Origin of the sequence: Bradyrhizobium diazoefficiens (assembly GCF_016616885.1) — a bacterium.
In the GTDB taxonomy this organism is placed as follows: Bacteria; Pseudomonadota; Alphaproteobacteria; order Rhizobiales; family Xanthobacteraceae; genus Bradyrhizobium; species Bradyrhizobium diazoefficiens_F.
The window spans coordinates 3750183-3807305 of the sequence record NZ_CP067102.1 but is presented as its reverse complement, the minus strand read 5'-3'; the positions used below and the strand labels follow the sequence as shown (position 1 = coordinate 3807305).

The following is a 57123-nucleotide window of genomic DNA, read 5'->3' as shown; positions in this document are numbered from 1 at the left end:
ACCGAAATGGACCTCGATCATTGCGGGCCCGGCTCTCGCTGCCCTCACCGCGATCGGCTCAGTCGAGGCCGCCGACTGCCCACGCAGCGATACGCTCGGCACGTCGCGAGTGCTGAGCGTCGATGCCAAGACAACCCCGCGCGTCGGCTTGAAGAGCTTCCCGCAGACGCTGCCGCTCGCAGATCACGAGGTGGTGCTGACCTTCGACGACGGCCCGCGTCCGCCGATGACGTCCAAGGTCCTGGCGGCGCTGGCGCAGGAATGCGTGCGCGCAACCTTCTTCCTGGTCGGCCGGAGCGCCGCCGAATATCCTGATTTGGTCAAGCGCATCGCCCGCGAGGGTCACACGATCGGCCACCACACCTGGTCGCATCCGCACATGGCGCGGATCCCGGCCGATGCGGCGAAGTACGAGATCGACCGCGGCATCGCCACCGACGAGATGGCGCTGCACGGGGTCTCGACGACGACGCCGTCGACACCGTTCTTCCGCTTCCCCTATTTCGAGTCCACGCCAGCCCAGCTCGATCTGCTCCAGTCGCGCGGCATCGTCGTGTTCGGCGCCGATCTCTGGGCCAGCGACTGGAACGACATGACGCCGGAACAGGAATTGAAGCTCATCACCGAGCGCATCGCCGCCGCCGGCAAGGGCATCATCCTGTTCCACGATCCCCAGGCGCGTACTGCGGCCATGATGCCGGCCTTCCTGCGGTATTTGCGGGAAAACGGCTTTCACGTGGTCCACATCGTGCCGGCGGACACGTCACAGAAGAACGCCGACGCGCATTGATGCCGGAATGTCACGCCTGACCAAATTGGGGTGATTTGAGCCCTATTAACACTCTGTTCATGCTACCCCATGCAATGATTGAGCGGGTCCTGCGCCTGAACCGTTTCGGGATAGTTCCGACCTAAGGAATATGACGCCAATCGCGCATGAGGGCAGACCGGGTTCATGATCGGCAGTAGCGTTGCTTTTCGGACGCGATCGTGGGCCGTCCTGCTTCTGGGATTGTTGACCACGGCGTCGCAGGCCGCCTTCGCCGCCGAATGCCCGGGACATCCCGACGCGCTCGGCACCTCCCGCACCCTTGTCGTCGATCCGCATGAGCATCCGCGCATCGGCACCATGCAGTACCGTGAGACGCTACCGCTGAAGGACCACGAGGTGGTGCTGACCTTCGACGACGGTCCGCTGCCGAAATATTCCAACCAGGTGCTCAAGATCCTCGCCGACGAGTGCATCAAGGCGACCTTCTTCATCATCGGCGAACAGGCCAAGGCGAGCCCGGAAGGCGTGCGCAAGCTGGTCGCGGCGGGCCACACGGTCGGCACGCACAGCATGACCCATCCGCTGACATTCGACAAAATGCCGATCGAGAAGATCGAGGCCGAGGTCAACGGCGGTATTGCGTGGACATCGGCGGCGATGACCGATCCGTCATCCCAACTTGCGCCCTTTTTTCGCATTCCCGGTCTGATGCGCGCCGAAGGCGTCGAGAACTATCTGATCTCGCGCGGCATCCAGGTGTGGAGCGCCGACTTTCCGGCAGACGACTGGCGGCATGTGTCGCCTGATCGCGTCTACCAGCTCGCGATCCAGCGGCTGGAGGCCAAGGGCAAGGGTATCCTGTTGCTGCACGACATCCAGGCCCGCACCGTGGCGGCACTGCCAAAGATCATCCGCGACCTGAAGGCACGCGGCTATCGCATCGTTCATGTGGTGCCCGCGACAGTCAACCAGTCGGCGACGCCGACGACGGCCGTGGAGTGGCTGCTGCATCCGCCGACGGAAACGACGCCGATCGCGCGCTGGCCTTCCGTGCCGAACTTCGTATTCGCGCAGGCCGCGACGCTGCCTGCGCCTGGCCTCGCCGATCTCAACACGCAGACCGCGCACCAGCCGCTGGTGTTGCCGCGCAAGACCATGGCCCAGGCCGATGTCGCCGCCACCCTGCCCGCGCCCGGACGCGATCTGTTCGCGATCCCCGAGGGCTCGGTCGAGGTGCTGCTGTCGGCGACCTTGTCGCGACGCGCCGCAACCCGGCTCGCGATGGCAGCCGAACCGCCGCGCGCCGGCAAAGGCAAGGCGGCCAAGATGCAGGCACGGCGAACCGCCCATGCTGCGCACGCGGCGCCGAAGCACGCAGCTCAAGCCAAGAGCACGGCGCCCCGCGTCGCCACCAGCGTGAAGAAGCGCGCCTGAGTAAGACCTGTTACTGCCGCATGATGTTGGCGACGCAGAGCAGCACGATCAGCGCCAGGAAGAACAGGTCCATATAGGATTTGAGCTCGCCGTCACGGCGCAGCCGCGCGACATCCATCACGACCTGCTTGCGCGCGCTGGTCCCGCCCGAGCCGTCATTGATCGGCGCCTGCAGCCGCTTGGTCTCGGCTTCCAGCTTCTCGATCTTCTGGAAAAAGTAGAACGCGCGCAGCGTCGAGGCCGCGCGCATGCCGCTATAGACCAGCACCAGGATCGCGAGGATTGCCCGGTTCTGATACTTCTCCATGAAGTTCAGGCTGAAATAGACCAGCGCCATGAAAGCAAAGTTGGTCAGGAAGCGGTAGACGAAGCTTAGAAAGACCATGCTGGCTCCAGCCGAGAGGGGTCGCGCGAGGCCCGTCTACGCCAACTTTGTTTCAACAAAGATACCATCGCCCGCGTGCCGCCGCGTTTTAGCCACGCGCCGCCATAATGCAAGCGAGAGCGCGCCCCTCGCCTCGTCCCACGCCGCCGCGGCTCGATGGAGATTCGATGGAAGCTGCGGTAGACTGCTGCCATTACCATACGTGAGGTCTTGCGGATTGGGGTCTGCCGATGCCGAAGAAGGGAATCACGGGCCACGACGACTGGGTTTTGACCGAGGCGCTCGCAACCGCGCTGGTCGCGCTTGAGCAGCTCGAGGCCAAGCACCAGCCGAGCGCGCATATGGAAGATATCCGGAAAATGCTGTCGAACGGCAAGGAGCCGGCGGCCGTGACCCTGCATCTCGCCCAGGCCAAGTGCCGCCTGTTCCCCGACCTCGACCCGCTCGAGATCTACCGGGAATACGGGATCGGCGAGGAATACGGCTAGGGATGGGACCTGATCGCTGGCGCGTCTGCGCCGCCTCTTCGACTAGCCCTTCCCGGAACGCCGAAACCTCTTGCCGACCATCTCACCTCTCCGGCCAGCGGAAGCTGTGAAATAGCCCGGCATATCCCTGTGAACAGCCTGTGGAGCGGTCGCGCCGATGCGCGCCCTACGGGCCAAAAACTTCTGAAATTTCAAGGGAGTGTGGGTGCGCTCGGAAGGCGGTCGCACGTATTGAAATGTCAATGGCTTGCGGGACATCGCCGCGCAGCGTAGCTTTCAACTATACGTAGCTCATTCGAAAGCAATCTATCGGGTTCGGCCTAGCGGGAGAGAGCGATGGCAGATGTCCCATGGCACCTTTCCGGTGACTATTTCGAAAATTGCAGTTGCAGCATCGTGTGTCCCTGCCTCGTGTCTGCGGCCCCTCCGTTGACCGCGCGACCGACCGAGGGCTTCTGTAACGTACCGCTGATCTTCCACATCGAAAGCGGCCGCTATGGCGACATCGCGCTCGATGGACTCAATGTCCTGATTATCCTCCACGCACCTGGGGTCATGGCAGACGGAGATTGGTCGGTGGCCGCCTATATCGATCAGCGCGCCAACGATGAGCAGACCGAGGCTCTAGCTGCGATCTTCACCGGCGCCGCCGGTGGTCCGATGGCCGCGTTCACACCGCTGATCAGCAAGAACCTGGGGGTCCGCAAGGTCCCGATCACATTCCGAATCGACGGCAAGACGCGGTCCGCGGAGATCCCGGGTATTCTGCACATGTCCGTTGATCCATTGCCGACCATGCATCCGAGCGGCGAAATGTGGGCGAACATCGGGCATCCGGTTAGCCCGGACAACATGGTCATGGCGGTCGGCGCCCCCGGCAATACGTTCAGCGATCACGGCATGCGCTGGGATAATTCCGGCAAGAATGGCCTCTATGCGCCGATCCGCTGGTCGAACCAGGCTTAATGCACCTCCTGATACCGGCCGTGCGACGAGGCCGGCAACGTCAATCGCAAATGACCGACAGCGCCCTGGAAATCGTGCTGCGGCGCGATCGCTGGGTCATCGGCGGCGCGATCGGCGTCATTGTCGCGCTGGCTTGGAGCTATGTGCTCTGGCTCGCCAACGACATGAACATGGGCGGCATGGACATGACCGGGTTCCGGATGATCCCGGCCGGGATCGGCATCATGCTGCCGGCCAACCAGCCATGGCGAGCGATCGAGTTCGCGTATGTGTTGCTGATGTGGACGGTGATGATGATCGGAATGATGGCGCCCTCGGCAGCGCCCATGATCCTCATGTACGCCCGCGTGGGTCGACAGGGCAAAGCGCAGGGCAAGCCGTTCGCCGCGACCGGCTGGTTTGCGGCCGGTTATCTCCTCGCGTGGAGCAGCTTTTCGCTGGCCGCCACCTTTCTCCAATGGGTGATCGAGCGGGCCGCCTTGCTGGATTTCCAGATGGCGGTCGCCAGCAACCTTCTCGGCGCAATCGTACTGATCGCGGCCGGAGTCTATCAATGGACGCCGCTCAAGGACGTCTGCCTCGCCCAATGCCAGTCGCCGCTTCAGTTCCTGATGCGCCACGGCGGCTTTCAGAACCGCCCGCGCGGCTGCCTGCTGCTGGGGCTTCGACACGGAGGCTATTGTGTCGGCTGCTGCTGGGTTTTGATGGCGCTTTTGTTCGTAGGCGGCGTGATGAACGTGCTTTGGATTGCGCTTTTGGCGCTGCTTGTCCTTTTGGAGAAACTTGCGCCGGTCGGACGATGGGTCGCGCGCGCTGCCGGCATTGCATGTGTGGCCGCGGGCGCCTGGCTGCTGGTGTTCTTGCCGCAGTGATGAGCAACCTGCTTGATGTTCCGTTCGATTTCTGCCCGCGAGGGCATGGCGCCGTCGACCCAGGCGCCGAATAGCTGGAGCGCTCCGAGGCTAAGGTGCCTTATCGAGGCCGGCGGTGCTTTTCAATTTTGATGGTGCAACCGCGCGCAACGGCGAGGCGGCCAGCCACAGTATTGCATCGTCACGGCACATGCACCAAATGAGCTCTGGGAGGCAGGCACTCATTGCTCCAGGAGGGCGAGCGTGGCCAGCAAAAGAGCAAGCGAAGAGCTCCCCGTGATCGCGCGCTTCGAGGTGCGCCGCCGCAACTACCTCGCGCCAGACGGCTCGGCAAACCGGCCGCTTCCCACCTTCGCCACCGATGCCAAGCTGCTTGTCGCGCTGTACCGCGCCATGGTGCTGCTCCGGCATTTTGACCGAAAGGCTGTCGCATTGCAGCGCACCGGCCGGCTCGGGACTTATGCGGTCTCGCTCGGCCAGGAAGCAGTCTCGGTCGGGATGGCGAGTGCGATGCAAGAAGAAGACGTGCTGGTCCCCTCGTATCGCGACAACGGCGCCCTGATTTGGCGTGGCGTCAAGTTGGAGGAGATCCTGTTGTTTTGGGGTGGGGACGAGCGCGGCAATGACTTCTCGGGGCCGGTGCATGATTTCCCGTTTTGCGTCCCTGTCGGATCTCAGGCACCGCATGCCGCCGGCGTCGCCTATGCCTTCAAGCTGCGCAAGGAACCGCGTGTCGCCGTGTGCATGTTCGGCGACGGCGCCACCTCGAAAGGCGATGTTTACGAAGCGATGAATTTCGCCGGCGTGCACAAATTGCCGATCGTGTTCGTCGCCGTCAACAATCAATGGGCCATATCGGTGCCGTTGCGGCTGCAGACCAGGGCGGAAACGCTGGCGCAAAAGGCCATCGCCGCCGGCTTCACCGGCGAGCAGGTAGATGGGAATGACGTTGTGGCGCTACGCGCTGCGGCCGCAGAAGCCATTGCCGCGGCCCGCGACGGCAAAGGCCCTCGCTTCATTGAGGCGGTCACCTACCGGCTCGGCGATCATACAACCTCCGATGACGCATCCCGCTATCGTTCGGCGGAAGAAGTCCAGGCTCATTGGAAGCAAGAGCCGATTGCGCGGCTTAGGTCTTATCTTGTTCGCCAAAAAATGTGGAGCAAGGCAGACGAGGAGCAGCTGGCAGCCGAGTGCCATGAGCGTATCGAGGCGGCGGTCGAGCGCTATCTGACGACGCCGCCACGCCGTCCCGAGACCATGTTCGATCACCTCTATGCCGACCTGCCCGAGGCCTACGCCGCGCAACGTCGTGAACTCTCGGGAGAGCACGATGACTGAGATAACGTTGGTCGAAGCCATCAACCTGGCGCTCGGACGCGCGATGGAGGATGATCCAGCCGTGGTCGTTCTCGGAGAGGATATCGGCGTCGACGGCGGCGTCTTCCGCGCCACCGTGGGCCTGCAGAAGCGCTTTGGCTCGGAGCGCGTTCTGGATACGCCGCTTGCCGAGCTCCTCATTGGCGGTCTTTGCGTCGGCATGGCGGCGCAGGGGCTCAAACCCGTCGGCGAGATCCAGTTTATGGGATTTGTCTATCCCTGCATGGATCAACTGGTGAACCATGCATCGAGAATCCGCAATCGCACCCAGGGGCGCCTCACCTGCCCGATGGTTCTGCGCACGCCGCATGGGGCCGGCATTCGCGCGCCTGAGCATCATTCCGAAAGCACCGAGGCGATGCTCGCCCACATTCCCGGCTTGCGAGTTGTCATGCCTTCGTCGCCGGAACGCGCCTACGGTCTTCTCCTCGCCGCGATCCGCGATCCAGATCCGGTGGTGTTTCTGGAGCCAACGCGGCTGTACCGCGCGGCGAAAGGCGAGGTGGAGGACAATGGCGAAGCCTTGCCGCTGGATCGTGCCTTTGTCCTGCGGGAAGGTCGCGACGTCACATTGATCAGTTGGGGCGCGGTGTTGAAGGAGACCATGGCCGCGGCCGATGCGCTGTCCGCCGAGGGCATCGCTGCAGAGGTCATCGATCTTGCCACCCTGAAGCCTTATGATGAAAACACCGTGCTCAGTTCGGTCGCGAAGACCGGCCGTTGCGTCATTGTGCACGAAGCGGCACGCACCGGCGGATTTGGGGGCGAGATTGCCGCGACGATCGCAGAACGTGGCCTGTCCTCGTTGCTCGCGCCGGTGACGCGTGTGAGCGGCTATGACACCGTCATCCCGATGGCACGCCTCGAGCAACACTATATGCCTTCTGTTGAACGCATCACGACCGCAACACGCAAAGTGTGCCAATTCAGCTAAATCCCGACGGACATTGTCCCATGCGCCAATTCGTGCTGCCGGACCTGGGAGAAGGTCTTGAAGAGGCGGAGATCGTCACCTGGCATGTCACCGAGGGCGATCACGTCGTCACCGATCAGCCGCTCCTCTCCGTGGAAACCGACAAGGCGGTCGTTGAGATACCATCGCCGTCGAGCGGACGCATCGCGCACCTGTTCGGCAACAAGGGCGACATCGTGAAGGTCGGCGCGCCGCTTCTCGAGTTTGCCGAGGGCGCCGAGCAGGACACCGGCACGATTGTCGGCGAACTGGGCAGGGACGAACATCCGCCAGCTGCAGGAATTTCCCTCGAGCGACCGACCGGGCAACAGCCCCAGGTGTTTCCCGCTGTGCGCGCGCTCGCGCGCAAGCTCGATGTCGATCTTGAGAGCGTGGAGGCCACGGGGCCCGGCGGCACGATCACGCGGGCCGATGTCGAACGGGCTGCGAAGAGCACGCCCGAATCCGGGTTCGCCGAGCCCATCCGCGGCATGCGACGCGCAATGGCCCAACGCATGACGGCAGCTCACGCGCAAATCGTCCCCGCCACCGTGACGGATGAAGCCGACATCGACGACTGGCCGACGGGCGAGGACGTGACAATCCGGCTGGTGCGGGCCATCGCCGTCGCCTGCAAGGCCGAACCCGCGCTCAATGCCTCGTATAATTCCACCACGGGAGAGCGTCGCCTGATTCCGCGCGTCGATCTCGGGATTGCCGTCGATACCGAGGGGGGACTTATCGTTCCCGTGTTGCGCAATGTCGCAGAGCGCAGCGTATCGGATTTGCGGGCCGGTCTCGACCGCCTGCGGGCTGATGCAATCGCGCGCTCGATTCCCCCGGAGGAGCTGCGCGGCGCGACCATTTCGCTGTCGAATTTCGGGATGATCGGAGGCCGGTTTGCCAATCTGATCATTGTGCCGCCGCAAGCGGCCATCATAGGAGCGGGACGGATTTCCCCGCGGGCGGTGGCGCATCGAGGCCAGCCTGCAGTGAGGCGCATGTTGCCGCTGTCGCTCACCTTTGATCATCGCATCGTGACCGGGGGCGAAGCCGCTCGCTTCCTGGTTGCACTCAAGTCGGATCTCGAGCTGATGTCGTGAAAATCGACCATGGCATCGAGTTCCACCATGACCTGAGCGCTGGACGAGCGCTCCGCCAAGTGGTTTTGACGTCCCGGCGGTGGCGCGCCCAGTGAAAGGGCGTATAATTGCAATCTCCTTCGCGCAAAATGAACACCTGCCGTGGAGGCGGTCATGAAATATGTGCTGCTCGGAAATCTAAGCCCGGAGTGGGCAAGCAAGCAGTCGGAGCGAGTTAGCAAGGCCAAGGCGAAGCTCGACAAACTCGGCATCAAGATCGAGTCGATCCACTACACGCAGGGCTACTACGATTTCGTCGACGTCGTCGATGCCCCGAAGCCGGAGGCGGTTCTTGCGTTTTCCGTCTGGTATTCCAACCAGGGTCTGGGCCGAATCCAAAGCATGCCGGCCTTTGAAGCAAAGACCTTTGAAGCGGCGGTCAAGGACGCCGCGGGCTGAGACCGGTTGGAAGGTCGAACGTGCTCGGAGTTGAGCCACCCGTTGCGCGAGTGGCGCTGAATCGAATTTTGTTCGAGTGTCTCACCGCCGCACAATCACGCATGGTGGTGGGTGCCACCGTGCCCTGCCCGAGGTTTCAAGGCATTTCGCAGCAATAAGGTGCAACGTAATCCTGCTGCGACGCTGCGCGACAGACGCGGGACATGATCATCCGCCCACCACGGCGGCGATGGCTTCCCTTATTTTGGCCATCGCGTAGCCTCTGGCCTGTTCGAATTCGAGATGTCGCGAGCTTGCTGCTAGCATCGCAGATAGTTCGCGCAAGATTCCAATCCGGCATGGAGGTCGGGCGCACGGGGACGCACGATCCACGTCGAAGCGATGAAGAGCACCCGCGACGGGTGCTGTTCATGACTTGGTCGCGCAAGCTGTTCCTGTCACCTTCGTTCCTTACCACGCGTAGCGCACCACGCCCTTGCCGGCGTAGGAACGGGTGACGTTGGAGAACTCGCCCTCAAAGCTGGCCGCCGCCGACCAGCCGCCCAGCCAGCGCCAGTCCACCGCCGCCGTCGTCAACGCGGAATCGCCGGCCTGCCGGGCGCCGCTGACGACGAAGCTGGCGCCGGGCAGCGCCTGGAAGGTGGCGGCGATCGAACGGTCCGGATTGAAGTCGTGCGCCCAAGCCAAGCGCCCGCGCAGGGTCAGGATGCCATCCGGCATTGCCAACGACTTGTCGGTCCGCAGGCCGAGCTCGCTGCGGGTATCGGTGACACTGCGCGCACCGTAGGCGAGCGCAAAGGCGGCGCCTCCGGCTACGACGCTCTCGGCATAGCCCGGCAGATCGAAGGTGGTGAACTGCCCGGCCGCATAGGGCGTGATGCCAACGCCGTTCAGCCAAGGCGCAATGAACCGGTAGCCGCCCTCGATACGCCCTGAGTAGGCATTGGCCTTGAACTCGGCCCGCAAGCGGTCAAGGCCGGCGATCGTGACCGTGCGGTCAGTGGTGATGTCCTGCCAGCCATAGGCAAGCGCGGCGGAGATATAGGCCGGACCTTCGACGTGGCGCAGATAGGCTCCGGCCTGGAATAGATCGGAGCGGCCCGAGCCCAGCCCGTTGATGCTGAAATTCGTGCCGCCACCGGCGAGCGCGAAGCCTGCGATGGTGTGCGGCGAGAACAGGTAGTCCGCGCCCACAGCGGTGGCATAGAGGCTGCTGCTGGTGGTGTTGCTGCCGGCATTCGCATTGCCGTCGGTCCGCTGACTTCCGCCGAAGCCGGCCCCCCACACGCTCCAGCGCTGTTCGAACCTCTGCGCCAGGGGCGCCTTGGTGAACATCGCATAGGCCTCGCGTTCAGCCGGGCGCTTGTCGTTTGCGTAACCGAGCATCCGACTTTCCTCGGTGAACGCCGGCGCGCCCGTGCTCGCGTCCATCCTGCCGCGGTCCTGGAAAGGATCAGTCAGCAGCCCCGTGAACTGGCTCATGGCATTGAAGGTCGTCTGCTGCGCGCCGGTCCCGAGTTCACCCGATGCCTGCGTCAGACCGGCTGGCGTCAGTCCTGAGTAGACCCCTGGAATTCCTCCATTGGCGTTGAAATAGCCCGTGAGCGCGTTGGCGACGCTCTGCTGGTTGCCGTCGAGATTGCCGCCCGACGGCACGAACGACAGGCTGACGTTCAGGAAGACATTCTTGGCGTCGTAGGCGAGCGTCGTTTGTAGGTTCGAATTGTTGGAGACCACGGTGGGATTGAAGGTCCCATTGACGCCGGCGGCCGTCGTCAGGATGGTGTATTGGCGATTCACGTAGCTGCCGGGTGCAAACACCGCGCTGACCGTTGCGCCGCCGAGCGTCGCCGTTCCGGATGCGCCCGCGACGTTGGTCAGTCCGGCACTGGTCGGAGACACCTGGATCAGGTAGGTGGAAGCGGCGGTGAAGGTCAGGCTGCCCTGAATGGCCAGCGGCGCGAACGCATTGCCACTCGCACCCGGCGCCAGCGTGCCGCCATTGATCGACGTGTTGCCGACCGTGCCGCTGCCGGACAGCGTGCCGCCGGCGTTGACGGTCGTCAGCGAGGATGCCGCGATCGAGCCGTCGACCTCCAGCGTGCCGCCGTTGACGGTCGTCATTCCGGTATACGTGTTGTTGGCGCTCAAGATGGTCGTGCCCGCGGCAACGACGACGGATCCGGCGCCCGAAATCGCCGGCGCAAACGCGTAGTTCGACGAAGTATGGTTGAACACGATCTGCCCGGTGCCGGCGCCGAACGCAACGGTTGGCGCATTCAGCACGCCGGCAGCCGCCGCAGCCTGGCCGAGGGCCGAGCCGATGTTCAGCGTGCCGGTCGAGCCTGCGATCGTTGCGATGTTCACGCTGGTCGCAGTAAAGGTGCCGCCGCTCTGAAGCGTCAGCGTGCCTACCGAATTGGCGGCCAAGCCAATCGACGCGGTGCCGGTATTGACCGCGCCGCCGTTCTGGACCACGAGCGTGCCATGCCCGAAATTACCGATGCCCAGGTTGGCGGCATTCGTCCAGACCGACCCGGTTCCGTCGACAGTCGCGTGACCTACGCCGGTCGTGTTTCCAGCGATCAAAGCGGACGCGCTCGTGACGCCGCCCGCGTTCTGCACCATCAGCGTTCCAGTGCCGCCACTGCCGACGTAGAGAACTGCGCTATTGGTCCACAAAGACCCTGCGCCGCTCACGGTGACAATCCCCGTAGACCCCAGGTTGCTCCCAATGAAGCCGGAGGCATTGCTCACCCCGCCACCGGCCAGAACACTCAGCGTACCAGTGGCATTGAGGCCCATCGTCAGATCGCCAGTCGTGGTCCAGGACGAGCCGGCCCCGGTCACGTTGGCTGTACCTGTCGAACCCGCGCTGTTGCCGAGCGTCCCCGTCACACTGCTGACAACAGCTCCGTTCTGCACGTTGAGGGTGCCCGCACCGACCACACCGACGTAAATGCCTGCGGAACTGGTCCAGGACGAACCCGCGCCGTCCACCGTGACCGTACCCGTGGAGGGCGCGCTAGAGCCGAGATCGGAAATGGCGCTGCTAAGCGTGCCGCCGCCCTGGATCGTCAGACTACCACTCGCCAAGTTTCCGATCACGAGAAACTGACTCTGGGCGCCTGCGGCTCCGATCACCGTCGGATTTGGACTCGTCGTATCAACAAAAACCGTCGAGCCGCTTGTCGGAACGCCGGCCGACCAATTTGTCCCAGTGAACCAATCCGTTGAAGTGGTCCCGGTCCAGTCGGTTGCACGGGACGAAGGCGTCACGGCGAGCAGGCTCAGCGCTACGAGTGAGCTGGTGCCCAAGGCAGACAGCCGGAGCGGCAGAATGCGCTGACTGATCATCCTGTTCGCGCCCGCCGAAAAGCTGTTCGTCGACATTTCCATTCCAGGTTCAGGCGTCACTTTGCCACACGGCGGCTGCGACCAGTCGATCACTGGCCGAGGGCTGTTTTACGAGCAGCCCGGAATGCCGACCAGGACCGGACGCGACCTTCAGTCGGCCCGGCGCGACAATCCCGCGATCTCGGGTCCACTGTTGCATCAAGGTCACACTGCAACCCAGCAACGCTACCCGCGCGAACATAGCGAGGGGCTCAATGTCTGGATGTGGGCGCCGTGCCACGCCCGCGTTCGGCGCAAGGTTGTATTTGCAACATGACAGCCGACCGCTCCAGCCCGCATTGTAAATCGGCGCGGGCGCCGCTTTGCGGTAGACGGTCGCGTAGGCGTCGCGTTCGGCGCCCGAACGTTTGCGGGCCGTGCCAGCGTAGGCGTTGGCAGCTTCTTCTGTGAACGATAGGGCACCGGGTGCGCCGGCTTCGCCCCGCCCGCCAAGCGTGGAGAGGTGGCGGATAGGATCGCGGCTTGATTTCTATGCCAAGGCAGATTATGACTACTGTAGTCACATCTGAACAGGGTACCATTATGCGTGAAATTCAACTTCGGGATGCGAAGTCCGGCCTGTCGGCGCTAGTCGATGACGCCGTGGGCGGCGAGCCAGCCGTCATCACGCGGCACGGCAGGCGAGAGGCCGTAATCCTGAGCTATGAGGAATGGCAGCGGCTGTCGCAAGTGCCCTCCTTCGGCCGCCTGCTGATGGCGGCGCCGCTCACGCCGGACGATCTGCCGCTGCGCGACGCCACACCGTTGCGTCAGACCGAGTTCTAGTCGTCTTGTATTTGGTGGACACCAATGTGATTTCAGCGGCTGCGCCGTCGAGATCGGCATCGCCCGCATTGATCGCCTGGATGGATAACCATTCCGCCCAGCTCTACATATCGGCCGTGGCCGTCGCGGAGATCGAGGACGGCATAGCGAAGGTACGGCGCGAGGGCGCGACACGCAAAGCGGCCGATCTCGCCGCTTGGCTCGAGACGCTGCTGCATCTTTATGGTGAGCGCATTTTCGCCTTCGATACCGCGACCGCTCGATATGCAGGAGCCCTGTCGGACCGCGCGCGCGGGCAAGGGCAAGCACCGGGTTTCGCCGACATCATCATCGCCGCGACCGCCCTTCAGCACGGATTGACGATCCTGTCGCAGAATCTGAAGCATTTCGCGCCGCTTGGCGTGCGCGTGCTCGATCCTTTCGCGGCGCTGCCGCCGGCATCTTGTCCTTGATCAGACCATTTCAGTCGCCGAGTGTTGAAGGCCGTGACCATAGTGGGTGTGACATTCGGGCGTCCGTCAGCTCGCTGCCGACGCATAAATTTGAAGCCGGCAGTCTTGAAATCGAGGCAGAAACTTTAGACGCTCTTGGCGATGACGACGACGATCCAACGCCAACCACCACCCTTAAAACTAGGAAACGTCAAACGAAAGCCGCCGAGAACTGATCTACGGGCGGAATTCTCCCGATCAAGCAAACCGATCGATACCGATAAAGAACTCACCGAAGGGTTTCGTGACGCACTCTTCAATGGAACAACAACGGCGACCAAGCGCTCGCACGTGGCCCGCGCGTTCGAGTACGACAAGTTCAATCAAGTGTTGGCAGGGTGATCGGAGTGAGCCCGCAGATTTCTACGCTGGGCTACGCCACGTGAGGAGATGATGGTTTTCGCGGTGCGTCGGTTCAAAAATAAGGATGCGACGACCGGAACAGCAAGCACCGCACCAAGACGCGCGGGATCAAACAAGGAAGACTTCGCGAAACAAAACTAACATTCGCGGTGAGTAACAATGTGGAAATACCGGAACCGCGAAAATATTTTCGTATCAATGGCTTATTGGGTTTGGTGCGCTCGGAGGGCGGTTGCATTTATTGCGGTTTCAATGGCTTAGCGATATGGGTGAAACGATTGGGTGCATTTCAGGACCACGAGAGCCGTTCAAGGCGGAGGACCCAAACCGGCACGAGATCGGACCTGCTTCCCGCCAGATGCATCCGCACCTCATAAGGTGGTGGCGGCTCCGATAATTGTACTACGCAACCATCGGTGGGCGGGGACATCGTCAAAGCGCCGATGCCAGCTCATCACGCTGTGCAGAACTGGGGCTTCGAATGGCAGCTCCCTGATCTCGATCGGATAGGCGCGGCGGAACTCCAGCGCCAGCTTGCGTCCGAGGATCGCGACCAGGTTCGATTGCACCAGAACCGCCCCTGCGGAGAGATAGGGCACGTCAGAGGCGACAAAGCGGGCGTTCTTCCTTGCTTTGAAGAACGCATCCATAAACTCCAAATTCTCCCCGCTTGAGCTGATTCCCAGATGCCCCAGTTCGGCAAGCACCCCCGCCGTCAACCGCTTTCGAAGCGTCGGATGGCCGCTCCGGAGCACGGCCACGAAGCGATCTTCGATGAGCTGTTGCGAGGCGAACCGTTCACCATCGATGACCCGCCCCGACAATGTAAGATCGAGCTCGCCGCGGTCCAATCGATCCGCGAGATTCAGGGTCCCGCTGGGCACGAGTGACAGTCGCACGCTCGGTGCTTGCGCGCGCACCGCGGCCAAGATCGGCCCCACCGCGACCACGGCTGCATAGTTGTTCACCGCGATCGTGAACCGCCGGTCCGCCGTGGAGGGGTCGAAGGTGTCACCCTCGACCGCGAGCTGCAGCTCGTTGAGTGCCTTGCGAACGGGAAGCGCCAGCTGCTCGGCTCTGGGGGTCGGGCTCATTCCCGCGGGTGTGCGGATGAACAGCTTGTCCTTCAACGCATGGCGCAGCCGGTTGAGCGCGTGACTGACGGCCGGCTGGCTGATGGCGAGGCTGTCTGCGGCGCGAACCACGCTGCGCTCCCGCAGCACCGCGTCGAACACCAGGAGCAGATTGAGATCGAGGTTGCGGAGTCTCATGGGCTTCGATGCACAACGTGAATTTGGGAATTAAGTCAATTCATTTGAATAATAGACCCGCGATGCCCAATCTCAAGCCATGTCAATACGCTTGCCCTACGGGATCGCCGCGCGACCGGCACGCACCACCGTAAAGGTCACCGTCGCAGTCATTGCCGGGCCGGACCCCTCGCTGGTCGCGACGCCTGAGGAGCTACGCCGCTGGCGCCGTCTGACGCCACTCGCTTCGTGGTCCATCGTTTCCGTCCGCGGTGCCCTTCCCGGTAAAGACTTGCCCGATGAGATTTTGCACGGCGTTGCCGCTGAGCTGGCGCGGCAAGACCTGGAGGCACACCAGTTGATCCTGCTTGCAGAGGGCAAGACGGCGCGCGCCGCGCTCGAGCTGGTGCTGCGGGGAGCCATCGACTGTGCCGGCCTCCTCGCGATTGCCGTTCCTTGTACGGCGCTGTCGTTTCGCACCGTCCGCGCCGCAGCTGCTATCCGGCTCGTGGTGCGGTGTCAGGATCGCGAGGACTCACCGGCTGATCTCATCACCGCGCTCCACGCCGCAGATATCGACGCGCGGATCATCGGGTTCGATTCGGCCGCAGCGAACGGCGCACGAGCCGCGGCGAGCGCAGCCGAAACCTTCGTGCTGGAGCTGGTCGCCAATGCCAGCCGCCAAAGCCGTCATCATGGAGTGTGAAGCGATGCCGTCCAGAAAGACTCTTCTCCTCGCCGGCACGGTCCTCCTGATCGGGCTCGGAATCGGCGGGTATTTCCTGCACGCCCCCGCACCAAGCCATGCAGCTGAGCCCAAGGCGACATCCACGGCCGCGCCGCCCGTTCCGGTGACGGCTGCGCATGCGCACAAGGGCGACGTGCCCATCGTGCTCGAAGGGCTCGGCACCGTGACGCCCATCAACACAGCGACCATCCACACCCAGGTCCAGGGGACGCTCGACAGCGTCGATTTCGTCGAGGGGCAGGACGTGAAACGCGGCGATGTGCTGGCGAAAATCGATCCGCGCGTGTTCGAGGCGCAGGTCGACCAGGCGGAGGCCGCCCTCGCTCGCGATCAGGCGGGCTTGAAGAACTCGCAAGTCAACCTGGCGCGGACGCAACCACTTGCCGCGCGCGGATTTGCGACCCAGCAGTTGCTGGATACCCAGAACTCCCAGGTCGCGCAGAGCCAAGGCACGGTCGCACTCGACAAGGCGGCGCTGGAGGCTGCGCAAACCCAGTTGAGCTACACCACGATCACCGCGCCCTTCGACGGGATCACCGGCATCCGTCACATCGATCCCGGCAATATCGTGCATCCAACCGACACAACCGGGCTTGTGATCCTGACGCAACTCCAGCCGATCTCGATCATCTTCACCCTGCCCTCGACCGACATTCCCGACGTGCAGAAAGCGATCGCCTCCGGTGAGGCGTCAGTCGACGCCTATGACGCGGCCAACACGCACAGGCTCGACCATGGCAGCCTGATGCTGATCGACAATCAGGTGGACGCATCCACCGGCACGGTGCGGCTGAAGGCATCCTTTCCGAACGAAAAGAAGAACCTCTGGCCGGGATCGTTCGTCAATATCCATCTCACCGTCGCGCTCCGCCATGACGCCGTAACCGTGCCGTTGACGGCTGTTCAGCAGGGACCAAGCGGCACCTTCGTCTACGTCGTCGATGCGAACCATGTCGTGAGCGCGCGTGAGATCAAGGCCGGCCAGTCGCGCGAAGACAAAGCGCTGATCGACCAGGGCCTGTCCGGAGACGAAACCGTTGTCACGGCCGGTCAGTACCGGCTGACGCCCGGGACACCGGTCGACGTCGTACCCGACAATCGCAAGGACTCGGTTCAGAACGCCACCACTGCAAGCGCAGGCATGCTGCCATGAGCATCTCCCAAGGCTTCATTCGCAAACCCGTCGCGACCGCCTTCCTCGCGATCGGCATCACGCTGATCGGCCTGATTGCCTTCTTCCGGTTGCCCGTTTCGGCCCTGCCGACGGTGGACACACCAACGATCCAGGTCACTGCGCAGCTGCCCGGCGCCGATCCGCAAACCATGGGCTCGTCGGTCGCCACGCCATTGGAGCGCCAGTTCGGGCAGATCGCGGGCCTGACCGCCATGACCTCGTCGAGCGGCTTCGGCAACACCGAGATCACCCTGCAGTTTGCGCTGAGCCGCAGCACCGACGCGGCCGCGCAGGATGTGCAGGCCGCGATCAATGCGGCGGCCGGGCAATTGCCGAAAACCATGCCGTCGCCGCCGATCTTCCGGAAGGTCAATCCAGCCGACGTGCCGGTGCTCCTGATCGCATTGACGTCGGACACCGAGCCGCTGACCAAGGTCGACGATTATGCTGACAGCATCCTGGCGCAAAAACTGTCGCAGGTGCCGGGTGTGTCATTGGTCACGATCGGCGGCATGCAAAAGCCCTCGATCCGTGTCCAGGTCAATCCGGCAAAGCTTGCAGGGGCCGGCATCGATCTCGAGCAATTGCGCTCGACACTCGGCAACGTCACCGTCAACCAGCCCAAGGGCGTCCTCTACGGCAATGAACAGGCCTACACGCTCGCGACCAATGACCAGGTGCTGAACGCCAAAGGCTATGACGATCTGATCATTGCCTATCGGAACGGCGCGCCGGTGCGGCTGCGCGACATCGGTCATGCCGAAGTCGCGGCGGAGGATGTGACGCTGCACGGCTGGTACAACGACAAGCCGTCGGTGGTCCTCGCCATTCAGCGCCAGCCGGGCGCCAACGTGATCGGCACGGTAGACGGCATCAAGAAGCTGCTGCCGCAGCTGGTCGCGGGCCTGCCCTCGGATATCAAGGTCACGATCGCATCGGACCGTACGCAGACGATCCGCGCCAGCGTTGCCGACGTGCAGTTCACGCTGCTTCTCACCATCGCACTCGTGGTCGGCGTCATCTTCCTGTTCCTCCGCAATTTCTGGGCGACCGTCATTCCCGCGATTTCGGTGCCGATCTCGCTGATCGTCACGTTCGGCGTGATGTATCTCTTGAACTACAGCCTCGACAATCTGTCGCTGATGGGGCTTTCGATCGCGGTCGGCTTCGTCGTCGACGATGCCATCGTCATGATCGAGAACATATCCCGGCATATCGAAGAGGGACTGTCGCCGCTGCAGGCCGCGCTGAAGGGCGCGGGCGAGATCGGGTTCACCATCATATCGATTTCGGTGTCGCTGGTTGCGGTGTTCATTCCCCTGCTCCTGATGGGTGGCGTGATCGGACGGATGTTCCAGGAGTTCGCGGTCACCGTGTGCGTTGCGATCGCCGTCTCCGTCATCGTGTCGGTGACCTTGACGCCGATGATGTGCGCTTACCTGCTTTCCAGCCACGGCGCAGGTACAGGCGTGGTATCGCGGACGCTGGAGCGCGGGTTCGTGGCGATCCAGCGCGGCTACGAAGCTCTTCTGTCCGTTGCGTTGCGGTTCAAGCTCGCGACGCTGACGGTCATGCTTGCGAGCGTCGTGGCAACGGGCGTGCTGTTCGTAGGCATTCCGAAAGGGTTCTTTCCCCAGCAGGACACCGGCATGATCACCGGCATCACGGAAGCCTCGGCCGACGTCTCACCGGCGCAGATGGCGGAGCTGCAGCGGGGCGTGATCGACGTGATTGCGAAGGACCCTTCGGTCGCCAACGCCACGGGTTATATCGGCCCCGGGGGACCTACCGTGACCGAGAATAACGGCCGCCTGTTCGTGCTGTTGAAGCCGCGGAACGAGCGCCAGTTCAGCGCCGACGAGGTGATCCGGCAGCTCGATGCCAAACTCGCCAAACTCCAGGGGATCGCCGTGTTCATGCAGGCGACGCAGGACATCAATCTTGCCAGCCGCCTGTCCAAGACCCAGTACCAGTTCACGCTCACGGATGTGAACCAGGACGAGCTGAACAGCTGGGCCAGCAAGCTGTTCGAGAAACTGAAAAAGCGGCCGGAACTCGCCGACGTCGCCAGCGACCAGGCCAATGCCGCGCGTCAGCTCAAGCTCAAGATCGACCGCGATGCCGCCTCCCGCCTCGGCATCGATCCGGCGGCGGTGGACAATACGCTGTACGATGCGTTCGGCCAGCGTCACGTCGCCCAGCTCTTCACCACATTGAACACCTACTACGTGATCCTCGAAGTCGATCCATCGTTCCAGTCCGGCCCCTATGCGCTCAATCGCATTTACGTCCGCTCGTCGAACGGATCGGTGGCACCGCTCAGCCAGTTCACGACCATCGAATATGGCTCGGCGGCACTGGCGGTGAACCATCAGAACCAGTTTCCGTCGGTCACGCTGAGCTTCAATCTGTCGCCCGGCACGGCTGTCGGCACGGCGGTCGCCGCCGTGCAGCAGGAAACGGCCGCATTGCATATGCCGTCGACCATCGCGACGAGCTTCCAGGGCAACGCCCAGGCTTTCCAGTCCGCGCTCGCCTCCACGCCCGTCCTGATCCTGGCTGCGATTGTCGCGGTCTATCTGATCCTCGGCATGCTCTATGAAAGCACGATCCATCCTGTCACGATCCTGTCGACGCTACCGTCCGCCGGGCTCGGTGCGCTCATGACGCTCTGGACTTTCGGCTTCGGGCTCGACGTCATCGGGCTGATCGGGATCATTCTCCTGATCGGCCTCGTGCAAAAGAACGGCATCATGCTGATCGATTTCGCGCTCGAGGCCGAGCGCCACAGGGGACTTTCGGCCGAACAGTCCGCGTTGGAGGCCTGCAAGGTCAGATTCCGTCCGATCCTGATGACGACCATGTGCGCGATGCTCGGAGGCGTGCCGCTGATGATCGGCACCGGGACCGGATCGGAATTGAGGCAACCGCTCGGCTTCGCGATCGTCGGCGGCCTGATCGTCTCGCAGCTATTGACGCTGTTCACGACGCCGGTGGTCTACATCTACCTCCAGAACGTCAGCGACTGGTTCGCACGTAAACGCAACACGCATAGCGCTCCCCTTCCGGCCGTCAAACCGGAGCTTGCAGAATGAACAGCAAGACTAGGGATGGCGCGAGGGCTCGGGATGACGCGCCATCGACCCGCATGAGCATCGTTCCGGAGCTCTCGGCCACTTTCTGGATCAACTGGCTACTCGCGGCCATGGCGGGCGAGATCGCGGGCCATGCACTCAATCAGATCTACCTTCATCGCTCGGGAAGAGTGATCGTCGCCCTCATGCTGTGCTTCCTTGCGACGTCGATATTGCAGGGAGCGAGCCGTCGGCTTCCGCGGATGATGTTCTGGTCCGCCGCATTCTTGCTAAGTCTGTTGGGTGCGGTGCTGGCGGAGACAACCGATATCTCGATGGGAGTCGGTGACAGCGGCGCGATTCTGCTCATCGCCATCCTGCTCATCTTCTCCTTCGTGATCTGCTATCGCCTCACGGGAAAACTGCCGGGTCCTGCGGATGGCTCCGATGTCCGCGGCTTCTTCTGGGCCACGGCAATGCTGGCCCAAACAGGCGCCAGCGCATGCGCAGACTGGATCATCGACCCCGGCGGGCCGTCGGAGCGCTTGGCGATCGCCGTGATCGCGCTTGGCATCGCAGCGACCGTCGGGCTCCATTCATGTACGCGCATGCCGCGTTCGACGGTGTTTTGGCCGGCTTTCGTCCTGTCGGGGACCGTGGCCGCGCTCGCAGGACACCTCGTTCTCAAATCAATCGGATGATGCACGCAAAGGGGCTCAATGCGCTGCCACGATACGAGAGCAACGCTCGGACACGCGATCAGACATGCAGATCGGCGGACCAGCATCCGGCACGCCGCACGGGATCGCGAAAAATGTTTCGTACCAATGACTTATTGGGTTTGGTGCGCTCGGAGGGCGGTTGCATTTATTGCGGTTTCAATGGCTTAGCGATATGGGTGAAACGATTGGGTGCATTTCAGGACCACGAGAGCCGTTCAAGGCGGAGGACCCAAACCGGCACGAGATCGGACCTGCTTCCCGCCAGATGCATCCGCACCTCATAAGGTGGTGGCGGCTCCGATAATTGTACTACGCAACCATCGGTGGGCGGGGACATCGTCAAAGCGCCGATGCCAGCTCATCACGCTGTGCAGAACTGGGGCTTCGAATGGCAGCTCCCTGATCTCGATCGGATAGGCGCGGCGGAACTCCAGCGCCAGCTTGCGTCCGAGGATCGCGACCAGGTTCGATTGCACCAGAACCGCCCCTGCGGAGAGATAGGGCACGTCAGAGGCGACAAAGCGGGCGTTCTTCCTTGCTTTGAAGAACGCATCCATAAACTCCAAATTCTCCCCGCTTGAGCTGATTCCCAGATGCCCCAGTTCGGCAAGCACCCCCGCCGTCAACCGCTTTCGAAGCGTCGGATGGCCGCTCCGGAGCACGGCCACGAAGCGATCTTCGATGAGCTGTTGCGAGGCGAACCGTTCACCATCGATGACCCGCCCCGACAATGTAAGATCGAGCTCGCCGCGGTCCAATCGATCCGCGAGATTCAGGGTCCCGCTGGGCACGAGTGACAGTCGCACGCTCGGTGCTTGCGCGCGCACCGCGGCCAAGATCGGCCCCACCGCGACCACGGCTGCATAGTTGTTCACCGCGATCGTGAACCGCCGGTCCGCCGTGGAGGGGTCGAAGGTGTCACCCTCGACCGCGAGCTGCAGCTCGTTGAGTGCCTTGCGAACGGGAAGCGCCAGCTGCTCGGCTCTGGGGGTCGGGCTCATTCCCGCGGGTGTGCGGATGAACAGCTTGTCCTTCAACGCATGGCGCAGCCGGTTGAGCGCGTGACTGACGGCCGGCTGGCTGATGGCGAGGCTGTCTGCGGCGCGAACCACGCTGCGCTCCCGCAGCACCGCGTCGAACACCAGGAGCAGATTGAGATCGAGGTTGCGGAGTCTCATGGGCTTCGATGCACAACGTGAATTTGGGAATTAAGTCAATTCATTTGAATAATAGACCCGCGATGCCCAATCTCAAGCCATGTCAATACGCTTGCCCTACGGGATCGCCGCGCGACCGGCACGCACCACCGTAAAGGTCACCGTCGCAGTCATTGCCGGGCCGGACCCCTCGCTGGTCGCGACGCCTGAGGAGCTACGCCGCTGGCGCCGTCTGACGCCACTCGCTTCGTGGTCCATCGTTTCCGTCCGCGGTGCCCTTCCCGGTAAAGACTTGCCCGATGAGATTTTGCACGGCGTTGCCGCTGAGCTGGCGCGGCAAGACCTGGAGGCACACCAGTTGATCCTGCTTGCAGAGGGCAAGACGGCGCGCGCCGCGCTCGAGCTGGTGCTGCGGGGAGCCATCGACTGTGCCGGCCTCCTCGCGATTGCCGTTCCTTGTACGGCGCTGTCGTTTCGCACCGTCCGCGCCGCAGCTGCTATCCGGCTCGTGGTGCGGTGTCAGGATCGCGAGGACTCACCGGCTGATCTCATCACCGCGCTCCACGCCGCAGATATCGACGCGCGGATCATCGGGTTCGATTCGGCCGCAGCGAACGGCGCACGAGCCGCGGCGAGCGCAGCCGAAACCTTCGTGCTGGAGCTGGTCGCCAATGCCAGCCGCCAAAGCCGTCATCATGGAGTGTGAAGCGATGCCGTCCAGAAAGACTCTTCTCCTCGCCGGCACGGTCCTCCTGATCGGGCTCGGAATCGGCGGGTATTTCCTGCACGCCCCCGCACCAAGCCATGCAGCTGAGCCCAAGGCGACATCCACGGCCGCGCCGCCCGTTCCGGTGACGGCTGCGCATGCGCACAAGGGCGACGTGCCCATCGTGCTCGAAGGGCTCGGCACCGTGACGCCCATCAACACAGCGACCATCCACACCCAGGTCCAGGGGACGCTCGACAGCGTCGATTTCGTCGAGGGGCAGGACGTGAAACGCGGCGATGTGCTGGCGAAAATCGATCCGCGCGTGTTCGAGGCGCAGGTCGACCAGGCGGAGGCCGCCCTCGCTCGCGATCAGGCGGGCTTGAAGAACTCGCAAGTCAACCTGGCGCGGACGCAACCACTTGCCGCGCGCGGATTTGCGACCCAGCAGTTGCTGGATACCCAGAACTCCCAGGTCGCGCAGAGCCAAGGCACGGTCGCACTCGACAAGGCGGCGCTGGAGGCTGCGCAAACCCAGTTGAGCTACACCACGATCACCGCGCCCTTCGACGGGATCACCGGCATCCGTCACATCGATCCCGGCAATATCGTGCATCCAACCGACACAACCGGGCTTGTGATCCTGACGCAACTCCAGCCGATCTCGATCATCTTCACCCTGCCCTCGACCGACATTCCCGACGTGCAGAAAGCGATCGCCTCCGGTGAGGCGTCAGTCGACGCCTATGACGCGGCCAACACGCACAGGCTCGACCATGGCAGCCTGATGCTGATCGACAATCAGGTGGACGCATCCACCGGCACGGTGCGGCTGAAGGCATCCTTTCCGAACGAAAAGAAGAACCTCTGGCCGGGATCGTTCGTCAATATCCATCTCACCGTCGCGCTCCGCCATGACGCCGTAACCGTGCCGTTGACGGCTGTTCAGCAGGGACCAAGCGGCACCTTCGTCTACGTCGTCGATGCGAACCATGTCGTGAGCGCGCGTGAGATCAAGGCCGGCCAGTCGCGCGAAGACAAAGCGCTGATCGACCAGGGCCTGTCCGGAGACGAAACCGTTGTCACGGCCGGTCAGTACCGGCTGACGCCCGGGACACCGGTCGACGTCGTACCCGACAATCGCAAGGACTCGGTTCAGAACGCCACCACTGCAAGCGCAGGCATGCTGCCATGAGCATCTCCCAAGGCTTCATTCGCAAACCCGTCGCGACCGCCTTCCTCGCGATCGGCATCACGCTGATCGGCCTGATTGCCTTCTTCCGGTTGCCCGTTTCGGCCCTGCCGACGGTGGACACACCAACGATCCAGGTCACTGCGCAGCTGCCCGGCGCCGATCCGCAAACCATGGGCTCGTCGGTCGCCACGCCATTGGAGCGCCAGTTCGGGCAGATCGCGGGCCTGACCGCCATGACCTCGTCGAGCGGCTTCGGCAACACCGAGATCACCCTGCAGTTTGCGCTGAGCCGCAGCACCGACGCGGCCGCGCAGGATGTGCAGGCCGCGATCAATGCGGCGGCCGGGCAATTGCCGAAAACCATGCCGTCGCCGCCGATCTTCCGGAAGGTCAATCCAGCCGACGTGCCGGTGCTCCTGATCGCATTGACGTCGGACACCGAGCCGCTGACCAAGGTCGACGATTATGCTGACAGCATCCTGGCGCAAAAACTGTCGCAGGTGCCGGGTGTGTCATTGGTCACGATCGGCGGCATGCAAAAGCCCTCGATCCGTGTCCAGGTCAATCCGGCAAAGCTTGCAGGGGCCGGCATCGATCTCGAGCAATTGCGCTCGACACTCGGCAACGTCACCGTCAACCAGCCCAAGGGCGTCCTCTACGGCAATGAACAGGCCTACACGCTCGCGACCAATGACCAGGTGCTGAACGCCAAAGGCTATGACGATCTGATCATTGCCTATCGGAACGGCGCGCCGGTGCGGCTGCGCGACATCGGTCATGCCGAAGTCGCGGCGGAGGATGTGACGCTGCACGGCTGGTACAACGACAAGCCGTCGGTGGTCCTCGCCATTCAGCGCCAGCCGGGCGCCAACGTGATCGGCACGGTAGACGGCATCAAGAAGCTGCTGCCGCAGCTGGTCGCGGGCCTGCCCTCGGATATCAAGGTCACGATCGCATCGGACCGTACGCAGACGATCCGCGCCAGCGTTGCCGACGTGCAGTTCACGCTGCTTCTCACCATCGCACTCGTGGTCGGCGTCATCTTCCTGTTCCTCCGCAATTTCTGGGCGACCGTCATTCCCGCGATTTCGGTGCCGATCTCGCTGATCGTCACGTTCGGCGTGATGTATCTCTTGAACTACAGCCTCGACAATCTGTCGCTGATGGGGCTTTCGATCGCGGTCGGCTTCGTCGTCGACGATGCCATCGTCATGATCGAGAACATATCCCGGCATATCGAAGAGGGACTGTCGCCGCTGCAGGCCGCGCTGAAGGGCGCGGGCGAGATCGGGTTCACCATCATATCGATTTCGGTGTCGCTGGTTGCGGTGTTCATTCCCCTGCTCCTGATGGGTGGCGTGATCGGACGGATGTTCCAGGAGTTCGCGGTCACCGTGTGCGTTGCGATCGCCGTCTCCGTCATCGTGTCGGTGACCTTGACGCCGATGATGTGCGCTTACCTGCTTTCCAGCCACGGCGCAGGTACAGGCGTGGTATCGCGGACGCTGGAGCGCGGGTTCGTGGCGATCCAGCGCGGCTACGAAGCTCTTCTGTCCGTTGCGTTGCGGTTCAAGCTCGCGACGCTGACGGTCATGCTTGCGAGCGTCGTGGCAACGGGCGTGCTGTTCGTAGGCATTCCGAAAGGGTTCTTTCCCCAGCAGGACACCGGCATGATCACCGGCATCACGGAAGCCTCGGCCGACGTCTCACCGGCGCAGATGGCGGAGCTGCAGCGGGGCGTGATCGACGTGATTGCGAAGGACCCTTCGGTCGCCAACGCCACGGGTTATATCGGCCCCGGGGGACCTACCGTGACCGAGAATAACGGCCGCCTGTTCGTGCTGTTGAAGCCGCGGAACGAGCGCCAGTTCAGCGCCGACGAGGTGATCCGGCAGCTCGATGCCAAACTCGCCAAACTCCAGGGGATCGCCGTGTTCATGCAGGCGACGCAGGACATCAATCTTGCCAGCCGCCTGTCCAAGACCCAGTACCAGTTCACGCTCACGGATGTGAACCAGGACGAGCTGAACAGCTGGGCCAGCAAGCTGTTCGAGAAACTGAAAAAGCGGCCGGAACTCGCCGACGTCGCCAGCGACCAGGCCAATGCCGCGCGTCAGCTCAAGCTCAAGATCGACCGCGATGCCGCCTCCCGCCTCGGCATCGATCCGGCGGCGGTGGACAATACGCTGTACGATGCGTTCGGCCAGCGTCACGTCGCCCAGCTCTTCACCACATTGAACACCTACTACGTGATCCTCGAAGTCGATCCATCGTTCCAGTCCGGCCCCTATGCGCTCAATCGCATTTACGTCCGCTCGTCGAACGGATCGGTGGCACCGCTCAGCCAGTTCACGACCATCGAATATGGCTCGGCGGCACTGGCGGTGAACCATCAGAACCAGTTTCCGTCGGTCACGCTGAGCTTCAATCTGTCGCCCGGCACGGCTGTCGGCACGGCGGTCGCCGCCGTGCAGCAGGAAACGGCCGCATTGCATATGCCGTCGACCATCGCGACGAGCTTCCAGGGCAACGCCCAGGCTTTCCAGTCCGCGCTCGCCTCCACGCCCGTCCTGATCCTGGCTGCGATTGTCGCGGTCTATCTGATCCTCGGCATGCTCTATGAAAGCACGATCCATCCTGTCACGATCCTGTCGACGCTACCGTCCGCCGGGCTCGGTGCGCTCATGACGCTCTGGACTTTCGGCTTCGGGCTCGACGTCATCGGGCTGATCGGGATCATTCTCCTGATCGGCCTCGTGCAAAAGAACGGCATCATGCTGATCGATTTCGCGCTCGAGGCCGAGCGCCACAGGGGACTTTCGGCCGAACAGTCCGCGTTGGAGGCCTGCAAGGTCAGATTCCGTCCGATCCTGATGACGACCATGTGCGCGATGCTCGGAGGCGTGCCGCTGATGATCGGCACCGGGACCGGATCGGAATTGAGGCAACCGCTCGGCTTCGCGATCGTCGGCGGCCTGATCGTCTCGCAGCTATTGACGCTGTTCACGACGCCGGTGGTCTACATCTACCTCCAGAACGTCAGCGACTGGTTCGCACGTAAACGCAACACGCATAGCGCTCCCCTTCCGGCCGTCAAACCGGAGCTTGCAGAATGAACAGCAAGACTAGGGATGGCGCGAGGGCTCGGGATGACGCGCCATCGACCCGCATGAGCATCGTTCCGGAGCTCTCGGCCACTTTCTGGATCAACTGGCTACTCGCGGCCATGGCGGGCGAGATCGCGGGCCATGCACTCAATCAGATCTACCTTCATCGCTCGGGAAGAGTGATCGTCGCCCTCATGCTGTGCTTCCTTGCGACGTCGATATTGCAGGGAGCGAGCCGTCGGCTTCCGCGGATGATGTTCTGGTCCGCCGCATTCTTGCTAAGTCTGTTGGGTGCGGTGCTGGCGGAGACAACCGATATCTCGATGGGAGTCGGTGACAGCGGCGCGATTCTGCTCATCGCCATCCTGCTCATCTTCTCCTTCGTGATCTGCTATCGCCTCACGGGAAAACTGCCGGGTCCTGCGGATGGCTCCGATGTCCGCGGCTTCTTCTGGGCCACGGCAATGCTGGCCCAAACAGGCGCCAGCGCATGCGCAGACTGGATCATCGACCCCGGCGGGCCGTCGGAGCGCTTGGCGATCGCCGTGATCGCGCTTGGCATCGCAGCGACCGTCGGGCTCCATTCATGTACGCGCATGCCGCGTTCGACGGTGTTTTGGCCGGCTTTCGTCCTGTCGGGGACCGTGGCCGCGCTCGCAGGACACCTCGTTCTCAAATCAATCGGATGATGCACGCAAAGGGGCTCAATGCGCTGCCACGATACGAGAGCAACGCTCGGACACGCGATCAGACATGCAGATCGGCGGACCAGCATCCGGCACGCCGCACGGGATCGCGAAAAATGTTTCGTACCAATGACTTATTGGGTTTGGTGCGCTCGGAGGGCGATCGCATTTATCGCGATATCAATGGGTTGGCACGATCCCCTTAAGGCATAAGGTGCATTGCGAAGCCAAAAGTACCTTTGAGCGCGTGCAATCGGCGCCGGGGAAACGGTTCGTGACGTACGTCTCCTCTCACCCTCATCCTCAACCGCGGAGAAACAGCCCGTCCGCCATAGCCAGGACTGCTGCGATTGCGGCAGCGATCGCCGCCCATGCACTCCAGCGACTTTGTTCGTAAACCAGTCGCAGTACGGCTTTTGGATCATCCAGGCCACTCCCCAAACCACGCCTGGCGATCGGATTTCTCAGCCTTACGCGGGCGGATGTCAGCCACAACAATGCAGCGGCCGCTGCCGATATCTCAGACAATATTTCCAGTGCCTGCTTCATGGCCAGCCTGACATCGGAGCGTCGGTTCACCGCCGTCCGACACGGTCAGCGGGCCCGCCACGATTCATCGGCGTACCAGGCCGGACCACTGCACGCGCGATCGGTCGCGGTCTCAGCACGACGCCCGCCCGGGCAACGCAGCTTGGGGGATAATCAACGTACTGGCAGTACACGACGGCTTTTGCCGGCCCGCCGCCAATCAGCACGCTCGCCACGGCGAGCGACAGAGTGAATGCCAAACTCGCGCAGATCGACCGAATTTTGGAGCACTGAAGGAAATTCACGACGACCCTCCCCACTTTGATGGCTGTCAATCGGACAGTCGAGCTATGGGCATGGAGCCTTCGTGCGACATTGATTTGGATCAACGCCGGCCGTGCCTGGAAATAGGGAAGCAGTCGAGCCTCGCGTAGGGAGTGGAAAGAGCTCGACTTACCTGACCCCAAGCAGCGAGCGTCGGAAGCCGCTGGCGCGGGCTTCTTTCTGACAAACGAAACCGCCCGTGCTGCCCTGCCCGTAGTGCCGCTGTCGCTTGAGGTAATAAATCTCGTTGCGAAAGTCGATCCAAACAACGGTGTCGCCAGGACAATGACGCTGCGCCTGCGCCTCGTAGCGGAATGGCGTGAGCGGCAGCGCGGTGGCGGCGGGCGCGGCCACGACCATCCCCAGAAGCAAGGGCGCCCAGAATCGAGGGCGAGGACATTTTGCGGCCATCGATCATCTCGCTACTTCAGTGAAATCGTGATTGCGCTGATGTTGGCGGCGAATTCCAGGCCGGCCTTGGGTCCCTGCAGCACCATCGTGACGCCTTTCTCGTTGCGCAGATGGACGCCGTTCAGGCCGCCAACCAGCGCAGCACCACCACCGACGGAACTGTAGGAGCCGGCGAAGTCGGAGACGTCGCGGATGCCTGACGCCCGGCCCTCGAGGCGCCCGATGGTCGCGCCGGCCGTGATGCCGAGGCTGATGCCGGACAGGCGGAAGGGATAGGTGCGACCGCGATAGGTCAGGACGCCGCGGCCCACGCCACCGCCCACGAGCAGGCCCGCCTTCACGATCTTCAATCGGACGTCGCCAGAGGCTTGCGCCAGGGATGGCGTCACCGGAACAGTCAAGGCGAGCAGCGCAACCGCCGCAAGTCGATTGACGAACCAACGCAGCGCGGTTCGCCGGCGCTCACGGTTTCGCTGCATCGACTTTCTTCCAGGTCTGGTCCGGATCGAACAACGTGGTGCGCTGGGCAATGAACGCGGTCCGTTTTCCAAGATCCTTCTGGTAGACGGTGCCGGCATGATTGACCAGGAAGGTCATCACGCCGGAATTGCCGTATTCGGCCGGCCAGGCGATCAGCGCAAAGCCGCCGATCATCTTACCCTTCACGACATAGCTGAGCGCGCCACCGGGCGCGTCCGCCCCCTGTCCTTTCAGGATGCGGAAAAAGTAGCCGTGATACGGCGTCACGCCACCCTCACCGGTCTTGTAGCCTTCAGCCGAGGCCTCCGCCGCCAGCGCGCCGAGCGGACTTGGGTCGGCGTCGTCGCGCCAGAACAGCCCATCCTTCTTGCCGGGCGTCGAGACGATGCGCTGCGCGTAGACGCCCGCGCCTTCGCCGCGATCCTTGTCGGCATATTCGTTCTGGGCATCGACATAAGCGAGCGCAGTCTGGATCGCGTCGAGCTCATTGCGCCCAATGCGACGATAGAGAACCTCGATGCGCCCTTCGTCGGTGTCGAATTCCCAACCGCTCTTGGTGTTGACAAGTGGAATCGGGAACGGGAAGTCGTCCGGCCCCAGCATGAGCGTGGCCTTCTTGTTGCCCTCCGCCTTGATCGCATGCTTGGTATCGTACATGGAGCTGAAGCGCTGACGGATGTCGGCGTCGGCGACCTCGTCACCGGAAGAGACAATATCGTCGGCAGCCTTGCCAAGGATCTTCAGAATATCCTTCGGGCCGCTCGTGACCGCGGCGGCAAGCGCTGCGGCTGCATCCTCCGGCGTGGAAAAGGACTGCTGCGCCCGTGACGCCGAACTCAGAAGCGCCAGCGCCATAATTGCCGGCATTGCGGCACGTTGAAGCGACCTCAGACTGATCATGGCGTCACCTCTGCGGGGATTCTTGCGCCGCCCGCGAGCCAATCGCTGTAGGTGCGGAATTTGAGGCCGAGCTTCTCATAGTAGACTCGCAGGTAACCGTCGCTGCCGCAGGTCACAGCCTCCGGCTTCACGCTCTCGACTTCCTGCGCCATCACCCCGACATAAGCCTTGTTGCTGCCGAGGTAGCTGAAGCGGTAATAGCCGATCCCACTGGCGAGATGGCCGAGCAGCACAATGTCGTGCTTCAGCGCGATGTCCGAGCGTCGGCCACCGCCGCCGCCTCCGCGGCCTCCTCCGCCACCACCACGGAAGCCACCTCCGCCAGCAGACATGCCGCCACCACGCCCGCCGGAGAAGCCTGCGCCACCACCGCCGCCGCCGCGCGGCATGCTCGCCATGCTCGACCGCCCGCGCGCGGATGCTGCAGAAGCGGCCCGGCCCGACGACACGTTCATGGCGCCGCCTCGGTTGCCGCCGCCGCGATTGGCCGCAGCGGCACGATTGCCTGTGCCGGCGCCACCGCGGTTGGCGGTCTTCGCGCGATCGCCGCCACCTTTGGCACGATCTCCGCCGCCCTTGGCTCGATCGCCGCCACGGTTCGCACTGCCCTTGGCGCGGTCCGCAGCACCCGCGCGGTCGCCGGCAGGCGTGTCACGCGTGCCCGCGCGATCGCCTGCTCCACCGCGATCTCCCGCACGGTCGCCCGCGCCCTGATTCGGACGCAGCACTTGTTGTCCATCTCGACCACGGAAATCCATGCGATCCGCCGCGCCGGCCTTCAGGTTATTGTTGCCAAAGCGTTGCTGGACGTTGGTGTTGTTGTAGCGCACGCCCTGGCGATGCGCCGGATTGTGCTGCCAGCCATTTCCGATGTTGGTGGTGCGATGGTTGACATAGACGTTGCGGTTGCCCCAGTTGCAGCCGCCGCCCCAGTAATTGCCCCAGCGCCCGATGGCCCAGGCCGTGCCGAAGGTGAGGCCGGCTGCGACCACGCCGGCGCCGATATAGGACGGGTAGCCAAAATAGTACGGAGGATAGTCGGTATAGGGCCAGGCGCCGTAGACGGTCGCCGGCTCGTAATAGGGCACATACATCGTCCCGGGCTCGGCCGGCTCGATGACGACCACCTGCTTATTCTCCTGCGTCTGAACGCTCACCTTCTGCTGCTTCGTCGTTACCAGCTTCTTGTTGTCATAGGCCTTGGTGCGCAGGCGCTGGATTGCGTCCATCACGTCCGGCTGCTGGGCCAGGAAAGTATCGCCCAGTTTCTGGGTCCATTCGAGCTTGTCGCTCATCATGGTCAGAACCTCTGGCGTGCTCGCCAGCGCCTTGACGCTGTCGTCCCAGGATTGCTTGTCGACCTCCGTCCTCAGCGCGTCGCCTTTCAACTTCTTGCGCTCCTTCAGCCAGCGGTCGGCCTGCACGACCTCCAGCGGATAAGTCGAGGCCGCCAGCACGTTGGCGAGGAGCTCATCGGGATAAAGCGCGATTGGCGCCACCAGCGCCTCGATTTGCTCAGGCTTCAGCAGTTCCGCGGTTGGCGCGGGCTGACTTGCCGACAGCGCTTGCGGCACGGGTGTTGGCGCGCTGTCCGCTGTTTGAGCCAAGGAAGGCTCCCCAAATGCCAATAGCAGCACGAGCGGAACCAGGATCTTGCCGCCATGACGCATCATGTCCTCCATCGAACCTATCGCAGCAAGCATCAACGCCGGTTGACCGGTCTTCGTTGACAGAGATCAAGAAATCCGGAGCGTTTCACCCCGAGGCCTGACCGCCTTGCCGCGACGCAAGAGCGATGCGCCGGTCATGGATCAAATTCTCAAGGCAAAGGGCGGCGGCATTGACTGCGGTGACATCGCGCTCGCGTTTGATTTCGGAAATATCGATCCAGGTCGATCCCGGAGGAGCGACCAGCAACACGACCGATGGGCGACCGCAACCACCGGCCCGCGCGTCAGCAAGCTCGCCAACATCGCCGCGCACCACGGCGAGATCGACGCTGCCCGTCGAAAAGGCCTTCGCTGTTTCGACCGGCCCCGGCGTCGGGACCAGCTTGAGCCGCACGAGTGCGTTCGATTGCGCGAGTTTACCTCCGCCTCCATCAACAAGCGCTTTGCGCAAGGTAGAACGGCAGATGCTGCGGAGCCGCCGGGTGAAGCTGCTCGCTCAAAATGTTCCCCCAAGCCGGACTTCGTCGTTCAAACCCTCGAACAACAGTGCGTACCAGGTGGCGGAATTGCTTGATCTGGATCAACGGAATTGGGGCGGGCCTACCTACCCTTGCGGCAGCACGCTGAATCGAAACAGCAGGAGCGGACAGCCATGCCCGGCATCGATGATCTCATCCCCAATGCCATCCAGATCCGCAAGGAAGCAGCCCTCAAAGAGGCCGAGAAGGCGGACGAATATGTTCGCCTGGCCGCCGCCGCCGAGGCCGAAAAGCGTGCTTTGATCGAGCGGCTCAGCAAGCCGTCCGGCAAGAGCGAAGAGGAGAAGATCGAGCTGGCATCGACGATCATTCAGCGTGCGGTGCGAAACGGCTTGACCGAAGTGCAGGTCTATCGCTTCCCCAACACGCTCTGCATCGACAAGGGACGCGCCATCAACCAGATGGAAAAGGGCTGGGAGAACACGCTGACCGGCATTCCAAAGGAAATCTACCAGCTCTGGACCGACTATCTGCAGCCGCGCGGCTATCGCATCGCCTATCAGGTCATCGATTTTCCCGGCGGCGTCCCGGGCGACATCGGCGTGACCATTTCCTGGGGCGATTGAGCGCCGTCTGGCCACATTGGGCCTGACGCGGCGAAGGGATGAGCATGGCAAAGAACGAGCCCGCGGAACGGATGAAGCGCAAGGACTACGAGAAGGAGCTGGAAAAGCTCCAGATCGAGCTTTGCCATCTCCAGGACTATGTGAGAGCAAACAAGCTCCGGGTCATCGTGCTGTTCGAAGGCCGCGACGCCGCCGGCAAGGGCGGCACGATCAAGGCGATCACCGAAAAGGTCAGTCCGCGTGCGTTTCGCGTGGTGGCTTTGCCAGCGCCGTCGGATCGCGAGAAGACACAGCTCTTCTTCCAGCGCTACATGGAGCAGTTTCCGGCCGGCGGCGAGATCGTGATCTTCGACCGGAGCTGGTACAACCGCGCCGGCGTCGAATATGTGATGGGCTTCTGTTCACCTGCCGAGCACGAGCGCTTTCTCTCGCTCTGCCCCGAGATGGAGAAATACGTTATCGACGGCGGGATCATCCTGATCAAGATCTGGCTTGAGGTCGGGATGGACGAGCAGGAGCGCCGTTTCAGGGCGCGCATCGACGATCCGGTGCGGCAGTGGAAGCTTAGCCCGATGGATCTGGAATCGTACCGGCGGTGGTACGCCTATTCCCGGGCGCGCGACCTGATGTTGAAGGCAACCAGTTCGAAACACGCGCCATGGCATATCATCCGCTCCGACGACAAGCGGCGGGCGCGGCTGAACTGCATCGCTCATCTGCTGAAATCGATTCCGCACAAACGCATCAAGAAGAACAAGGTCAAGCTGCCGCCGCGTTCCGACAAGGGACGCTACAATGACCAGGCAGGCTTGCGCGGGATGAAGTTCGTCGAAGAACGGTACTGAAAAATCAGGACAGAGCATCGATCGGGGGCCGCACTCATAGCACGGCCCGATCACCTCAATTCTATTTTAAGCGGATCGTGACCCCGCCGACGGCAGCGGACACTTCTGCGCCGATTTTCGGACCGCTGAGTTGCAGGATCACGCCATTGCCGTTCTGTAGCTGAACGGCTCCGGCGCCCGCGGCAACGGCGCCCCCTGCTCCGCCCGCCGCATAGGATCCTTCGATGGACTGCGGGCCCCTCAGATTGAGGGCGCGGCCGACAAATTTGGTGGTCGACGCGCCGATCGTGAAGCCGACGCTCATGCCGGAGACGGTGAACGGATATTTGTGGCCTCGGTACAGCAGGACACCCTCGCCGCCACCAACACCGACGATAAACCCGCCCTTGGTGAAGACAATGGCAACCTGACCGGTCTCGGCGCGCGATGGCGCGCTGTAGCCGGCGACGCCGACGAGCAGGGTAGCGAATGCGAAGCGTGTAGCAATCCCCATGATTTCTTTCCTTTGCATTGATGAGGCCAGCCTATCAAGCAAGGAGCACCGCGCTCCACCCTTCTTTGATCCAAATCAACGGAGTTTTCATTGGCGATACCGGACGCCTACCGATCCGACCGGCTCGCCTCGCGATGCAAGAGGCCCAGACGTCTGACGGGGTGCCCGCTTGTCAGTTGGCCTAGGTTTGATCACGATTGAGCTCAACCTGCTCGATTCCGCCAAGCACACTGTCGAGCGACCGGAACCATTCACCGCTATCAGTCTTCTCCGCCAGTCCTTCCGCCCGCAACAGATCGCGCACTTGGGCGTGCGCCCCCACAATGCAGAACGCCACCTGATGGGACGCGAGTTCATCATGAAGATCGTGCAGCATGCGCGCGCCGGCGAGATCGATATAGGGCGATGCCGAGAGATCGCAGGCCACGAGCTTGATGTCCGATGATTTCCGGAGCGCGTCCAGGACCGTCTCCAGGATGGTTTCGGCATTGATGTAGAGCAGCGAGGCTTCGGGACGGAACGCAATCACGCCGACCAGCGGCTCGACGCCGTCATGCCTGGAGCTGTCCGAGTAGCGGCCGGTTCCAGGAAGCCGACCGAGGAACGCCACATTGGGCTGCGAGGCGCGCGCCAGCAGCAGGAAGATGGATGCGAGCGCCGCCAGCAACACGCCCTGCAGGATTCCCAGCAGCAGCACCGATACCAGCGCGATCGCTGCGGCATAGAAGTCGATTTGGCTGACCTTCCACATGCGAAGCAGCGCACGGACATCGACCAGCCTGTACACGGCGGCAAAGACTATGGCCGCCAACACCGCCTTGGGAAGGTTGGTCAATAGTCTGGTGAAGAAGAGCAGGCACAACGCAAGGGCGATCGCGCAAAACACCAACGCCAGCGGCGAGCGTGCTCCCGCCGAATCATTCACCGCGGATTGCGACAGACCGCCGGCGACGGGGTAGCCATGGCAAAAAGCCGCCGCGAGATTCGCAGCCCCCAGCCCCAAAAATTCCTGCCGCGCGTCGAGACTATATCCGTGCTTGGCGGCAAAGCTGCGGGCCGCAGAGACACCTTCTATATAGGCCAGCAGCAGACATCCGGCCGCGAGGGGAAACAGTTCTTCAGGCTCCACCAGCCCAAACGTCGGCACGGCGAATGCCGGCAACCCTTCCGGGATTTTCCCGGTGACCGGTATGCCCAGCGAGGGAAGACCGAGGAGGGTTGCGACGACGATCGATAGCACGACCACCGTGAGCCCGACCGGCCGGCCAGGCAGGAGCCGCTCGCCGAGCAGCAACAGCAGTATCGCTATGGCCCCGATCGCCAGCACAAACAGATTGACGTCGCCAAGCTGACTGGCAAGCAAGCTCGCGCGGCCGAAGAAATTGTGGCCGCCACCCGCAACGCCGAACAGGCTTGGCAGCTGACTCATGATGATCGTAAGCCCCGCGCCCGCCTTGAAGCCGACGAGAATGCTGTCGCTGACCAGGCGGACGAGCGTGCTGAGCTTGAACAGCCAAGCTATCAGGCAAAGCAGTGCCACAGCACATGCGGCAAGACTCGCAATCTGCGTATATCGCGCCGCATCTCCTCCGGCGAGCGAGCCTACGGTGCCGGCAATCATTAGCGAGATCGCCGACGTCGGGCCGACCGCAAGCTGGCGCGACGAGCCGAGCAGAGCATAGCCGATACCGCCGAGCATGTAGCCGTAGATGCCGACCTGGGGCGGCAAGCCGGCGAGTCCCGCGTAGGCCAGCGACACCGGTATCGCATAGGCCGCGAGAGTAATTCCAGCGATCGCGTCAGGGCGCAGCCACGAACTGCGATATTCGGCAAGCCAGCCAAATGGAGGAAAGGATCGAATCCAGCCGGTTCGCGGCAGGAAAGGTGACTTCATGTGCCAGCCTCCTCCTACTGGCGCTCGGTGTCGCGAGCAGCCCCATAAATGGCGCTCGGAGTCCAGGGGGGGTTGATCTGGATCAAGCCAGTCTCCGCCCTGCGGAAATCAACTCGATGCGAAGACTGATGGAGCCACAGTGCCGCTCGGGCAATTCGCCACTGTCCACAAGGCCGCACCGGCCCAGACGCTCGGGCAATACATCGACGAACAAATGGACCGATCGCGCTAGACGAATCCCATACGGGCCCGTTCAATCGATTCGATGAATGACTGCGCCGTGAAGGGCTTGGTCAGGTAGGCAATACATCCCGACTCGACCGCTGCCAGGCGGTTTGCGCGGCTGTCATTGCCGGTAATATAGATGACCGGCGCGGTGACGCCCTCCTCCGCCAGGCGCCGCCGCAGCTCGATGCCGGATTGTCCATTCAGATCGATATCGATGATGATGCAGATGGCCTCGTCGAAATCACCGTGATCGAGCAGCGCCTTCGTCGAGTCGAACAACGCCGCGCTGAAGCCGTGCTCGCGCAGCAACCGCCTGATGCTCGAGCGCATCGAGGAATCATCGTCAACGACGAAGACGGACGTGCGTGTCGGCAAGAAGCGACCTCGGACTGGCATGCGGGATGAATAGAGAATTACTGGCTCGCGGAACCGTTCCGGACGGCGGATCGATTCTCTCGGCCGAAAAGCTCACAAACAATTGCGCGCTCATAAAGCACACCGTCAACAAACTTTCATATTGTCCCTTTGGGCAGGGTCGCGCTTGCACGGCTCTGGCAGCCGAAGGGAACCGATCAGTTGCCCGGAACAGCGTTTGCATCGAGCAGTCCAAGCCGCTCCGCGATCGACACAAGTTCAGCAAGCGAATGAACTCGCATTTTCTCCATCACCTGGTGGCGGTGCGCCTTCACGGTGCGTTCGGTCGTTCCAAGCTCATAGGCAATCTGCTTGTTGATCCTGCCGCGCACGATCAAGTCGAACACCTGCCGTTCACGGGGCGTCAGGGATGAGACAAGGGCGCGGAGCAGATCGAGCTTGGCGTGCTGTCCACGTGCGGCCTCCTGACGCGCCAGGGCGCGCTTGATCGCGTCGATCAATTGCTCCGACGATACGGGCTTGGTCAGGAAGTCCTCGGCGCCGGCCTTGATGGCCCGCACGGTCGTTGCGGTATCGGCGTGGCCGGTGAGGAAGACGATCGGCACAGTCGAGCCAAGCTCGGTCAAGCGGCTCTGCAATTCCGGGCCGCTCAAGCCCGGGATCTGCACGTCGAGCAGGATGCATCCCGGCTGCGCGTCGCCCGGCAGGTGGTCCAGCAGCTCCAGTGCCGATGCATAGGTCGCGACGTCATAGCCGGCGAGCCTCAGACGACGCTCGATCGCCGTCCGGAACGAAGCGTCGTCGTCTACCACGTGGACAAGGCCCGGCAATCGCATCCCTCGAAAATCTCAATACAACCACAAAACGAAACAATGACAGCTAGAATGACTTAACAACACGCCGACGTGTCCAATTATTGCAAAATAATGCAGACCTGTCCTTTAGTACAATGGCCTTAGAGACAATGGTTGGGAATGCTGCGTTCATCGTAGATCAACTTCGGCGGGAGTGGGACGGCGCGGCGCATTCCCTGCGATGAGACAGTCAGCCTGAGACCAATTCAGCGATGAGTTGAGGAGACGGCCCATGTTTGTACGCATCACGGCCGATCCGCTGCCTTGCGCCAATTCGCTCCGTGATTTCGGAATGACCAGCATCTCGAATCCGATGGTCAGCTTGATCGAATTTGCCTACAAAAAGGGCAAAGAGGTTTACGGTGAAAAGGAGCCGGCTGAGTACGTCTATCAGATCAGATCTGGCGCAGTGCGAAGCCACAAGCTCCTGTCGGATGGCCGGCGTCAGATCGGCGCGTTTCACCTCGCCGGCGACATTTTTGGACTGGAGAACGGCAACGAGCACCGATTCACGGCTGAGGCCATCGTGGACACCACCGTTCGCCTCATCAAGCGTCAAAGTCTGGAGATGGCGGCCGAAAGCGACGCAATGGTCGCGCGCAACCTGCTCAGCATGACCACAATCAATCTGCAGCATGCGGAAGATCACATGCTTCTGCTCGGCCGCAAGACCTCGCTGGAGCGGGTCGCGGCGTTCTTGCTCGAGATGGACAAGCGTTTGACGGCAGCTGGCATCATGGCGCTGCCGATGTCACGGCGCGATATCGCCGACTATCTGGGCCTCACATTGGAAACCGTATCGCGCGCATTATCGCGGCTGCATGAGCTCAAGGTCCTCGGCTTCATCGGCAGCACCCAGCGCCAGATCGTGCTGCTCGACCGGCCCCAACTCGCTAGTCTCGATCTTCAGGCTTGAAACCGGGAGCGCCGATCGCGGACAGGTGCTCCAGCGTCTTGCGCAGGACTTCGAACAGGACCGCAGTCGACCAGCCGAACATCAGGATGCCGTTCATCGCGGTCATCGGCCCCGTCAGCCGCCAGGCTGGCACGGGCGTGATATCGCCGTAGCCGAGCGTGGTGTAGTTGACAAAGGCAAAATAGAGAAGATCGCTGCCCTCCGGTGCGGCGCCGACGACCGCGTAGGCGAGCGCCCAGACGAAGATCTCCAGCGTATGTGCGACCATCAGCGCGGCGGCGGTTCCGACCATCACGGTCATCAAATGCCATCTCGGCCATGATGTCTGCTGCAAGCCCGCTGAACGGGCGAGGCCGACGACGCCGACAGTCGCCAAAGCGTGGATAATGATGTTGATCACGCTGACAATGATTCCGGTCAGGAATTGAAGCGCCATCGTCCTCTTTTCCCCAGCCGGCTCGCCATTTCGGCTTCTCCATCGCCATCGGATTCGCAAGCCGTGGACCGAAACGCCCGTAGGATGGTTGGCCGTCGGACCGATGAGAAGCTTTGACACAGATCAAGGGCGCGCAGCAGTGCTTTGCCAACATTTCAAGATGCCTTCCATCGATCGCCTATTGACCGGAGTCCCAATCATGAAGGCCATTTCCGTCGAAGAAGCCGTTGCGATGATCCCGCCCGGCGCCAGCGTCATGGTCGGCGGGTTCATGGGGGTCGGGACACCGGAGCGCCTGCTCGATGAAGTGGTCCGGCAGCAAAAGAACGGCCTTTCGCTGATCTGCAACGACGCCGCGCTTCCGGGCAAAGGTGTCGGCAAATTGTTCGACGCGGCGTTGGTCTCGCGCCTGACCGCGACGCATATCGGCCTCAACCCGAAGGCGCAGCAGCAGATGCTGGCGAGCCAGATCGCCGTCGATCTCGTTCCGCAAGGAACTTTCGTCGAGCGAATTCGCGCAGGCGGATGCGGCCTCGGCGGCATTCTGACAGCAACGGGCGTCGGCACACTGGTCGCGGAAGGCAAGCGCCAGATCGAAGTCGACGGCAAATCATTCCTGCTCGAGACAGCGTTGCGGGCTCAGTTCGCGCTGGTACATGCCTTTCTCGCCGACTATCTGGGCAACCTTGCCTACGCACTGACGTCCCGCAATTTCAATCCGGTCATGGCCATGGCGGCCGACACCGTAATCGTGACGGCAGAGCACATCGTGCCCGTGGGCGTCATCGCGCCCGACCATGTCGTGACGCCGGCGCCGCTCGTCGACTACCTCATTACGAACGGGTGAGATCATGGATGCACAGACCATCATCGCCCGACGCGTCGCCAAGGAGTTGAGGAGCGGCAACCTCGTCAATCTCGGCATCGGCATTCCGACGCTGGTCGCGAATTACATCCCATCCGACCTGAAGGTGTTCTTCCAGTCGGAGAACGGCCTGATCGGCACCGGACCGATCCCTGAGCAGGGCATGGCGCATCCGACGTTGACTGACGCCGGAGGCAAGCCGATCAGCGCTCTGCCCGGGGCCTGCACATTTGACAGCGCGATGTCGTTCGGATTGATCCGCGGCGGCCATGTCGATGTCACTGTGCTCGGCGGTCTCCAGGTCGATGCGCACGGCCATCTCGCCAATTGGATGATTCCCGGCAAGATGGTGCCGGGCATGGGCGGGGCGATGGATCTGGTCACCGGCGCCAAGCGGGTCATCGTCGCTATGCAGCACGCCGCCAAGGGCAAGTCGAAGATCGTCGCAAGATGCACGCTGCCGCTGACGTCGGCGCGGCCGGTAAACCTGGTTGTGACGGACATGGCCGTGATCGCCTTCCCGGACGGGAAGGCGACGCTGCTGGAAACCGCGCCTGGCATCAGCGTTGGCGAAGTCCTGGCGGTGACCGAGGCCGAGCTTGTCGTCCCCGACAGCGTTCCAGAAATGAAGCTGTGAGGTCACGGCCATGCGGATATTCAGCGATTTCGACGAGATCAAATCCGCCATTGGCACGGAGATCGGCGTCAGCGATTGGGTCGAGGTGTCGCAGGATCGGATCAACCAGTTTGCCGAGGCAACCTGCGATGAGCAATGGATCCATGTCGATCAGGAGCGTGCTAAAAAAGAGCTGCCCGGCGGCACCACCATCGCCCACGGGCTCTTGTCGCTGGCGCTTGCGCCGCTGTTTATCCGCTCGGTGATCAGCTTGAAGGGCCTGCGCAACACCCTGAACTACGGCGCGGACCGGATACGGTATCTGGCGCCGGTGCCGTCGGGCTCCAAGCTCCGCGGCCGCGTCACGGTCGCGGAAGCCGAGGACGTGCCGCCGGATGGCCTGCGCGTGAACTACCATCTCGTGATCGAGATCGAAGGCGGCAAGAAGCCCGCCTGCATCGCCGAGCTGATCGCCCTGCACTATCGCTGAGCGCGTTCAATCGATGATGTGATAGCCGCCATCGACATAAAGAACGCCGCCGGTGATGAGCTTGGCGCCGTCGAGCGCCAGGAATGCGGTGGCGTTGCCGACGTCGTCGATGCTGACGAGGCTGCGCGCCGGTGCCTTCGACTGGGCCTTGTCCATCAGTTCGTCGAACTCCGGAATGCCTGAGGCCGCACGTGTGGCGAGCGGTCCGGGCGAGATCGCGTGCACACGGATGCCCTTCGGCCCCAGTTCCGCCGCAGCATATCGAACGGCCGCTTCGAGCGCCGCCTTCGCCACACCCATGATGTTGTAGTTCTCCACCACCATCTGGCTGCCGTAATAGGTCATCGTGAACATCGTGCCGCCGTTCTTCATCAGCGGCTCGGCAAGATGGGCCATCCGCAGGAATGACCAGCACGAGACATCCATCGTCTTGAGGAAGCCGTCGCGGTTCACATCCACGACGCGACCATGCAATGCCTCCTTCGGCGAGAAGGCGATCGAGTGCAGCAGGAAGTCGAGCTGGCCCCATTCATTTGCGATGCGCTCGAACACCTGCTCCGTCTGGCCTTCGACCATGACATCCAGCGGCATGAAGATCGGGGCTTCCAGCGCCTGCGCCAGCGGCTCGACATGCTTCTTGGCGCGTTCATTGAGGTAGGTGACGGCGAGATCGGCGCCGAGCGCGCGAAACGCCCGTGCGCAGCCCCAGGCGATGGATTGATCGTTGGCGATGCCGACGACGAGGCCTTTCTTGCCCTTCAGGGCGACTTTGCTATCCGGGAATGCGGGGATCATGACACCCTCTCATGTCTTGGGTTGGGCGATTGGCTGTTCATCAGCAGCGACAACGTGTGCTGCGCGATCATCAGTTCCTCGTCGGTCGGCACCACGTAAACGGGGATGGTACTGTTGAGCCGCGATATCAGTCGCGAATGACGCGCATTCTCGGCTGCATCGACCGCAACACCGAGCCAGCCGAGCTGCTCTGCCACGCGTGCACGGATGTTTGCAGAATTCTCGCCAATGCCGGCCGTGAACACGAAGGCATCCAAGCCCTGCAAAGCGGCCGCAAGCATGCCTGAGCTGAGGCCGATCCGATAAACAAAATAGTCGATAGCCAGCTTCGCCTTGGACTCTTGGCTGGCTTCCAGCTCGCGCATATCGTTGCTGACGCCCGAGAGCCCCCTCAATCCGCAATCGCGATATAGGAAATTCTGCACGTTCGACGCCGACATTCCCTTCTCGGAGATGAGATAAAGCACAACGCCGGGATCGAGTTGACCCGGGCGCGTTCCCATCGGCAGTCCGTCGAGCGCCGTGAAACCCATGGTGCTCTCGATGCTCTGTCCATCCCTCAGCGCGCACATCGATGCACCACTGCCGAGATGGGCGACGATGACCCGGCGTTTGGCGATCTCGGGCGCGATCTGCAGCAGGGTCTTCGCAATGTATTCGTAGGATAGTCCGTGGAAGCCGTAGCGCCGCACGCCCTCGGCGTGGAGGTGATGCGGGATCGCATAATGATCGGCGACCGCACTGTGCGTACGGTGAAACGCGGTATCGAAGCATGCGACCTGCGGCAGCGCAGGGAAATTAGCAAGGATCGAACGGATCGGCGCCAGATTGTGCGGCTGATGCAGCGGGGCAAGGCTGACGAAGCGCTCGAGGCGCGCCACCACGCCGTGGTCGATCAGAACCGGACGTGCATAGTCAGGCCCGCCATGCACGACACGATGGCCGACGGCGATCGGCTGGATGCGGAGTTCGTCTCGCAGCCAGTCGCCCGCAACTCGCATCGCAGCCGGAACGTCCGGGACCGCCTCGATCGGATAGGCGCGGTCGGCCAAAGAATCTCCACCCGCGCCGCTCGCGCGCAAGCGCGGGCGGCTGCCGATGCCGTCCATCTGCCCCTTGATTTGGCGCCGCAACGTGCCCTCGCCCTCGACAGAGAACACCTGGAACTTGACGCTGGAGGAGCCCGCGTTGACGACAAGGATCGTGTCCATGGCGGTCACGCGGCGACCGTTGGCGATTTTTGCTGCCGCGCGTGCGCATAGAGCGCGGCCACTGCGCAAGACGCCATTCGCGAGCGCGCCGAATCGGCACGGGACGTGAGCACGACCGGTACCCGGGCGCCGAGCACGATACCGGCGCCATCGGCCTTAGCGAAATAAGCGAGATTCTTCGCCAGCATGTTGCCGGATTCGAGGTCGGGTACGACCAGGATCTGCCCACGACCGGCGACTTCGGATTTGATGCCCTTGATCCGCGCGGCCTCGGGGTCGATTGCATTGTCGAACGCCAGCGGACCATCGAGCACGCCACCTGTGATCTGCCCGCGATCGGCCATCTTGCAGAGCGCCGCCGCCTCGATCGTCGATGGAATCTTGGAGGTGACCGTCTCGACCGCCGACAGAATTGCCACCCGCGGCGATTTGCCAAAGCCGGCTTGGTTGTAGAGATCGATTGCGTTCTGGATGATGTCCCGCTTGGCGTCGAGGTCCGGAAAAATGTTGATGGCCGCGTCGGTGACGAAGATTGTCTCAGCATACGCCGGCACGTCCATGACGAACACGTGGCTGATGCGCCGATCGCTGCGCAGGCCGCCCGTCTTTGCGGTGACGGCGCGCATCAGTTCATCTGTATGCAGGCTGCCCTTCATCAGCATTTCGCCTTTGGCCGCATGGATCAGTTCGACGCCTTTGGCGGCCGACTCATCGCTATGTGCCGCATCGACAACCTCGTAGCCCGAGACGTCGAGGCCATGCTTGCTCGCCGTGTCCCTGATCTTCCCTTCGGGCCCGACCAGGATCGGCCGGATGATACCAGCGCTCGCGCTGTCGACAGCGCCACGGAGCGAGGTCTCATCACAGGGATGCACCACGATGGTCGGCGTTGGCGGCACGGCCTTGGCCGCCGCGATTAGGCGGTCGTACTTGGTGCCGGACTGCATCTTCGTCGTGTCAACCGACATAGTGTCTCCCAATCCTGCCAATCCGCGTTACGACGCCCTTGCCTTCGGATCGAAAGGGGCGACGTTCGAAGCCGGCTCCCCTCCCGCATCCACACCGAAGAGTTCAGCGACGCGCTTCATTCGGTTCGCGCTCTCACCGGTGATGTCCTCGCTTGCGGACAATACCTCTCGTACTGCCTCGATTGCCGCGCGGCGCCGGTTAATGTCTTCGGGCAAGATCTTCGGGATGGCGGCCACGGCCCCTTCCCGATCGAGCACCAGCATGAAGAATTGCTCGCGCACCAGCATCTTGAATTCGGGCAGCGTCAGCCGCGCTCCTGCCTGATCGCGGCGAAGTCGGCGAAGCGCCTCGATGCTCCGCTCATCGACCATGCCGCGCGCCGAGCCCACATAAAGCAGTGCACGAATGGCAGCTTCGCGAAGGCCACCTTCGCCGATCTTCGATTTCAGCTCGGCAATCCGCTTGTCGAGCATCGCGCGGTGTTCAGCCGGCATTTCGCGCCGGCGCGACGGCTCGGATTTCGGGTCGATCCCGACCGCAGCTTGAAGTGTGGGCGAACCGTATACGTTGAGGAAGATCGCCTCGCTCAGCCTCTCCTGCGAGTCCCGCCAGCTATCCAGCGCATGAACGATCTGTTTGGACATCTGCTCCTGGAACGCCAAAAAGGGATTGTCCTTCGCGACCGGCTTGCGGTTGTCCTCGACCTTCTCGGCGGCCGACTTCACCGCGGACATCCATGGATTTTGGCTGCTGAAGGCCTCGTATTGCAGCCGCAGCGGGTGCATGTTGCGCGCCCACTCCGCCATCTGGGGCGTCACCATGGATTTGACCCAGGGCTGGACGAACTTCTGGTAGGCAGCGAGATTGAGCTCGGAGACCCGCTTGGCAGCCGCGAATCGCCGCTCGTCCTCCGGGGAATTGCCGCCCATGGCGCGGATGTCGTCGAGCGTCCGCGCCTCGCAGCGCATGACCCATTGGCCGACGGCGAGATAGGCATTGAGAGTGTCCGATCCTCTCGCCTCAAAAGTCGCTTCATAGAGCCCCGGCGGAAGCACGTCGATCAGATCGATATTGCTGGAGAACTCGGCGTGCTCCTTCTTGGCGACGCCGCCCGACACGAAAATACCGAGATGACCGACGGTTTCGTGAACGGTATAGACGATGGTTTGACCGTAAGCCCTGATCTCGTCGACGTCGGCATAGCAATCGAGGATCCAGTTGAGCGCCTGCTGCGGCGGCGTGACGTTGTCGCCCGCCGAGCAGAACACCACGATCGGCGATCTGATGTTGCGCAGATCCACGATTGCGCCATCGGACATCTTGATGTTTCCGGCGGCGAGGTTGTTGCCGACGAACAATTCATCGACGATGAACTGGATTTCCTCCGCGTTCAGGTTGACGTGTCCGCCCCACCAGCGCTCGAACTCAAGATAGCGATCGGCTTCGGTGTCGACCTTGGAATAAACGTTGTATTGCTTGGTCCAGAGCGTGTTCGAGGGATTCTGGTTCTCGAAGTTCTGCACCAACCAAGCGCCGTCGAACTTGCCACCCCCGAGATCGCTGGTCAGCGCGGTGAGCCAGCTCCCGCCCAACAGGCCGCCCGAATAGCGCATTGGATATTTGCCATGGACGCCCTCCCAATAGGCGAGCGGCGCGCCGGCGATGATCAACGGTCCGAACATTTCTGGTCGCAGCGAGGCCAGAATCATGACAGCCCAGCCGGCCTGGCAGTTGCCAATCACGCACGGCTTGCCGTCAGCCTGGGGATGGAGGCTAACGACCTTCTCGATGAATAGCGCTTCGGCGCGCGCGATGCGCTCGATGGTCTGTCCCGGCATCGGATCCGGCAGGAAGCCGACGAAGTAGCAGGGATGCCCAGCCTTCATCGCAACGCCGATCTCGCTGTCTGCCTTGAACCCGCCAATTCCAGGACCGTGCCCGGCACGCGGATCGACCACGATGAATGGACGCCGCTCGAGATCGATCTCGACGCCCTTGGGCGGAATAATGCGGACCAGCGCGTAGTTGACCGGCTCGTCCAACTTGCGCCCGTCGATGATCAATTCCGCGGCATATTGCAGGACGTGCGGAGCCGTTTGCGCGACATGCTCCCGGTACTGGTCGCCGCGTTGGCGCATGATGTCCAGAAACAGCACGCTGCGCTGCCCCGCATCGACCATGTATTCGATTCCCGAGGCGACAAGGCCGGATAGGGGTCCGCCTGGCAGGTTTGGAGTTTCCATCGACATATTCAGACCTCTCTGTCGCGCGTCTCAATTCAAGTGGCCTCAGGACCAGGCGACGTTGATTTAGGTCAACGTTCGGCACTCACGGCAGCGCTGCCGGATCAGCGCGATCGATACGGATCCAGGCCACCGCCAATTCCCAGGCGACCGAGAGAATGATCGGCCCGACGAAGAGACCGACGATCCCATGCGCCAGAGTTCCCCCAATCACCCCTATCAGAATGACCAGCGTCGGCGTCGTTAGCCCGCGGCCCATCACCAACGGCTTCAATATGTTATCGAGCACGCTGACGATGCCCAGAAACACGCTGAGCAGGAGCGCGATGGGGATATCCTTGTCGAACCAGATCCAGACAATCACCGGAAGCAGAATGACCGTCGCGCCGATTTGCACGATACTCAGGAGCAAGACCGCGAAAGCCAGCAGGCCTGCGCTGGGTATACCGGCCAGCTTGAATCCGATACCGGCGAGCAGTGCCTGGATGACCGCAACGCCGATGACCCCCTGGGATACGGCACGTATCGTCGCGCCCGCCAATTTCAGAAAATGCTCACTCTGTTCGGGCACGATTCGCGCCAGGAATCCCCGAATCGCCGCCACGAGCTGCGACCCGTGGGGAAAAATGAAGCCGGCCACCACCACCGAAAGAAGAAACATGAGCGTGCCCAGGCCGGCATCGCCCACAAAGCCGAGCATGGTGGTCGCGAGCGGTTTCAGATAGGGCACGATTTCGCGCAGGACCGAGCGGATATTGATCGAGGCCTCATCCCACAACGCATGGAGCTGCGGTCCTACCAACGGCCAGCTCTTGATGGCCTGCGGTGGAGAAGGAACGACAAGCTCGCCGGCGTTGAGCTGTCCGGCGATGTCCTTGATGCCATCCACGGCACTCAGGCCGAGCCAGGTTGCCGGTCCGATGACGATGGCAAGATTGATCACGGTGAGAATGAGCGCCGCGAGTTTTGGGCTGCCGCCAAGCAATTTGGCAAGCCAGCTAAAGACCGGATTGAACGCGACGGCGAGCACGATCGCCCAGGCCAGGATCGGCACGAACGGTCGGATCACGACGAATGTCCAGACGACTAACAAGGCGAGCAATCCGAGCCGGATCACAAGCTGGATCATGTCTTCGCCGGTCAAACGCTGACGGAGTGTCTTCAAGGCCACGCCCCATCTGGACTGTGGCTGAGCCTAGCTCTAGCCTTTGCGACGTCGTCTTGATCCAGATCAAACAACCGCGGTCGGCCGGAAGCTTCATCGGCTGGTGCCGCTCAAATAGCCACCCGGCTTGCGGCAAGGGAGCCCAGATGTCGGACCTCGCCAGCTACATCGCCCACGAACAGTTGCGAGACGGCAGCACGGCCGAGATCCGCGCACTTCGCCCAGAGGACGAGGCCGCCATGCTCGCTGCCCTGGAGCAAGCGAGCGCGCAATCGCTGCAGCGTCGCTTCTTCGTGATGAAGCGCCACTTCTCCGACAAGGAGCGTGCTTTCTTCATGAACGTCGATTTCAAGAACCATGTGGGGCTGGTCGTGCTCGCCGAGGACGCAGGCCGAAAAACCATCGTCGGTGGCGGCCGCTACATCGTCTTCGAACCGGGACACGCCGAGATGGCCTTCATGGTGGTCGATGCCTGGCAGGGCCGCGGCATAGGCTCGATCCTGATGCGCCATCTTGTTGCGATCGCAACGGAAGCCGGACTGAAGGAATTGATGGCGGAGGTTCTGCCGGAGAACGCAGCGATGCTGAACATCTTCAGAAAGTTTGACTTCAAGCCCACCAGCAGGCGAGATCCGCAGACAGTCCATCTGGCGTTGCCGCTCGCATGAAACCCAGCATCCGAGCGGATGCGGACCATTTGATCCAGATTAACAAAGATGTCTCTCGGATTTCTAAGCTTCAACCAATGGATGAGCACGTGGGCCGGCCGCGGCCAGGAGGCGACCGGACGTTTCCCGAGTCTACCGCGCAAAACCAGCCCCGCCGGCAGCCTTAGATTAGCGGCGTCCATCGGCAGCCGCGTTAACACCTCGCCGATCTAGTCTTGATCTAAATCAATTACGTGACCGTGGTGTGCCTTTTTGATTGTGTCGCACGGCAGAACGGCGCCGACACCTCTCCTATGGTGGACAGCCCGTCTGCCCTCCAAAAGCCGGGGGAAATATTGAACGCTGTCATATCCTCGCTTGCCGCTTTCCTTGCCGCCGGCGTGCGGCCGCCGACCCCGCTTGCGAAGGCCATCATGCTGGTGCTGACGCTCAAGCTGTTGGCGATAGTGGCTGCAAGCATTTTCCTGTTCTCGACTAACGAGCGGCCGAGCGTCGATCCGGGCGCAATTTCGCGCCTGATAGGTCCTGCGCCGTCACTGAATGAGGGGGGACGTTGACATGTTCGACCTTGATCCCGTCAGCTTATCGCGGCTGCAATTTGCCGTAACGGCCCTCTATCACTTCCTATTCGTGCCGCTAACGCTCGGGCTGTCGTTCCTGCTTGCCATTATGGAGAGCGTTTACGTCATGACTGGCCGCCAGATCTGGCGCGACATGACAAAATTCTGGGGGAAATTGTTCGGCATCAACTTCGCCATGGGGGTTGCCACCGGTATCACCATGGAATTCCAGTTCGGGACCAATTGGGCCTACTACTCGCACTATGTCGGCGACATCTTTGGCGCTCCGCTGGCAATCGAAGGTCTGATGGCATTCTTTCTCGAGTCGACCTTCGTCGGGCTTTTTTTCTTCGGATGGGACCGGCTGCCGAAGCTTGGTCATCTCGCTGTGACGTGGCTGGTCGCGATCGGCTCAAACCTCTCCGCGCTCTGGATCCTGATCGCCAACGGATGGATGCAGTATCCGACCGGAGCGGTCTTCAACGCCGAAACAATGCGAATGGAGCTGATTTCATTTTGGGACCTGATCTTCAATCCTGTCGGTCAGGCGAAATTTGTGCACACGGTGGGCGCCGGCTATGTCACCGGCTCGATGTTTGTTCTCGCCATTTCCTCCTTCTATCTGCTGTCCGGGCGCTTCCAGGCTTTCGCGAAGCGATCGATCGTCGTGGCCTCGGCCTTTGGCCTTGCCGCAGCGTTGTGCGTCGTCGTGCTCGGCGACGAGAGCGGTTACACCGTGTCCGAGAACCAGAGGATGAAGCTCGCCGCCATCGAAGGAATGTGGGAGACGGAGCCGCCTCCGGCAGGCTTCAATCTGGTCGGCTTCCCCGACGCACGCAGCCAAGAGGTCAAATACGCGGTCAAAATACCGTGGATGCTCGGCATCATCGCAACCCGCTCGTTCAACCAGCCGGTGCCAGGAATCAACGATCTTGTGACGCACGCAGAGGAGCGAATTCGCAACGGCCTTTTGGCCTATGATTCGCTCGAGAAGCTCAAGGCGAACCGCGCTGACAGCGCTGCTGCGGCGCAGCTTCGCGAGCATGCTGCCGACCTCGGCTACGCCCTGCTGCTCAAACGCTACGTCTCCGATCCGCGAACGGCCGATGCCGCCACCATCAAGCGCGCTGCCGGCGACACCGTGCCCAACGTCGCTCCCCTGTTCTGGAGCTTCCGCTTCATGGTGGCGCTTGGCTTCTACTTCATCGGGCTGTTCGCGCTCGCATTCTGGCAGGCTACGCATTACGATTTTTCGCGCCGCTGGTCGCTGCGCCTTATGTTGTGCTCGCTGCCGCTGCCATGGGTCGCGGCCGAACTCGGATGGGTCGTCGCTGAATACGGACGACAGCCCTGGGCAATTGACGGCGTTCTGCCGACATTTCTTGCCGTGTCGTCGGTCTCGGCCGCGCAGGTCTTGTTCTCGCTCGCGGGCTTCGTCCTGTTCTACTCCTGTCTTCTGGTCGTCGATATCATGCTGATGCTTCGATACATCCGCATGGGGCCGCTGGGTGCGCTCGGTCTGCCGGAACCCGCACTGCGGCCGGCGGCGCTACCGGCTGAATGAGGTGCGCGCATGACAACAATCCCGATCGACTACGAAATCCTTCGCCTGGTGTGGTGGCTGTTCCTGGGTGTGTTGCTGATTGGCTTCGCGATCATGGATGGCTTCGACCTCGGAGTGGCGATGCTGCTGCCGTTCGTCGCCCGCACCGACATTGAGCGGCGGGTGACGATCAACGCGGTTGGGCCGTTCTGGGACGGCAACCAGGTTTGGCTGATCCTCGGCGGCGGCGCGATCTTCGCCGCCTGGCCGCCGGTTTATGCGGCGTCGTTTTCGGGCTTCTACATCGCCATGTTCCTGGTTCTTGCGACGCTCATCCTGCGCCCGGTCGGCTTTGAATTCCGCAACAAGGTCGCCGACACGCGTTGGAGGTCATTCTGGGACTACGCCCTCTTCGCAGGCGGATTGGTGCCAAGCGTGGTGTTTGGGGTGGCATTCGGCAATTTGCTGCAAGGGGTGCCCTTCCGGATCGATTCCGACCTGCGGATCTTCTATGAGGGAAGCGGGCTGTTTGAGCTGCTCAATCCGTTCGGGCTGCTCTGTGGTCTTGTCTCCGCCGCGATGCTGGCCACCCACGGCGCAGTCTACCTGACGCTGAAGACCGACGGCGCCGTTCGCAAACGGGCGCGAGAGCTGATCGGGACCGGAGCCGCCGTCACGATCGGGCTCTTCCTGTTGGCCGGATTGTGGGTGTGGATCGGGATCGACGGTTATGCCATCACCAGCACGGTGGCAGGTGCCGGGCCATCGAATCCGCTGCTCAAGACGGTGTCTCGCCAGCCTGGCCAATGGTTCGCGAACTATGCAGCCCACCCCTGGATGATCCTGGCGCCCTGTATCGGCATCGCCGGACCGGTCTTGATACTGTTGCTGACCAGGCTTCGCAGATCGGGACTGGCCTTCATTGCCAGTGCGCTCGGCATCTTCGGCATCGTTGCCACGGCCGGCGTGAGCATGTTTCCGTTCCTGATGCCGTCGAATATTGCGCCGATGGCGAGCCTGACCGTTTGGGACGCGTCATCGAGCCAGCTCACATTGTTCGTGATGTTGCTGGCTACGCTGATTTTCCTGCCGATCGTTCTTTGCTACACCGCAGTCGTCTACGCGGCGCTGCGCGGCTCCGTGACCGAAAGCGATATAGAGCGCAACTCGTCGGGTTTCTATTGAGGACACACAATGTGGTACTTAACCTGGATTCTCGGTGTCGCCTTTGCCAGTGCTTTCGGCATTCTCAACGCCGTATGGCATGAGCATCATCTCCCAAACGAACCGATCGACGCTTAGGCGCCCTCCGCATGTTCAGCGAGGGGAATCAGCGTCCCTGGAAATTTATGCCGTCGACAACGGCAGGCTGATTCGAAGCTGAGCCCCTCCACCGGACTGATTTTCCGCAGTGATCCGGCCATTGTGGGCTTCGACGATGGTCCGGGCAATCGCCAGCCCCATGCCCATGCCCTCTGGCTTGGTGGTGAAGAACGGCTCGAACACCCGTTTGAGCTGGTCAACCGGAATGCCCGGACCGTAGTCTCTGATGGAAACTTCGGCCCGGTTGCCGGCACGTACAGCCTCGATGTCCACTTTGCGGACGTTGCCGGCGGAGCCGGTGACGGCATCCATCGCGTTCACGACCAGATTTGTGATGACCTGCTGGAGCTGAATTCGGTCGCCTTTGATCGGAAGCAGCGTCAAATGCGTCACGGCATCGAGCTCGACTTTTCGGGCCGTCGCCAATGGCGCAAGAAAGGTCACGGTTTCCTCGAGAACGTCATTGAGGTCCAGCTCCTTCTCCTCGAACGGCGCCTTCTTGAGCAGACTCCGAAGATGCACGATGACTTCGCTCGCCCGCGCGTCGTCACGTCTGATGTCCTCAATGATCTCGTTCAATTCATTTAAGTCTGGATTCGGCGACCGAAGCATCAATGCCGCGCTTTCGGCATTCGTCAGGATGGCGCCAAGCGGCTGATTCAGCTCGTGCGCGATCGATGCGGTGAGTTCGCCCGCCATCGTGTAGCGATTGACATGGGCGAGCTCCGCGGACTGGCGCCGGGCCTGCACCTCCGCCTTGAGGCGGCCGCGTCGCTCGTGGACGAGGATGCTGATGAGAGCCGCCTGCACCAGGATGACGGATGCAATGAGGAGTATCTGCCAGCGATAGGTCTCCCATGGTGAGGGGTCACGAAAGTAGACCTCGCTGCCAGGTGGCAGGCCGCTTTCAGCAATGCTCCAGCGCCTGAGCTGCCGCCAATCATACTTTGCCGGACCATATTCGAGGGTCGGGATCTTGATGTCGGACGGCCTCTCGCCGCCCAGGATCCGGACCACGGCCCTTGACGTCTTCCGGGCACTGTCGAACGCGGATGTCATCGGGCCGCCGACGGTCTCGCCGCCAAAGAACGCTTCGTCGTAGGAAAAGATCGGCGCATTGGCAACTGCATGGAGCTCCCTCAGCGCCTGCTCGCCCTCGTGGCTTGCGCCGGTCGCATCCACCTGGAGCGGGGCCCAGAAGATCGCACTGTCCGGCGGAAGGCGAGCCGCCTCCTTCAAAATGTCGGGAAATGAAAGTCGATTCCAGAACAGCAAGCGCACGTTCGGCAGAACCGGTTCAAGCTCCTTGCCGATCTCACTTTGCCAGAAGCGCTCGTTCGGAGAATCGCCAACCACGACTGCAATCATTCTGGTCGCGGGCAGCAGCCTGACGATATTGCCAAACAGCGCGGGGACGTCCTGCTTCACGGCGACGACAGCATCCTTGTCCGTCAGCGCGGAACGTTGGACCCGCCGCTCCTCGACGGCCGTCATCACCATCGGGGTGGACGGAAACAGTTGCTGCCGATTTCGCTGGACGAACATGGCCGCCGGGCCTCCCAGGGCAACGATGAGGTCGGGGGCGCCGCGCGCGAACAATGCGCGCAGATAGTCCGCGAATTCAGCTTCCACGTTCCGATCTTCAAAGCGGGCCGTTGCGACGGAGAAATCCTGGATGTCGATCGGCCAGCGCGATTGACGCTCGAGTTCTTGTCGAAGCGCCGTCGAGTAGTCCCGCCACGGCTTGAAGTTTTGGCCATACGAATTGAAGATGACGATACGCTTTAGCTCTGGACTAGCGCCATCTGCAGCGGCGGCAGAAATCGCCGTCGCAACGACTGCCGCCAAGAAAAGCCATGCGGCTGCAAGCCACCTTCCGGCCAATGTATCCTCCCACGCCCGATTTGCTCGGTGAGGCAGCGTGGACCGCCCAAACTACGAATCCGGTTTTTCGCTCAGTATGAGCTTAGCACCGATAGATTGTAAATTTAACCTCCTGGTGCCCGCCGTCGATGGGCCTGATGACGACCTTTGGGCGTGCGAAGCTGAGCAACGTGGCGACGCCGCATTTCTCTCGAAGCCCCTGTCGGGATGAGGAAGCGTTTCCGCTTCTCATTAAGTGCTAAGTGCTTGGCAAGCCCCTGCCGGGCCGGCGCCATCCGGTCAAGACCGCAAGCCGCGAAGCGGTGGTGCGGAACGCGCCAGCCTTGACCGGATGGCGCTGGTCCGGCACGCTTGGCTGCAAGCTAGCAAGGCCTGCTCTTCTGCTCACAATCCCAGGCCACGCTTTCTGCCCAAGCTCCACTCGATGCCGCCATCATTGCGCATGAGGCCGGAGATGTGCTGCCCGATGCGGTTGTTGAGCACGGGCTGCCACGGCACGAGACTGAAGCCGAGGCCGCCATCGCCGCTTCGGGTTTCAATGATGGCGAACCGACCGCTGGATAGTTGGGTGGAGCCGACAAGCTGGCCGGTGACGTAGTTGCCGGGAACAGCGGGCCGCCATTGCAATCCGCGTTCGGCGGCGAGCACCTTGCCGGCTCGTTCGATGTCGGCGGCCTCAAGCCGCTGTATCAGGTCCTTTGGCGCCCGGACGTGGCCGTTACCGAGGTCGGTAACGCGGCCCGCGTCCACAAGGGCACGTCTGCGTTGATCCAGCGCTGCCCTTACCTCCAGCCCGAACCCCTCGCCGGCGAGCGCGATGCGCTCGCGGGAAACCAGCTCGCGGTCGAGCCAGGTCGCTCCGTCATGCCCGATCTGCTGGTCAAGGCCGGTAGACGACAGGACGCTTATTCGAATGTTCGCGCAGTCCCGTGCGAGATCGTAGGCTTGACCGCGCTCGGGGAGATCGGCGGGGACATGCCAGCGATCCGCGTCGATCCGCTCCGCATGGCCGGCACGACGCAGCGCCTCCAGCCGGCGGACATGGGAGCGAACGAAGGCCTCCGGGTCGCAGCCGATGCGGTCGATGGCCGCTCGCGCCCGCTCCAGATGCTCGGACGGGCGATAGACGCCTTCTTGACCTGCGACGTCGATGATGTTGCGGTCCGCCGCGCGTGGCCCGGGAGGGGCAGAGCCGGCCACGACAATCATGCCCCGACCGATTTCCTCGGCGCGGGCGGCATCCATCTCGATGTGATGCACGCGCCCATCCACGCCATCGATCACCAGCCGGACCCGCTCGCCCATCTCGTCGCCGCCAAGCCCCTTGTCGAGCACGCGGCCAACGATGCGCTCGGTCGCGTTCTCGCGGTGCAGGACGTAGCGCGCCGGATGGCGGTCCTCCGCCAAACCTTCGCGCTCCAGTGCCCGGTGCATGGTCTTGATGATGTCGCCGCGCTCGCCAAGCTCCCGCAGCACCGGCTCCGCCTTGGGCGATACGATCCATCGGCCGGTTTCGATCTCCGTCGCCAGTCCCATGCGCTCCAGTTTGCGCGCCCGCTCGATCAGTAGCGCGCGGTTCTGGCGGAACGTGTCGCGCATGTCCTGGTCGGGGCGCAGGTCGGTAAACTCCTTCCCCTGCTGCTCGGCAATCAGCATCCGGTCGAGGCGGGTGAAGCGGTCGGCATCCACTTCCCGCTCCAGCTGCTTCGTCACCTCAAGCTCGGTCTGCCGGCCCAGTTCCAGTGTGACGATTTCGCTCGCGCGCTCGCGAATACCGTAAGCGATATAGTCGCCGGCGATGTTGAGGGTCTTGCCGTCGTCGGTGACGCCGCGCACCAGAATATGGGTGTGTGGGTGACCGGTGTTGTGGTGGTCGACTGCGATCCAGTCGAGATTGGTCCCGAGGTCGGCCTCCATCTGCTTCATCAGATTGCGGGTGGTCTCACGCGGATCGGCCAGCTCCATCCCTTCCTCAGCGGAGACGATGAAGCGGAACTGATGCCGGTCCGCGCGGCCCCGGTCGAGGAAGCTGCGGCCATCCTCCACGTCGCGCTCACCCGAATAGACCTGGCCCTTCTCACCATTCTTCGTCACGCCGTCCCGCTCGAGATAGCGCAGATGCGCGTCCACCGCCTTGGCGCTGACGAACTGCCGGCTGCGCGCCGCTCCGCGCTGCGGATTGAACTTCACCACGCGAGCCTTCACCGCAACGCGCCGCGCCCGTGTGCGCACTCCGCTTCCGTCTCGGCTCCACCCATTCCGGTCCATTAGCGTCAGCGCTGTCGCAGCGCCTCGGCCTCGCGCATTGAACCGGCCGCTTCCCTTTCCGGTCCTAGCCAAGCGGTCCGGGTTGCCGCCCGCCCGACGTATGGCCTGTTGGACCTCGCCGAGGAAGCTGACCGGGCGTGCGCGCCCCCCTCCAAGCCAACGCACACGTGTCCCTACGCTACCATGATCCGGGACCTTACCGGGGCGGATGCGAAAGTCGTCTTCATTGCTCGCCATAAGACGACGATCAGGGGTCGAAAAACACCGAGCAAGAGCCGCACGACACTCGTCGCACAGCAGCGCAGATATACCTGTGTCGGCGTAGACGCTGCGGTCTCTCCTTCGTCGCACATTGCGTACGGTGCCGCTTGGACTATTGCAAACGAAAGGAAAAGTGTCGGGAGCGCCCCCGGCCCACCTCACTGCACGCGCGGCGAGCTCGGCAAAACAATGTGCAGACAAACACTTAGGAACGAAGTTCCGGCAGCGAGGCAACTCGCTTTATCTTGCCGTCAATCCCGGCCGTCGAGCCGTCGTAAGCGTTCGAGTCCTGCACACCTTCCCCTCGTGTGATGTCGTTCCATTTCGGTTTCTCTGCTGCTCTGGAGATTCTCCGGTGTCCGAAACACTTCCAAAATAAAGCGCAACGCGGGTGGTCGTTGCACGTCGACACGTGGCGCCGAAGCGGTCTCGGGATCCGCAAATATTGTTGTGAGCAGCGTCTCGCGGAGAACACGTTTTGCCGTTGGCTGAAGCAGCTTGCCGGCGAAGACACCGCACGTAACTCGCGGAAGATCAGACGGAATTTCGCCGCGAGAAGCGCCGGAAAGAACCAACAAGAGCGCTGCGAAAGTAAAAGCAGCAACGGCTTTCGGTCAGCACGGACTTCCGCAACCGCGCGACACAGGCGTTCTGGGCGATGCATGTGGAGGCGATGAATTGGAGCGGAATTGGCGTCCGTGCCTACGCCGCCGCGATGCAAGCTGTCGCCGCATTCGTTGCGCAAATGGTGTGACCGACTGGATACCGGCGAGGTCGCATCGGCTAGCCCGCGCATCTTCACCCCTCCGCCCGCCCGGACGTTAGCACTAGTGTTAGGGACTCAACTCCCGAAAGGAGCTTGACAGCCGCGGAAATCGGCGATCCGACGGCGCCCGCCGACCCCATCCGACGCTTCTTCAGCGACGCGGAGAAGCTCGCGATCGCGAGGGAAACCGAGCAGCCGAGCGCCAAGGTATCTGCCGTTGCCCGCAAGCACGGGATCGTCACCGGGCTGCTGTTCCGCCGCCATGTACAATTTGGCACTGAGCAAAAAAAGCGCGCGAAACTCGCCGACATCGTGCTCGCGCCAACACGCCAACACAGCGGAGACGCAGGTTCTGCGCAACCTCGTACGTCCGCCCGAGCGAATGGTGGCCG

54 protein-coding genes (2 of these 54 running past the window's edge) are annotated in these 57123 nt (G+C 62.5%); 33 read left to right on the top strand and 21 right to left on the bottom strand.

The window, feature by feature from the left end; genetic code table 11:
- Positions 1-790, top strand: the 3' portion of a protein-coding gene (locus JJC00_RS17540) for a polysaccharide deacetylase family protein (protein WP_200473733.1). The gene continues 17 nt to the left of window position 1, outside the view; the window shows 790 of its 807 coding nt (coding positions 18-807); the start codon falls outside the window, past its left edge; the stop codon is at positions 788-790.
- Positions 791-955: 165 nt separating this feature from the next.
- Positions 956-2206, top strand: a complete 1251-nt coding sequence (locus JJC00_RS17535) for a polysaccharide deacetylase family protein (RefSeq protein ID WP_200473732.1) — start codon at positions 956-958, stop codon at positions 2204-2206.
- A gap of 10 nt (positions 2207-2216) precedes the next feature.
- Here JJC00_RS17535 and JJC00_RS17530 read toward each other — a convergent pair whose 3' ends face one another.
- A complete protein-coding gene (locus JJC00_RS17530) occupies positions 2217-2591 on the bottom strand; it encodes a hypothetical protein (protein ID WP_200473731.1) in 375 nt (124 codons plus the stop codon).
- A gap of 230 nt (positions 2592-2821) precedes the next feature.
- On the opposite strand from JJC00_RS17530, the gene JJC00_RS17525 reads away from it, so the two are divergent.
- From JJC00_RS17525 to JJC00_RS17495, 7 genes are all read left to right on the top strand, one after another.
- Entirely contained in the window at positions 2822-3079 is a 258-nt protein-coding gene (locus JJC00_RS17525) for a hypothetical protein (RefSeq protein ID WP_200473730.1), read from the top strand.
- Positions 3080-3415: 336 nt separating this feature from the next.
- Entirely contained in the window at positions 3416-4045 is a 630-nt protein-coding gene (locus tag JJC00_RS17520) for a DUF1326 domain-containing protein (protein WP_200473729.1), read from the top strand.
- A gap of 50 nt (positions 4046-4095) precedes the next feature.
- Positions 4096-4917: a DUF2182 domain-containing protein gene (locus JJC00_RS17515; RefSeq protein ID WP_200473728.1), complete on the top strand. Its 822-nt coding sequence runs from the start codon at positions 4096-4098 to the stop codon at positions 4915-4917.
- 276 nt (positions 4918-5193) lie between these two features.
- Positions 5194-6258, top strand: coding sequence for a pyruvate dehydrogenase (acetyl-transferring) E1 component subunit alpha (gene pdhA, locus JJC00_RS17510; protein WP_246774246.1), 1065 nt, complete (start codon positions 5194-5196; stop codon positions 6256-6258).
- A complete protein-coding gene (locus JJC00_RS17505) occupies positions 6251-7231 on the top strand; it encodes an alpha-ketoacid dehydrogenase subunit beta (RefSeq protein ID WP_200473726.1) in 981 nt (326 codons plus the stop codon). Before pdhA ends, JJC00_RS17505 begins: the two co-directional genes overlap by 8 nt.
- A 20-nt stretch (positions 7232-7251) precedes the next feature.
- Complete coding sequence (locus JJC00_RS17500; RefSeq protein ID WP_200473725.1) at positions 7252-8352, top strand: dihydrolipoamide acetyltransferase family protein; 1101 nt, start codon at positions 7252-7254, stop codon at positions 8350-8352.
- Positions 8353-8505: 153 nt separating this feature from the next.
- Complete coding sequence (locus JJC00_RS17495) at positions 8506-8790, top strand: GYD domain-containing protein (protein ID WP_200455469.1); 285 nt, start codon at positions 8506-8508, stop codon at positions 8788-8790.
- A gap of 450 nt (positions 8791-9240) precedes the next feature.
- Here JJC00_RS17495 and JJC00_RS17490 read toward each other — a convergent pair whose 3' ends face one another.
- The gene (locus tag JJC00_RS17490) at positions 9241-11886 is read right to left on the bottom strand and encodes an autotransporter outer membrane beta-barrel domain-containing protein (RefSeq protein WP_200473724.1); all 2646 of its coding nucleotides are present in this window, start codon (positions 11884-11886) and stop codon (positions 9241-9243) included.
- A gap of 843 nt (positions 11887-12729) precedes the next feature.
- Between JJC00_RS17490 and JJC00_RS17485 the strand changes: the two genes are divergently transcribed.
- From JJC00_RS17485 to JJC00_RS17475, 3 genes are all read left to right on the top strand, one after another.
- Complete coding sequence (locus JJC00_RS17485) at positions 12730-12972, top strand: type II toxin-antitoxin system Phd/YefM family antitoxin (RefSeq protein ID WP_200473723.1); 243 nt, start codon at positions 12730-12732, stop codon at positions 12970-12972.
- Positions 12973-12977: 5 nt separating this feature from the next.
- Entirely contained in the window at positions 12978-13424 is a 447-nt protein-coding gene (locus JJC00_RS17480; RefSeq protein ID WP_200473722.1) for a type II toxin-antitoxin system VapC family toxin, read from the top strand.
- Between the two features lie 141 nt (positions 13425-13565).
- Complete coding sequence (locus tag JJC00_RS17475; protein ID WP_200473721.1) at positions 13566-13805, top strand: hypothetical protein; 240 nt, start codon at positions 13566-13568, stop codon at positions 13803-13805.
- 392 nt (positions 13806-14197) lie between these two features.
- On the opposite strand, the gene JJC00_RS17470 is transcribed toward JJC00_RS17475, so the two are convergent.
- The gene (locus JJC00_RS17470; RefSeq protein ID WP_200473720.1) at positions 14198-15097 is read right to left on the bottom strand and encodes a LysR family transcriptional regulator; all 900 of its coding nucleotides are present in this window, start codon (positions 15095-15097) and stop codon (positions 14198-14200) included.
- A gap of 79 nt (positions 15098-15176) precedes the next feature.
- Between JJC00_RS17470 and JJC00_RS17465 the strand changes: the two genes are divergently transcribed.
- The 4 genes from JJC00_RS17465 to JJC00_RS38170 all read left to right on the top strand — a co-directional run bounded on the left by JJC00_RS17465 (position 15177) and on the right by JJC00_RS38170 (position 20773).
- The gene (locus JJC00_RS17465; RefSeq protein WP_246774245.1) at positions 15177-15782 is read left to right on the top strand and encodes a hypothetical protein; all 606 of its coding nucleotides are present in this window, start codon (positions 15177-15179) and stop codon (positions 15780-15782) included.
- 4 nt (positions 15783-15786) lie between these two features.
- Entirely contained in the window at positions 15787-16977 is a 1191-nt protein-coding gene (locus JJC00_RS17460) for an efflux RND transporter periplasmic adaptor subunit (protein ID WP_246774244.1), read from the top strand.
- A complete protein-coding gene (locus tag JJC00_RS17455; RefSeq protein WP_200473719.1) occupies positions 16974-20093 on the top strand; it encodes an efflux RND transporter permease subunit in 3120 nt (1039 codons plus the stop codon). Before JJC00_RS17460 ends, JJC00_RS17455 begins: the two co-directional genes overlap by 4 nt.
- Before the next feature lie 110 nt (positions 20094-20203).
- Entirely contained in the window at positions 20204-20773 is a 570-nt protein-coding gene (locus tag JJC00_RS38170; protein WP_246774243.1) for a hypothetical protein, read from the top strand.
- 299 nt (positions 20774-21072) lie between these two features.
- On the opposite strand, the gene JJC00_RS17445 is transcribed toward JJC00_RS38170, so the two are convergent.
- Positions 21073-21972 carry a LysR family transcriptional regulator gene (locus JJC00_RS17445; RefSeq protein WP_200473720.1) on the bottom strand — a complete coding sequence of 300 codons (900 nt, stop codon included), beginning with the start codon at positions 21970-21972 and terminating at the stop codon, positions 21073-21075.
- Positions 21973-22051: 79 nt separating this feature from the next.
- Here JJC00_RS17445 and JJC00_RS17440 point away from each other — a divergent pair, with 79 nt between their 5' ends.
- The 4 genes from JJC00_RS17440 to JJC00_RS38165 all read left to right on the top strand — a co-directional run bounded on the left by JJC00_RS17440 (position 22052) and on the right by JJC00_RS38165 (position 27648).
- Positions 22052-22657 (top strand): hypothetical protein, encoded by a 606-nt coding sequence (locus JJC00_RS17440; RefSeq protein WP_246774245.1) that lies wholly within the window; start codon positions 22052-22054, stop codon positions 22655-22657.
- Between the two features lie 4 nt (positions 22658-22661).
- Positions 22662-23852: an efflux RND transporter periplasmic adaptor subunit gene (locus JJC00_RS17435; protein ID WP_246774244.1), complete on the top strand. Its 1191-nt coding sequence runs from the start codon at positions 22662-22664 to the stop codon at positions 23850-23852.
- Positions 23849-26968, top strand: coding sequence for an efflux RND transporter permease subunit (locus tag JJC00_RS17430; protein ID WP_200473719.1), 3120 nt, complete (start codon positions 23849-23851; stop codon positions 26966-26968). The genes JJC00_RS17435 and JJC00_RS17430 overlap by 4 nt, the downstream gene beginning before the upstream one ends.
- A gap of 110 nt (positions 26969-27078) precedes the next feature.
- Positions 27079-27648: a hypothetical protein gene (locus JJC00_RS38165; protein ID WP_246774243.1), complete on the top strand. Its 570-nt coding sequence runs from the start codon at positions 27079-27081 to the stop codon at positions 27646-27648.
- Positions 27649-28626: 978 nt separating this feature from the next.
- Here the strand turns inward: JJC00_RS38165 and JJC00_RS17420 are convergent.
- From JJC00_RS17420 to JJC00_RS17400, 5 genes are all read right to left on the bottom strand, one after another.
- Positions 28627-28857 carry a hypothetical protein gene (locus JJC00_RS17420; RefSeq protein ID WP_246774242.1) on the bottom strand — a complete coding sequence of 77 codons (231 nt, stop codon included), beginning with the start codon at positions 28855-28857 and terminating at the stop codon, positions 28627-28629.
- Positions 28858-28919: 62 nt separating this feature from the next.
- The gene (locus tag JJC00_RS17415) at positions 28920-29387 is read right to left on the bottom strand and encodes a hypothetical protein (RefSeq protein WP_200473717.1); all 468 of its coding nucleotides are present in this window, start codon (positions 29385-29387) and stop codon (positions 28920-28922) included.
- Positions 29371-30288: a DUF2950 domain-containing protein gene (locus JJC00_RS17410; protein WP_200473716.1), complete on the bottom strand. Its 918-nt coding sequence runs from the start codon at positions 30286-30288 to the stop codon at positions 29371-29373. The genes JJC00_RS17415 and JJC00_RS17410 overlap by 17 nt, the downstream gene beginning before the upstream one ends.
- A complete protein-coding gene (locus tag JJC00_RS17405) occupies positions 30285-31958 on the bottom strand; it encodes a DUF3300 domain-containing protein (RefSeq protein WP_200474143.1) in 1674 nt (557 codons plus the stop codon). Before JJC00_RS17405 ends, JJC00_RS17410 begins: the two co-directional genes overlap by 4 nt.
- An 85-nt stretch (positions 31959-32043) precedes the next feature.
- Entirely contained in the window at positions 32044-32352 is a 309-nt protein-coding gene (locus tag JJC00_RS17400) for a hypothetical protein (RefSeq protein ID WP_200473715.1), read from the bottom strand.
- A 258-nt stretch (positions 32353-32610) separates the two neighbouring features.
- Between JJC00_RS17400 and JJC00_RS17395 the strand changes: the two genes are divergently transcribed.
- Together JJC00_RS17395 and ppk2 are read left to right on the top strand one after the other, a co-directional pair.
- Positions 32611-33063: a hypothetical protein gene (locus JJC00_RS17395; protein WP_200473714.1), complete on the top strand. Its 453-nt coding sequence runs from the start codon at positions 32611-32613 to the stop codon at positions 33061-33063.
- Positions 33064-33107: 44 nt separating this feature from the next.
- The gene (gene ppk2, locus JJC00_RS17390; RefSeq protein WP_200473713.1) at positions 33108-33908 is read left to right on the top strand and encodes a polyphosphate kinase 2; all 801 of its coding nucleotides are present in this window, start codon (positions 33108-33110) and stop codon (positions 33906-33908) included.
- 61 nt (positions 33909-33969) lie between these two features.
- On the opposite strand, the gene JJC00_RS17385 is transcribed toward ppk2, so the two are convergent.
- The 4 genes from JJC00_RS17385 to JJC00_RS17370 all read right to left on the bottom strand — a co-directional run bounded on the left by JJC00_RS17385 (position 33970) and on the right by JJC00_RS17370 (position 37728).
- Positions 33970-34401 (bottom strand): hypothetical protein, encoded by a 432-nt coding sequence (locus JJC00_RS17385; protein ID WP_200473712.1) that lies wholly within the window; start codon positions 34399-34401, stop codon positions 33970-33972.
- Between the two features lie 181 nt (positions 34402-34582).
- Positions 34583-36295, bottom strand: coding sequence for a SulP family inorganic anion transporter (locus JJC00_RS17380; RefSeq protein WP_200473711.1), 1713 nt, complete (start codon positions 36293-36295; stop codon positions 34583-34585).
- 228 nt (positions 36296-36523) lie between these two features.
- Positions 36524-36853, bottom strand: coding sequence for a response regulator (locus tag JJC00_RS17375; protein ID WP_246774241.1), 330 nt, complete (start codon positions 36851-36853; stop codon positions 36524-36526).
- 242 nt (positions 36854-37095) lie between these two features.
- Positions 37096-37728, bottom strand: coding sequence for a response regulator transcription factor (locus JJC00_RS17370; RefSeq protein WP_200473709.1), 633 nt, complete (start codon positions 37726-37728; stop codon positions 37096-37098).
- Positions 37729-37984: 256 nt separating this feature from the next.
- Here JJC00_RS17370 and JJC00_RS17365 point away from each other — a divergent pair, with 256 nt between their 5' ends.
- Positions 37985-38668, top strand: a complete 684-nt coding sequence (locus tag JJC00_RS17365) for a helix-turn-helix domain-containing protein (protein WP_200473708.1) — start codon at positions 37985-37987, stop codon at positions 38666-38668.
- Here JJC00_RS17365 and JJC00_RS17360 read toward each other — a convergent pair.
- Positions 38646-39104, bottom strand: a complete 459-nt coding sequence (locus JJC00_RS17360) for a potassium channel family protein (protein ID WP_200473707.1) — start codon at positions 39102-39104, stop codon at positions 38646-38648. The two genes, JJC00_RS17365 and JJC00_RS17360, sit on opposite strands and share 23 nt — an antisense overlap.
- Before the next feature lie 199 nt (positions 39105-39303).
- On the opposite strand from JJC00_RS17360, the gene JJC00_RS17355 reads away from it, so the two are divergent.
- The 3 genes from JJC00_RS17355 to JJC00_RS17345 are packed head-to-tail and all read left to right on the top strand — an operon-like array spanning position 39304 to position 41075.
- Positions 39304-39951 carry a CoA transferase subunit A gene (locus tag JJC00_RS17355; protein ID WP_200474142.1) on the top strand — a complete coding sequence of 216 codons (648 nt, stop codon included), beginning with the start codon at positions 39304-39306 and terminating at the stop codon, positions 39949-39951.
- A gap of 4 nt (positions 39952-39955) precedes the next feature.
- Entirely contained in the window at positions 39956-40606 is a 651-nt protein-coding gene (locus JJC00_RS17350; protein ID WP_200473706.1) for a 3-oxoacid CoA-transferase subunit B, read from the top strand.
- A 10-nt stretch (positions 40607-40616) separates the two neighbouring features.
- Entirely contained in the window at positions 40617-41075 is a 459-nt protein-coding gene (locus JJC00_RS17345; protein ID WP_200473705.1) for a MaoC family dehydratase, read from the top strand.
- Between the two features lie 6 nt (positions 41076-41081).
- Here JJC00_RS17345 and fabI read toward each other — a convergent pair whose 3' ends face one another.
- From fabI to JJC00_RS17320, 5 genes are all read right to left on the bottom strand, one after another.
- On the bottom strand, positions 41082-41870 hold the full coding sequence (fabI, locus tag JJC00_RS17340) for an enoyl-ACP reductase FabI (RefSeq protein WP_200473704.1): 789 nt from the start codon (positions 41868-41870) through the stop codon (positions 41082-41084).
- Positions 41867-43081: an acetate/propionate family kinase gene (locus tag JJC00_RS17335; RefSeq protein WP_200473703.1), complete on the bottom strand. Its 1215-nt coding sequence runs from the start codon at positions 43079-43081 to the stop codon at positions 41867-41869. Before JJC00_RS17335 ends, fabI begins: the two co-directional genes overlap by 4 nt.
- Positions 43082-43086: 5 nt before the next feature.
- Entirely contained in the window at positions 43087-44049 is a 963-nt protein-coding gene (locus JJC00_RS17330) for a phosphate acetyltransferase (RefSeq protein WP_200473702.1), read from the bottom strand.
- A gap of 27 nt (positions 44050-44076) precedes the next feature.
- Complete coding sequence (locus JJC00_RS17325) at positions 44077-46299, bottom strand: DUF3141 domain-containing protein (protein ID WP_200473701.1); 2223 nt, start codon at positions 46297-46299, stop codon at positions 44077-44079.
- 79 nt (positions 46300-46378) lie between these two features.
- Positions 46379-47458 (bottom strand): AI-2E family transporter, encoded by a 1080-nt coding sequence (locus JJC00_RS17320; RefSeq protein ID WP_246774240.1) that lies wholly within the window; start codon positions 47456-47458, stop codon positions 46379-46381.
- Between the two features lie 146 nt (positions 47459-47604).
- On the opposite strand from JJC00_RS17320, the gene JJC00_RS17315 reads away from it, so the two are divergent.
- The 5 genes from JJC00_RS17315 to cydX all read left to right on the top strand — a co-directional run bounded on the left by JJC00_RS17315 (position 47605) and on the right by cydX (position 51531).
- Positions 47605-48126 (top strand): GNAT family N-acetyltransferase, encoded by a 522-nt coding sequence (locus tag JJC00_RS17315; protein ID WP_200473700.1) that lies wholly within the window; start codon positions 47605-47607, stop codon positions 48124-48126.
- Between the two features lie 233 nt (positions 48127-48359).
- Positions 48360-48683: a hypothetical protein gene (locus tag JJC00_RS17310; protein ID WP_200473699.1), complete on the top strand. Its 324-nt coding sequence runs from the start codon at positions 48360-48362 to the stop codon at positions 48681-48683.
- 1 nt (position 48684) lies between these two features.
- A complete protein-coding gene (locus JJC00_RS17305; RefSeq protein WP_200473698.1) occupies positions 48685-50250 on the top strand; it encodes a cytochrome ubiquinol oxidase subunit I in 1566 nt (521 codons plus the stop codon).
- Positions 50251-50259: 9 nt separating this feature from the next.
- A complete protein-coding gene (gene cydB, locus JJC00_RS17300; RefSeq protein WP_200473697.1) occupies positions 50260-51414 on the top strand; it encodes a cytochrome d ubiquinol oxidase subunit II in 1155 nt (384 codons plus the stop codon).
- A gap of 9 nt (positions 51415-51423) precedes the next feature.
- A complete protein-coding gene (gene cydX / locus JJC00_RS17295) occupies positions 51424-51531 on the top strand; it encodes a cytochrome bd-I oxidase subunit CydX (RefSeq protein WP_200473696.1) in 108 nt (35 codons plus the stop codon).
- A gap of 45 nt (positions 51532-51576) precedes the next feature.
- On the opposite strand, the gene JJC00_RS17290 is transcribed toward cydX, so the two are convergent.
- Both JJC00_RS17290 and JJC00_RS17285 read right to left on the bottom strand, forming a co-directional pair.
- A complete protein-coding gene (locus JJC00_RS17290) occupies positions 51577-53436 on the bottom strand; it encodes a sensor histidine kinase (RefSeq protein WP_200473695.1) in 1860 nt (619 codons plus the stop codon).
- Between the two features lie 384 nt (positions 53437-53820).
- Positions 53821-55629 (bottom strand): DUF3363 domain-containing protein, encoded by a 1809-nt coding sequence (locus JJC00_RS17285; protein ID WP_246774239.1) that lies wholly within the window; start codon positions 55627-55629, stop codon positions 53821-53823.
- 647 nt (positions 55630-56276) lie between these two features.
- Between JJC00_RS17285 and tnpA the strand changes: the two genes are divergently transcribed.
- Together tnpA and JJC00_RS38975 are read left to right on the top strand one after the other, a co-directional pair.
- Positions 56277-56642: an IS66 family insertion sequence element accessory protein TnpA gene (gene tnpA, locus JJC00_RS38980; RefSeq protein ID WP_433996510.1), complete on the top strand. Its 366-nt coding sequence runs from the start codon at positions 56277-56279 to the stop codon at positions 56640-56642.
- A gap of 182 nt (positions 56643-56824) precedes the next feature.
- On the top strand, positions 56825-57123 hold the 5' portion of the coding sequence (locus JJC00_RS38975; RefSeq protein ID WP_433996509.1) for a transposase. It continues 4 nt past the right edge of the window; the window shows 299 of its 303 coding nt (coding positions 1-299); its start codon is at positions 56825-56827; its stop codon lies beyond the right edge, outside the window.

Bases quoted from the DNA above. Each gene is read 5' to 3' on its own strand.
- JJC00_RS17525 (WP_200473730.1), top strand. From the start codon at position 2,822: ATGCCGAAGAAGGGAATCACGGGCCACGACGACTGGGTTTTGACCGAG.
- JJC00_RS17380 (WP_200473711.1), bottom strand. From the start codon at position 36,295: ATGAAGTCACCTTTCCTGCCGCGAACCGGCTGGATTCGATCCTTTCCT.
- JJC00_RS17475 (WP_200473721.1), top strand. From the start codon at position 13,566: ATGACGACGACGATCCAACGCCAACCACCACCCTTAAAACTAGGAAAC.
- fabI (WP_200473704.1), bottom strand. From the start codon at position 41,870: ATGATCCCCGCATTCCCGGATAGCAAAGTCGCCCTGAAGGGCAAGAAA.
- JJC00_RS17415 (WP_200473717.1), bottom strand. From the start codon at position 29,387: ATGCAGCGAAACCGTGAGCGCCGGCGAACCGCGCTGCGTTGGTTCGTC.
- JJC00_RS17455 (WP_200473719.1), top strand. From the start codon at position 16,974: ATGAGCATCTCCCAAGGCTTCATTCGCAAACCCGTCGCGACCGCCTTC.
- JJC00_RS17315 (WP_200473700.1), top strand. From the start codon at position 47,605: ATGTCGGACCTCGCCAGCTACATCGCCCACGAACAGTTGCGAGACGGC.
- cydX (WP_200473696.1), top strand. From the start codon at position 51,424: ATGTGGTACTTAACCTGGATTCTCGGTGTCGCCTTTGCCAGTGCTTTC.
- JJC00_RS17465 (WP_246774245.1), top strand. From the start codon at position 15,177: ATGTCAATACGCTTGCCCTACGGGATCGCCGCGCGACCGGCACGCACC.
- JJC00_RS17420 (WP_246774242.1), bottom strand. From the start codon at position 28,857: ATGGTCGTGGCCGCGCCCGCCGCCACCGCGCTGCCGCTCACGCCATTC.
- JJC00_RS17345 (WP_200473705.1), top strand. From the start codon at position 40,617: ATGCGGATATTCAGCGATTTCGACGAGATCAAATCCGCCATTGGCACG.
- JJC00_RS17375 (WP_246774241.1), bottom strand. From the start codon at position 36,853: ATGCGCTCGAGCATCAGGCGGTTGCTGCGCGAGCACGGCTTCAGCGCG.
- JJC00_RS17515 (WP_200473728.1), top strand. From the start codon at position 4,096: ATGACCGACAGCGCCCTGGAAATCGTGCTGCGGCGCGATCGCTGGGTC.
- JJC00_RS17330 (WP_200473702.1), bottom strand. From the start codon at position 44,049: ATGTCGGTTGACACGACGAAGATGCAGTCCGGCACCAAGTACGACCGC.
- JJC00_RS17430 (WP_200473719.1), top strand. From the start codon at position 23,849: ATGAGCATCTCCCAAGGCTTCATTCGCAAACCCGTCGCGACCGCCTTC.
- JJC00_RS17435 (WP_246774244.1), top strand. From the start codon at position 22,662: ATGCCGTCCAGAAAGACTCTTCTCCTCGCCGGCACGGTCCTCCTGATC.
- JJC00_RS17350 (WP_200473706.1), top strand. From the start codon at position 39,956: ATGGATGCACAGACCATCATCGCCCGACGCGTCGCCAAGGAGTTGAGG.
- JJC00_RS17445 (WP_200473720.1), bottom strand. From the start codon at position 21,972: ATGAGACTCCGCAACCTCGATCTCAATCTGCTCCTGGTGTTCGACGCG.
- JJC00_RS17365 (WP_200473708.1), top strand. From the start codon at position 37,985: ATGTTTGTACGCATCACGGCCGATCCGCTGCCTTGCGCCAATTCGCTC.
- JJC00_RS17485 (WP_200473723.1), top strand. From the start codon at position 12,730: ATGCGTGAAATTCAACTTCGGGATGCGAAGTCCGGCCTGTCGGCGCTA.
- JJC00_RS17325 (WP_200473701.1), bottom strand. From the start codon at position 46,299: ATGTCGATGGAAACTCCAAACCTGCCAGGCGGACCCCTATCCGGCCTT.
- JJC00_RS17535 (WP_200473732.1), top strand. From the start codon at position 956: ATGATCGGCAGTAGCGTTGCTTTTCGGACGCGATCGTGGGCCGTCCTG.
- JJC00_RS17520 (WP_200473729.1), top strand. From the start codon at position 3,416: ATGGCAGATGTCCCATGGCACCTTTCCGGTGACTATTTCGAAAATTGC.
- JJC00_RS17505 (WP_200473726.1), top strand. From the start codon at position 6,251: ATGACTGAGATAACGTTGGTCGAAGCCATCAACCTGGCGCTCGGACGC.
- JJC00_RS17405 (WP_200474143.1), bottom strand. From the start codon at position 31,958: ATGCGTCATGGCGGCAAGATCCTGGTTCCGCTCGTGCTGCTATTGGCA.
- JJC00_RS17495 (WP_200455469.1), top strand. From the start codon at position 8,506: ATGAAATATGTGCTGCTCGGAAATCTAAGCCCGGAGTGGGCAAGCAAG.
- JJC00_RS17440 (WP_246774245.1), top strand. From the start codon at position 22,052: ATGTCAATACGCTTGCCCTACGGGATCGCCGCGCGACCGGCACGCACC.
- JJC00_RS17360 (WP_200473707.1), bottom strand. From the start codon at position 39,104: ATGGCGCTTCAATTCCTGACCGGAATCATTGTCAGCGTGATCAACATC.
- JJC00_RS17460 (WP_246774244.1), top strand. From the start codon at position 15,787: ATGCCGTCCAGAAAGACTCTTCTCCTCGCCGGCACGGTCCTCCTGATC.
- JJC00_RS17355 (WP_200474142.1), top strand. From the start codon at position 39,304: ATGAAGGCCATTTCCGTCGAAGAAGCCGTTGCGATGATCCCGCCCGGC.
- tnpA (WP_433996510.1), top strand. From the start codon at position 56,277: ATGTCGTTCCATTTCGGTTTCTCTGCTGCTCTGGAGATTCTCCGGTGT.
- JJC00_RS17410 (WP_200473716.1), bottom strand. From the start codon at position 30,288: ATGATCAGTCTGAGGTCGCTTCAACGTGCCGCAATGCCGGCAATTATG.
- JJC00_RS17500 (WP_200473725.1), top strand. From the start codon at position 7,252: ATGCGCCAATTCGTGCTGCCGGACCTGGGAGAAGGTCTTGAAGAGGCG.
- JJC00_RS17385 (WP_200473712.1), bottom strand. From the start codon at position 34,401: ATGGGGATTGCTACACGCTTCGCATTCGCTACCCTGCTCGTCGGCGTC.
- JJC00_RS17530 (WP_200473731.1), bottom strand. From the start codon at position 2,591: ATGGTCTTTCTAAGCTTCGTCTACCGCTTCCTGACCAACTTTGCTTTC.
- JJC00_RS38170 (WP_246774243.1), top strand. From the start codon at position 20,204: ATGGCGGGCGAGATCGCGGGCCATGCACTCAATCAGATCTACCTTCAT.
- JJC00_RS17395 (WP_200473714.1), top strand. From the start codon at position 32,611: ATGCCCGGCATCGATGATCTCATCCCCAATGCCATCCAGATCCGCAAG.
- JJC00_RS17335 (WP_200473703.1), bottom strand. From the start codon at position 43,081: ATGGACACGATCCTTGTCGTCAACGCGGGCTCCTCCAGCGTCAAGTTC.
- JJC00_RS17305 (WP_200473698.1), top strand. From the start codon at position 48,685: ATGTTCGACCTTGATCCCGTCAGCTTATCGCGGCTGCAATTTGCCGTA.
- cydB (WP_200473697.1), top strand. From the start codon at position 50,260: ATGACAACAATCCCGATCGACTACGAAATCCTTCGCCTGGTGTGGTGG.
- JJC00_RS17470 (WP_200473720.1), bottom strand. From the start codon at position 15,097: ATGAGACTCCGCAACCTCGATCTCAATCTGCTCCTGGTGTTCGACGCG.
- JJC00_RS38165 (WP_246774243.1), top strand. From the start codon at position 27,079: ATGGCGGGCGAGATCGCGGGCCATGCACTCAATCAGATCTACCTTCAT.
- ppk2 (WP_200473713.1), top strand. From the start codon at position 33,108: ATGGCAAAGAACGAGCCCGCGGAACGGATGAAGCGCAAGGACTACGAG.